The organism is Lawsonibacter sp. LCP25S3_E2, from assembly GCF_052117285.1.
Lineage (GTDB): Bacteria > Bacillota > Clostridia > Oscillospirales > Oscillospiraceae > Lawsonibacter.
Genome location: NZ_JBQKJL010000010.1, coordinates 57,672 through 111,043 on the forward strand (window position 1 = coordinate 57,672; position 53,372 = coordinate 111,043).

41 protein-coding genes (1 of these 41 only partly in view) are annotated in these 53,372 nt (G+C 57.0%); 22 read left to right on the top strand and 19 right to left on the bottom strand.

The window, feature by feature from the left end:
• The 3 genes from ACTQ3R_RS10250 to ACTQ3R_RS10260 all read right to left on the bottom strand — a co-directional run.
• Positions 1-911, bottom strand: partial view of a thiamine pyrophosphate-dependent dehydrogenase E1 component subunit alpha gene (locus tag ACTQ3R_RS10250; protein ID WP_441779152.1) — the 5' portion only. It extends 79 nt beyond the left edge of the window; only the first 911 of its 990 coding nucleotides appear in the window; the start codon lies at positions 909-911; the stop codon falls past the left edge of the window.
• Positions 912-1,423: 512 nt separating this feature from the next.
• Positions 1,424-1,654 (bottom strand): hypothetical protein, encoded by a 231-nt coding sequence (locus ACTQ3R_RS10255; RefSeq protein ID WP_441779153.1) that lies wholly within the window; start codon positions 1,652-1,654, stop codon positions 1,424-1,426.
• Between the two features lie 37 nt (positions 1,655-1,691).
• Positions 1,692-2,738, bottom strand: a complete 1,047-nt coding sequence (locus tag ACTQ3R_RS10260) for an NAD/NADP octopine/nopaline dehydrogenase family protein (protein WP_441779154.1) — start codon at positions 2,736-2,738, stop codon at positions 1,692-1,694.
• 356 nt (positions 2,739-3,094) lie between these two features.
• On the opposite strand from ACTQ3R_RS10260, the gene ACTQ3R_RS10265 reads away from it, so the two are divergent.
• The 8 genes from ACTQ3R_RS10265 (at position 3,095) to ACTQ3R_RS10300 (ending at position 12,254) form a co-directional block, all read left to right on the top strand.
• The gene (locus ACTQ3R_RS10265; RefSeq protein WP_441779155.1) at positions 3,095-4,645 is read left to right on the top strand and encodes an ABC transporter substrate-binding protein; all 1,551 of its coding nucleotides are present in this window, start codon (positions 3,095-3,097) and stop codon (positions 4,643-4,645) included.
• A gap of 160 nt (positions 4,646-4,805) precedes the next feature.
• A complete protein-coding gene (locus tag ACTQ3R_RS10270) occupies positions 4,806-5,726 on the top strand; it encodes an ABC transporter permease (RefSeq protein ID WP_441779156.1) in 921 nt (306 codons plus the stop codon).
• A gap of 15 nt (positions 5,727-5,741) precedes the next feature.
• Positions 5,742-6,602 carry an ABC transporter permease gene (locus ACTQ3R_RS10275; protein WP_441779157.1) on the top strand — a complete coding sequence of 287 codons (861 nt, stop codon included), beginning with the start codon at positions 5,742-5,744 and terminating at the stop codon, positions 6,600-6,602.
• Between the two features lie 15 nt (positions 6,603-6,617).
• Positions 6,618-7,646, top strand: a complete 1,029-nt coding sequence (locus ACTQ3R_RS10280) for an ABC transporter ATP-binding protein (RefSeq protein ID WP_441779158.1) — start codon at positions 6,618-6,620, stop codon at positions 7,644-7,646.
• On the top strand, positions 7,639-8,616 hold the full coding sequence (locus ACTQ3R_RS10285) for an ABC transporter ATP-binding protein (RefSeq protein ID WP_441779159.1): 978 nt from the start codon (positions 7,639-7,641) through the stop codon (positions 8,614-8,616). The genes ACTQ3R_RS10280 and ACTQ3R_RS10285 overlap by 8 nt, the downstream gene beginning before the upstream one ends.
• 32 nt (positions 8,617-8,648) lie before the next feature.
• Entirely contained in the window at positions 8,649-9,746 is a 1,098-nt protein-coding gene (locus ACTQ3R_RS10290) for a C45 family autoproteolytic acyltransferase/hydolase (RefSeq protein ID WP_441779160.1), read from the top strand.
• A 213-nt stretch (positions 9,747-9,959) separates the two neighbouring features.
• Positions 9,960-11,168: a M24 family metallopeptidase gene (locus tag ACTQ3R_RS10295; RefSeq protein ID WP_441779161.1), complete on the top strand. Its 1,209-nt coding sequence runs from the start codon at positions 9,960-9,962 to the stop codon at positions 11,166-11,168.
• 81 nt (positions 11,169-11,249) lie between these two features.
• On the top strand, positions 11,250-12,254 hold the full coding sequence (locus ACTQ3R_RS10300) for a uroporphyrinogen decarboxylase family protein (RefSeq protein WP_441779162.1): 1,005 nt from the start codon (positions 11,250-11,252) through the stop codon (positions 12,252-12,254).
• Here ACTQ3R_RS10300 and ACTQ3R_RS10305 read toward each other — a convergent pair.
• Positions 12,212-13,228 carry a LysR family transcriptional regulator gene (locus tag ACTQ3R_RS10305; protein ID WP_441779163.1) on the bottom strand — a complete coding sequence of 339 codons (1,017 nt, stop codon included), beginning with the start codon at positions 13,226-13,228 and terminating at the stop codon, positions 12,212-12,214. The genes ACTQ3R_RS10300 and ACTQ3R_RS10305 overlap by 43 nt on opposite strands.
• 105 nt (positions 13,229-13,333) lie before the next feature.
• Between ACTQ3R_RS10305 and ACTQ3R_RS10310 the strand changes: the two genes are divergently transcribed.
• From ACTQ3R_RS10310 to ACTQ3R_RS10340, 7 genes are all read left to right on the top strand, one after another.
• Positions 13,334-14,650 (top strand): L-cysteine desulfidase family protein, encoded by a 1,317-nt coding sequence (locus tag ACTQ3R_RS10310; protein WP_441779164.1) that lies wholly within the window; start codon positions 13,334-13,336, stop codon positions 14,648-14,650.
• 396 nt (positions 14,651-15,046) lie between these two features.
• Positions 15,047-16,402, top strand: a complete 1,356-nt coding sequence (locus ACTQ3R_RS10315; RefSeq protein WP_441779165.1) for a hypothetical protein — start codon at positions 15,047-15,049, stop codon at positions 16,400-16,402.
• Positions 16,403-16,707: 305 nt separating this feature from the next.
• Entirely contained in the window at positions 16,708-17,889 is a 1,182-nt protein-coding gene (locus ACTQ3R_RS10320; RefSeq protein ID WP_441779166.1) for an amidohydrolase, read from the top strand.
• Positions 17,890-17,913: 24 nt separating this feature from the next.
• A complete protein-coding gene (locus ACTQ3R_RS10325; RefSeq protein WP_441779167.1) occupies positions 17,914-19,329 on the top strand; it encodes a YfcC family protein in 1,416 nt (471 codons plus the stop codon).
• A 456-nt stretch (positions 19,330-19,785) separates the two neighbouring features.
• Complete coding sequence (locus ACTQ3R_RS10330) at positions 19,786-20,259, top strand: RNA polymerase sigma factor (protein ID WP_441779168.1); 474 nt, start codon at positions 19,786-19,788, stop codon at positions 20,257-20,259.
• Complete coding sequence (locus tag ACTQ3R_RS10335) at positions 20,256-21,125, top strand: DUF3298 domain-containing protein (protein WP_441779169.1); 870 nt, start codon at positions 20,256-20,258, stop codon at positions 21,123-21,125. The genes ACTQ3R_RS10330 and ACTQ3R_RS10335 overlap by 4 nt, the downstream gene beginning before the upstream one ends.
• Positions 21,126-21,159: 34 nt before the next feature.
• Positions 21,160-22,077 (top strand): GDSL-type esterase/lipase family protein, encoded by a 918-nt coding sequence (locus tag ACTQ3R_RS10340; protein WP_441779170.1) that lies wholly within the window; start codon positions 21,160-21,162, stop codon positions 22,075-22,077.
• A 177-nt stretch (positions 22,078-22,254) separates the two neighbouring features.
• On the opposite strand, the gene ACTQ3R_RS10345 is transcribed toward ACTQ3R_RS10340, so the two are convergent.
• The 13 genes from ACTQ3R_RS10345 to ACTQ3R_RS10405 form a co-directional block, all read right to left on the bottom strand.
• Positions 22,255-24,363 carry a glutamine synthetase III family protein gene (locus ACTQ3R_RS10345; protein WP_441779171.1) on the bottom strand — a complete coding sequence of 703 codons (2,109 nt, stop codon included), beginning with the start codon at positions 24,361-24,363 and terminating at the stop codon, positions 22,255-22,257.
• 246 nt (positions 24,364-24,609) lie between these two features.
• Complete coding sequence (locus tag ACTQ3R_RS10350; RefSeq protein WP_441779172.1) at positions 24,610-25,080, bottom strand: threonine/serine exporter family protein; 471 nt, start codon at positions 25,078-25,080, stop codon at positions 24,610-24,612.
• A 10-nt stretch (positions 25,081-25,090) separates the two neighbouring features.
• A complete protein-coding gene (locus ACTQ3R_RS10355; RefSeq protein ID WP_441779173.1) occupies positions 25,091-25,849 on the bottom strand; it encodes a threonine/serine exporter family protein in 759 nt (252 codons plus the stop codon).
• 118 nt (positions 25,850-25,967) lie between these two features.
• Entirely contained in the window at positions 25,968-27,008 is a 1,041-nt protein-coding gene (locus tag ACTQ3R_RS10360; protein ID WP_441779174.1) for an aldose epimerase family protein, read from the bottom strand.
• Between the two features lie 3 nt (positions 27,009-27,011).
• On the bottom strand, positions 27,012-28,511 hold the full coding sequence (gene galT / locus ACTQ3R_RS10365; RefSeq protein WP_441779175.1) for a UDP-glucose--hexose-1-phosphate uridylyltransferase: 1,500 nt from the start codon (positions 28,509-28,511) through the stop codon (positions 27,012-27,014).
• A 2-nt stretch (positions 28,512-28,513) separates the two neighbouring features.
• Entirely contained in the window at positions 28,514-29,506 is a 993-nt protein-coding gene (gene galE / locus ACTQ3R_RS10370) for a UDP-glucose 4-epimerase GalE (RefSeq protein WP_441779176.1), read from the bottom strand.
• 42 nt (positions 29,507-29,548) lie between these two features.
• A complete protein-coding gene (locus ACTQ3R_RS10375) occupies positions 29,549-30,835 on the bottom strand; it encodes a galactokinase (protein ID WP_441779177.1) in 1,287 nt (428 codons plus the stop codon).
• 230 nt (positions 30,836-31,065) lie between these two features.
• Complete coding sequence (locus tag ACTQ3R_RS10380; RefSeq protein WP_441779178.1) at positions 31,066-32,724, bottom strand: ABC transporter permease subunit; 1,659 nt, start codon at positions 32,722-32,724, stop codon at positions 31,066-31,068.
• Between the two features lie 15 nt (positions 32,725-32,739).
• Positions 32,740-34,248, bottom strand: a complete 1,509-nt coding sequence (locus ACTQ3R_RS10385; protein ID WP_441779179.1) for a sugar ABC transporter ATP-binding protein — start codon at positions 34,246-34,248, stop codon at positions 32,740-32,742.
• Between the two features lie 200 nt (positions 34,249-34,448).
• Positions 34,449-35,750: a substrate-binding domain-containing protein gene (locus tag ACTQ3R_RS10390; RefSeq protein WP_441779180.1), complete on the bottom strand. Its 1,302-nt coding sequence runs from the start codon at positions 35,748-35,750 to the stop codon at positions 34,449-34,451.
• A gap of 178 nt (positions 35,751-35,928) precedes the next feature.
• On the bottom strand, positions 35,929-36,906 hold the full coding sequence (locus ACTQ3R_RS10395) for a substrate-binding domain-containing protein (RefSeq protein ID WP_441779181.1): 978 nt from the start codon (positions 36,904-36,906) through the stop codon (positions 35,929-35,931).
• A complete protein-coding gene (locus ACTQ3R_RS10400; protein ID WP_441779182.1) occupies positions 36,893-38,608 on the bottom strand; it encodes a cache domain-containing sensor histidine kinase in 1,716 nt (571 codons plus the stop codon). Before ACTQ3R_RS10400 ends, ACTQ3R_RS10395 begins: the two co-directional genes overlap by 14 nt.
• Positions 38,605-39,888: a response regulator gene (locus ACTQ3R_RS10405; protein ID WP_441779183.1), complete on the bottom strand. Its 1,284-nt coding sequence runs from the start codon at positions 39,886-39,888 to the stop codon at positions 38,605-38,607. The genes ACTQ3R_RS10400 and ACTQ3R_RS10405 overlap by 4 nt, the downstream gene beginning before the upstream one ends.
• 253 nt (positions 39,889-40,141) lie before the next feature.
• On the opposite strand from ACTQ3R_RS10405, the gene ACTQ3R_RS10410 reads away from it, so the two are divergent.
• The 4 genes from ACTQ3R_RS10410 (at position 40,142) to ACTQ3R_RS10425 (ending at position 44,845) form a co-directional block, all read left to right on the top strand.
• Positions 40,142-40,969, top strand: a complete 828-nt coding sequence (locus ACTQ3R_RS10410; RefSeq protein ID WP_441779184.1) for a TrmH family RNA methyltransferase — start codon at positions 40,142-40,144, stop codon at positions 40,967-40,969.
• A gap of 255 nt (positions 40,970-41,224) precedes the next feature.
• Positions 41,225-42,178: an S-layer homology domain-containing protein gene (locus ACTQ3R_RS10415; RefSeq protein ID WP_441779185.1), complete on the top strand. Its 954-nt coding sequence runs from the start codon at positions 41,225-41,227 to the stop codon at positions 42,176-42,178.
• A gap of 211 nt (positions 42,179-42,389) precedes the next feature.
• Positions 42,390-43,058, top strand: coding sequence for a response regulator transcription factor (locus tag ACTQ3R_RS10420; protein WP_441779186.1), 669 nt, complete (start codon positions 42,390-42,392; stop codon positions 43,056-43,058).
• Between the two features lie 2 nt (positions 43,059-43,060).
• The gene (locus ACTQ3R_RS10425) at positions 43,061-44,845 is read left to right on the top strand and encodes a sensor histidine kinase (RefSeq protein WP_441779187.1); all 1,785 of its coding nucleotides are present in this window, start codon (positions 43,061-43,063) and stop codon (positions 44,843-44,845) included.
• 153 nt (positions 44,846-44,998) lie between these two features.
• Here ACTQ3R_RS10425 and ACTQ3R_RS10430 read toward each other — a convergent pair whose 3' ends face one another.
• A complete protein-coding gene (locus ACTQ3R_RS10430) occupies positions 44,999-45,658 on the bottom strand; it encodes a Crp/Fnr family transcriptional regulator (protein ID WP_441779188.1) in 660 nt (219 codons plus the stop codon).
• Between the two features lie 266 nt (positions 45,659-45,924).
• On the opposite strand from ACTQ3R_RS10430, the gene ACTQ3R_RS10435 reads away from it, so the two are divergent.
• On the top strand, positions 45,925-47,835 hold the full coding sequence (locus ACTQ3R_RS10435; protein WP_441779189.1) for a polysaccharide biosynthesis protein: 1,911 nt from the start codon (positions 45,925-45,927) through the stop codon (positions 47,833-47,835).
• Positions 47,836-47,926: 91 nt separating this feature from the next.
• Here the strand turns inward: ACTQ3R_RS10435 and ACTQ3R_RS10440 are convergent, their stop codons facing one another.
• Positions 47,927-50,407 carry an O-antigen ligase family protein gene (locus tag ACTQ3R_RS10440; RefSeq protein ID WP_441779190.1) on the bottom strand — a complete coding sequence of 827 codons (2,481 nt, stop codon included), beginning with the start codon at positions 50,405-50,407 and terminating at the stop codon, positions 47,927-47,929.
• Positions 50,408-50,790: 383 nt separating this feature from the next.
• Between ACTQ3R_RS10440 and ACTQ3R_RS10445 the strand changes: the two genes are divergently transcribed.
• Together ACTQ3R_RS10445 and ACTQ3R_RS10450 are read left to right on the top strand one after the other, a co-directional pair.
• Complete coding sequence (locus ACTQ3R_RS10445; RefSeq protein ID WP_441779191.1) at positions 50,791-52,164, top strand: vWA domain-containing protein; 1,374 nt, start codon at positions 50,791-50,793, stop codon at positions 52,162-52,164.
• A gap of 218 nt (positions 52,165-52,382) precedes the next feature.
• On the top strand, positions 52,383-53,183 hold the full coding sequence (locus tag ACTQ3R_RS10450; protein ID WP_441779192.1) for an HAD-IIA family hydrolase: 801 nt from the start codon (positions 52,383-52,385) through the stop codon (positions 53,181-53,183).
• The last annotated feature ends 189 nt before the right edge of the window (positions 53,184-53,372 follow it).

Below are 53,372 nucleotides of genomic sequence, written 5' to 3' on the forward strand. Positions count from 1 at the left end.
TATTCCACGGCATCTTCAATTTCCTGCTCAATGGCACGCTCTTGTGCTTCTAATTCCGCTTCCTCAATGATGCCCTCCTCCAAGATCCGCTTCCTGAAGTTGGTCACCGGGTCTTTTGCAAACCACTCCGCTTCCTCTTCCTTGGGCCGGTAGCCGCACGCATCATTGCGGGAATGGCCACCATGGCGGTATGTCTTCAGTTCCAAAATCGTGGGTCCTTCCCCAGCGCGAGCCCGCTGGATAGCTCTGCCCGCGGCCTCATTGACAGCCAGCACATCGTTTCCATCCACTACCTCGCTGGGAATACCATAAATAGCGGCCCGGTCGGCAGCGACATTTTCCAGTGCACAAGTCAGCTGGATGGAAGTCGTCGCTGAGTACAGGTTATTTTCACAAACGAAAATAACCGGCAGCTTCCACAGCCCGGCCACATTCATGGTCTCATGGTAAGACCCCTCATTGCTGGCTCCATCGCCAAAGAAGCATACAACCACATTCTTCTTCTTTTGCATCTTGAAGGCCAACGCCGCTCCCGCCGCAATGGGCAGGTTTCCTCCGACAATGGCATTGGCAACCATGGCGCCTACCGATATGTCGCCGGTATGCATGGCACCGCCCTTCCCGCCGCAGCAGCCCTCCGCCTTTCCAAACATTTCACACATCATGGCCTTGACGCTTATGCCCTTGGCGATATCATGTCCAGCAGGCCGGTGGGTGGAGGCCATCCAATCCTCACGCTCCAGGTCGTACAGCATCCCCACCGCACTGGCCTCTTCCCCGGTGCTTTGATGGATGGTACCCGGCATGATCCCTTCCAGAAACAGGTAGTAAATGCTCTCCTCATACTTTCGGATCTCGTACATTTTTTTATACATTCCAAGGGCCTTTTCCCTGGACGGAAACTTGCTCATAATAATACCCTCCCACTCATTTGTTTCCCAACTTCTTCCATGCTGCACGTTTTCTTTCGAAATTTATTACTAATATTTTTTATCGCTTCTACATCAGAAGTATAATTCTATTCGTTTTTATTGTCAATATCGTCACGAAATAAAAGTGATCTGTTTCTATTTTTTGTCTAATATTTTTTCCAGATTTTTTCATTTTTTGTTGTTTCGTCCTTTTTTGTTTCATTTTATTTTAAATTTATCTCTTTTTTCCCTTTAATCACATTTTTAATCGGATAATTTTTCTCCTCAAATTATTTTAGTAATATTTCAGGGCGAAAATAAGTCTTTCTGCATTATGCTGTCACCCATTTTGGCAAGCCGCATGTTCACATCTCACCCAAAAGCAAAGAGAACCAGCAACCCAGGCGCACTCAGCCGCCTTTGCTGCAAAGTCCGCGCCGTGCGCAAAAAATCAGCGGGCCGGGGTTATCAAAACCCCGGCCCGCTTTGCGTCCCGTCTTATAAAATCCCGCTTATCCATTGAGAAATACGGTGTCTTCCAGTTCCAATATTGGAAGATTTCCGTCGTCCGCTACCAGGCCATCGGTATCCCTTATAACAGAAACCTCCTTGCCCAGAGAAACCTTTCGATGATCTGCCGTCAGCAATTCCTGCCCCAGCAGTTTCTTCAGGCGGTAACTGGCATTTCGCAGATTTTGGCGCGTGCTTTCTTCCCCGATATTTCCCCCAAAAATATCGACCAATTCATCTCTGTTTTCCTTTTTCCTATGCCGCACAGCCTTAGTTAGACCGCGCATCCGGCAGATACCGGGCCAAGTCTACCGTTGACAGATCCGGTGCCAGCGCCAGAAAATCTACTCCCATATATAACCCAAGCATATGGACCAGCGTCTCCATGTAAGGGGTATCAATGCCAAATCTTCTGGCTAAAATGAGATACGGAGCCAGCCCATAGGGCAAATCCTCGCTCAGATACCGGTGGTTGAGGGTTTTGGGCCCCTTTGTCACCTGGTAGGCCGGCGTCTTGTGCAGCACATCCAGCAAGGTGGGCTGTTTCTCCGGCCAAAAGGCGTTGAGCATTTCCAGTTCTGTCCTGGGTGGGACACCGCAGGCCTTGACCACCGCCACCCGCTCTGCGTCCATGTGCTCCACAAACCGGGCGACCTTTTCCGTCACTCCCGTTCCAAACAGCAAATAATCCTCTCCATTTTCCAGGCGGGTAGCATTGAATAATACCAGCGGAGCGTGTATCATAGGGTTGGAATTATTAAGGGATGTATCCAGCACGCTGTCCCCAGGGACAAATTGCGGAAACACCTCCTTTAATCTGTCGCACACCGCGGCGGTCTGTTGGGGGTGGACACAGGACAGGGTCATCGTCTGCTTGACCGTCTTCAAATATACTTCTTCCGGCGCAGGGGAACTGCACAAAATCAGCTGTCCCCCGGTCTCGGCCAATATACACCCCTTCCGGTCGGCCTCCTCCCCCAGAACCTGGTCAAACTCAACCGCTCCCCAGCAGCCGTTTGTTACAAGCACCAATTGTCCCGGCGCCAGCGCGCCCTTCAGCGCCACCGCCAAAGGCCTGTGCCCTTCCGCCACCGTGCAGACCAAAATCACATCACTGTCTTTTGCACAGTCCAAACAATTGGTCAGGACAGGAGAGAATTCCCCCGATACGACCCCGCTGGCTTTTAAGTTCTGCGTACGCAGGGAGGATAGTCGATCCAAGCTTCGATCATACAGCGTGACTTCCTGTCCCTTAGAAAGCAGGTATGCACTGTACGCCTTCCCTGTGTTGCCGGCACCCAGAATCAAAAATTTCACAGAAATCTTCCTCCCTTTCTTTTCACTGTGGAAGCGCACACCTATGCATATGGATATGCCGCCATTCCAGAAAGAACATCGGGCGTCCTTTTGCCCTGATTATCTGTTATTAAACCAGATTGGCCTTTATTTGACAAGAAAAAAACCCGATATCACACGGATTAATCTAAAATTTTAATACAACCCACAACCAATCGATTGTGGTACACGGTATTCTTTTGTTGGACGCTACCCCCACTTTATACTATAATAACCCTATTATCAGAGGAATCATTTAAATTGTGAAAGTGAAACACGGAAAAAGGGGAAGAACGCAGCAGACCAGCCGGTCTGCAACGGAACAAGGAGGAATAACTATGAAAAAGGCACTTTCTCTTGCGTTGAGCTTCGCACTGCTCGCCGGACTGCTTAGCGGCTGCGGCAACTCCAGCAGCAGCAGCGGTTCAGAAAGCTCTTCCGGCTCAGAAACGGTTCAGACAAAAACCGTAACCTGGGCCAACAACAGTGACATCACCAGCCTTGACCCCAGAAACGGAAACTCCACCATCACCGCCAGCATTTTGGCCTCTCTTTACAGCACGCTGGTCAAGACCGACCCCAGTGGTAAAATCGTCTGCGACGCGGCGGCCAGCTACGAGCAGGTGGATGACACCACCTGGCACTTCACACTGAGAGACGATGTCTATTTTACCGACGGAACCCAGATGACCGCAGAGGATGTGGCCTACACCATCAACAGCCTGCGGGATACGGAAAAGCACTACGCTCTTTCCGGTGACTTCTCCTTCATGCAGGTGGAGAAGATCGGTGACTTTGAATTCAACATCATTACGGATTACCCCTTCCCCTCTCTGCCTCTGCGTCTGAACTACATTAAAATCATCCCCAGCGCTTATGTTCAGGAGGTAGGCGACGAGGCCTTCGCTGCCGCTCCCATCGGCTCGGGTCCCTTTAAGTTCGTCTCCTGGTCCAAGGATCAGAAGGTCGTCATGGAAAAGAACCCCGACTACTACGGCGATGTGCCCCAGATCGATCAGCTGATCTATGAGGTCATCCCCGAGGCTGCGGACCGTGTGGCCGCTCTCCAGGCCGGCGAGGTCGATATCATCTGTAACATCCCCACCACTCAGGCAGAATACCTGAAGGGACTGGAGGGCTACACCGTGGTGGGACAGCCTTCCACCCGTGTGGTCTGGCTGCAGTTCAATCTGGTCGGAGAAGAAACTCCCTTGGACGATGTGCGGGTCCGTCAGGCCATCAACTACGCAGTGGACCGGGATGCTCTGATTCAGGGTGTTCTGGACGGCTACGCTGTTAAGGTCGCTTCCATTTCCACCCCCGAGTACGAGGGCTATGATCCCGACGTGAAGGGCTATGAATATGATGTAGAGAAGGCAAAGAGCCTGCTTGCTGAGGCCGGCTATGCCGACGGCTTTGAGATCGAATGTTCCGTGACCTCCGGCCTGCTCAACAGCACCGACGTGGTACAGGCCATTGCCGCTCAGCTGGAGCAGGTTGGCATCCGCGTGAACATCAAGCAGGAAGACTCCGCCACCCAGCGTGAGGAGATCGGTTCCGGTACGGTTGCTCCCATGTTCCTGCAGGGACTGGGCGGTCCTTACTGTGACATCAACCTGATTGCCAGCATCGGCTTCACCGAGGGTGCCCGCTACTGCACCTGGTCCGACCAGGAATTCATGGACCTGGCCAGTCAGGCCGCCTCTGAGATGGATGCAGAGAAGCGGAGCGAACTGTTCAGCCAGATGCAGCAGTACATGGTGGACGAGGTTCCCGCCCTGTGGCTGTATCAGCAGGACACTCTGTATGCTTACAACTCTGACAAAGTTCAGAATTGGACTGCCCGAACCGACGAGGTTGTACTGATGGACGGCGTAAGTGTTAAGTAATCGGTAACCGTTCCAATTAAACATCCGCTTCGGTGCGGTTTCGATCAACGCAAAGAACACAGCGGCGCACCCGGCGTTCAGCATGGGTGCGCCGTTTTATTTCTCCCATCCGGGCACATTCTAGAAAATCCGTCTTTTGCGGTGAGGAAAGGTTGATAACATGGGCAAATACTTATTAAAGCGGCTGGGCCAATCGGTGATTGCCATCTTTGGTATCACAGTGGTCGTTTTTGTAATCCTGCATTTGACGGGTAATCCGGTGGAGCTGATGGTTTCTCCCACCACCCCGAAGGAGCAGATGGAGATCCTCAGTGAGCAGATGGGCTTTAACGATCCCTTGCCGGAACAGTACATTCGCTTCCTGAAGGGTGTTTTGACGGGGGACTTCGGCACCTCCTACTACTATAATGAGCCTGCCCTTTCCGTGGTGTTGGAGCGGGCTCCGGCTACGCTTTCCCTCGCTTGTGCCGCCCTGCTGATCTGTGTGCTGCTCGGCGTTCCGGCGGGAATTCTCTCCGCCGTCAAGCGAAACAAGCTCTCCGATGCCATTATTCGGGTGCTGGCCCTTTTGGGACAGTGTATGCCCGCATTCTGGCTGGGTATTATGCTGATCATCCTCTTTGCCGTCAAGCTCCATTGGCTGCCCACGGGCGGCGCTGACGAGGGTCTGCGCTCCATTATCCTGCCCGCCTTTACATTGGGTTTGTTTTCGGCCGCGACCATCTGCCGCCTGCTTCGCAGCAACATGATCGAGGTATTGGGCAAGGAGTACATTGACGTATGCCGGGCCAAGGGACTGCCCGCCCGCAAAATTATCACCAAGCACGCCCTTAAAAACGCCATGAGCTCCATCATCACCATGCTTGGCATGCAGTTTGCCAGCCTGATCGGCGGCTCTGTCATTACAGAAACCGTGTTTGGATGGCCCGGCGTAGGAAGATTGGTGGTACAAAGCATCACCAGCAGCGACTTTGCTGTGGTGGAATGTATTGTGTTCCTGATGGCTGTGGTATTTGTCGTGATCAATTTCGTGGTGGATGTGCTCTATTGCGTCATCAATCCGCGGGTTCGGCTGCAATAAGGGGGTGCATATCACATGAAAAAAGGATTTTTGAATACCTGGGACAGCCTTCGGCGGAGCAAAACCGGCATGATCGGGCTGATTCTGGTCTTGGTTGTGATTCTGTGCGCCCTGTTTGCCCCTGTTTTGGCCCCCTATGACCCGCTGGCTCAGGATCTGATGAACAAACTGAAAGATCCCATTTGGGCCGCCCGCTCCTCCGCCGGCCACATTCTGGGCACCGACCAGCTGGGCCGCGACATTTTGTCCCGCCTGCTTTACGGCTCCCGTGTAACGTTGATCGTAGCCCTGGCTGGTACCATTGTGGGCGGAATCGTAGGCGTGGTCATGGGTTGTCTGGCCGGCTACTACGGAAAATGGGTGGATGCCATTATCATGCGTCTGGTGGATATCCAGCTCTGTTTCCCCTTCACCCTTCTGGCTTTGTTTATCGCCGCGGTTCTGGGCTCCAGCCTGGGAAACGTCATTTTGATCGCCGGAATCACCAGCTGGGTACGGTATGCCCGCTTGGTGAGAGGTGAGATCCTCAGCATCAAAGAAATGGAGTATGTTGAGGCCATTCGGGCCACCGGCGGCAGCGATGCGCGGATTATTTTCTATCATATTCTGCCCAATATTATTAGTCCCGTGATTGTCATCGCCACACTGGAAATGGCTAAGATCGTGCTGATGGAAGCCTCCTTGAGCTTCCTGGGTTATGGTGTTCCCATCAACATCCCCACATGGGGCCGTATGCTCAGCGAAGCCCGCGATAACATTCTCACAAATCCCTGGCAGTGCATCTTCCCCGGTCTTTGCATCACCTTGACCGTGCTGGGAGTCAACCTGCTGGGCGACTGGCTTCGTGATTATCTGGATCCGAAGCTGGATGTGTAAGGAAGGAGTATCCATATGAACCAACAACCGCTTCTGTGTGTGGACGATCTGAGCGTTCACTTCAAGACACAATATGGTTCTGCCGCGGCGGTCAATCACATCAGCTTCTCCATGCAAAAAGGAGAAAAGCTGGGGCTTGTAGGGGAATCTGGATCGGGCAAAAGTGTGACCTCCAAAAGCATTATCCGCCTGCTGGCCTCTCCCCCGGCCTATGTGACGGGCAGCATTCGCCTCAACGGCGAGGAGCTGCTGACCATGTCCGAACGGCAGATGTGCCGGATCCGGGGCAATAAAATTTCCATGATCTTTCAAGAGCCCATGGTCAGTCTGGACCCCCTCTTCCCCATCGGGGATCAGTTGGGCGAAGTGGTCCGCCTGCACAAGAATGTCTCTGCCGAGGAGGCAGCCAAGCTGTCGGTGGACATGCTGCGCACCGTGGGTATCCCCAGTCCGGAGACCCGCCTGAAGCAATACCCCTTTGAGCTCTCCGGCGGTATGCGCCAGCGTGTCATGATCGCAATGGCCCTGCTGTGTGACCCGGAGCTGCTCATTGCTGATGAGCCCACTACCGCCCTGGACGTTACCATTCAGGCCCAGATCCTGGACCTGCTTCGCTCCATCAACGAAACCATGGGCACATCCATTATTCTCATCACCCACGATTTGGGCGTCGTGGCCTCCATGGTGGATACTGTGGCCGTTATGTACTGCGGCCATATTGTGGAAAAAGCGGACGTGCAGACCATTTTCCGCAGCCCGCTGCACCCCTATACCGCAGGGCTTCTGCGCTCCATCCCACGTCCCGGCGAAGCGCGTGAGGAACTGCAGACCATCGAGGGGACAGTCCCCAGCATCTACCATATGCCAGAGGGCTGCGCCTTCCATAACCGCTGTCCCGACTGCCGGGAGATCTGCTGCAAGAAGCTGCCTCCCACGAGCCAGCACGGGGACGGCCACATGGTCCAGTGCTGGAAGTACTTCCCTGAGTGGGAACAGTCGGAAGCGACCGCGGGGGGAGAGAAAGGGGGAACGCCCTGTGTCTGAGTCAAATGTGCTTTTGAAGGTTGAAAATGTAAAAAAATGGTTTCCCGTGCGCCGGGGGATCTTTTCCAAGGTCACGGAGTACGTGAAAGCGGTGGACGGAGTCAGCCTGGAGGTCCATGCCGGACATACCCTGGGAATCGTCGGCGAATCCGGCTGCGGCAAGTCCACGCTGGCACGCGTCATCATGGGGCTGATCCCTCCCACAGAAGGTGTGGTCTATTTTGAAGGCCAGGACATGACCCATGCGGACCGGGCCACCATCCACCGGATGCGCCGGGACATTCAAATTATTTTCCAGGACCCCTATGCCTCCCTTAACCCCAGACAGCGGGTATCCAGCATCCTTACGGAACCCTATAAGATTCATCACCTGGGCACACAGCAGCAGGCGATGGACCGGGCGCGGGAGCTTCTGGACCTGGTGGGCCTGCCCCAGGACAGCATGCGCAAGTTCCCCCACGAGTTTTCCGGTGGACAGCGGCAGCGGCTGTGCATTGCCCGTGCGCTTGCGGTCAATCCCAAGCTCATCGTCTGTGATGAATGCGTCTCCGCACTGGATGTATCCATTCAGGCGCAAATCATCAACCTGCTGACCCGGCTGCAGAAACAGCTGGGCATCGCGCTGATCTTTGTTTCCCACGATCTGCGGGTGGTGGAGCACATCTCCTCCCATGTGGCCGTGATGTATTTAGGCCGGATGGTGGAGTACGCAGAAAAGTCTCAGCTTTTCGCGGCCCCCGCCCACCCCTACACAAAGGCATTGCTGTCAGCCGTTCCCCAGGCAGACCCCACTATAAAGAAGGAACGGATCATTCTTCAGGGCGATCTGCCCAGTCCCATCCACGTTCCCTCCGGCTGCCCCTTCCATCCCCGCTGCTTCTCTGCCCGCCCTGAGTGCTCCCAGCAAGTCCCGGAAACCCAGGAGCTTTGCGGCGGCCACCTGTGCAGCTGCCTTTATCCGGAGCATTGAGCTCTCTGTCTTAACATCAAGGAGGTAATTTTGTGAATTCTCAGTATGCGCCATCCTACTGTCAGGCGGTAGGAACACCCTATGAACAGGGTGTGCAGCAGGGGCAGTCCCTTCGGGATGCCATCCGCCGCAACTTGACATCCGTCCATCACAAGCTGGAGCAGGAAAAAGTGGATATGCAGGTGTATCAGGAGTTTGTGGGACGAAATCTCCGCTTTTTCAAAGAGCAGCGGCCTGAAATGTACGAAGAGCTCCAGGGCATTGCCAAGGGCAGCGAGCTCCCCCTGGAGGATATCCTCCTGCTTAACATCCCCGCCTACTTCCTCTGCGAGTCCTTCCGCCACATCACCCAGGAGTGCAGTATGCTCTGCGTCCGGGGAAAAGCCACCGCAGATGGAAACACCTACATTATCAAGAACCGGGATATGGGCATGCCTCTGGAACAGGCGCTGGTACATCACAGCTTCCCCGACGGCCTGGAAATTCTGGAGGTGGGCGGCGCCGGCATTCTCACTTACCCCGCCGTGGGCATCAACAGCTATGGTCTGGCTGTGACTACCACCGGATTCTGGACCGAAAAGGACCCCACTCGGATCGACCGGGTGGAGGAGGCTGATATTTTCCTCAACGTGCGCGTTTTGCTGACTTCCTGCAAAACAGCGGCGGAAGCTGTGGAATTCTGCCGCACCGCCCCGCGTATGAACGGACTCAATGTCATCGCGGCCGATCCAAAGGAGGCCTATGTCATTGAGATGACAGCGGACGAAATTTACGTGGAAAAGGACGAGGGCACCGGAGTGTTGTACCGGACCAACCACGTCGTCAGCGACCAGCTCAGCCACTTTAATCCCCCCGAGGAGCAGTACCCCTCCACCCACAAGCGGTATGACCGCATCGGCGAAATGGTGGCCGAGCGCTACGGTTCTCTGCGTTTTCAGGATCTGTACCGGATCATGTCCGATCACACCTATGAACCAAACTGCATCTGCCGCCATCCTCACGAGGGAGTTCCCGCTACAACGGTGTCCAGCACACTGTGCGTAGTAGAGGATTTCGAGCTGTGGACCACGCTTTGCAATCCCTGCCTGGCCCTCCCGCACACCCAGATCGAACACCCCCACAAGGGCTGACCAACGGCAAACCATTCTGCCGTCATTGCCGGATCACAGGGCAACGGCGGCTCGGTTTGCTTGCCCCGCGCCACAACTAAATGGTTGTCGTATTTCCAAAAAATCTGTTTGCTATGCTGTGGCGCTTTGCCTATAATATGGGCAGAAATAACAAGCGGTGATTCCATTTTTCCAATTGAATCTCCCGCAGAATGATAATTTGGAGGTCTTTGCATGAATGTTCTGGAAGAAAAACGTTCCAGTCCACAGTTACGAGACTACGTAAAGAAGCGCATTGAAGGGATGCAGGCGATCATGGCGCGCAAAGGGGTGGATGTCACCATCCTGATGCGTCCGGAAAATGTGTTTTACTTCAGCAATTTCAATCCCATTCTGATCAGCCATGTGCCCTATTTCATCCTGACCCAGGACGATGCGTTCCTTTTGGTCCACTGCATCCGGCACGATCACGCCGTGAATGAGGGAGCGGTGGACAAGGTCCTTTGCTACGGCAAATGGGGCGCGACCAAAGCCGTCGCCATGGATGCCATGGATGCCATGCGGGAACTTTTAGGCGATAAGCCTCTGACCGTGGGCGTTGAGGGCGACTATGCCAGCATGAATGTTCTGAACCGGCTGAAGGACAAGCTGAATGTCCGCGCCTATGTGGACATTGCTCAGGATGCGGTGGACCTTCGCCTCATTAAAGATCCCCACGAGATCCAGATGTGCCGGATTTCCGGCGAGCTGGTCGACCTGGGTGTGACCCGTGCCATCGAGGCTTTGGAAGCGGGCGCCAGCGAGGCCCAGGCAGCCACCCAGGGTCAGTACGCCATGCGCCAGCTGTGGCACGAGAAATACCAGCAGTATGAAGTCTCCGGATTTTCCAATTCCGAAACGGCCGACATTGATACCCTGGTGGTTTGGTGCATGTCCAACGAGCGCCTCAATTACGGCTGTGACTGTCCCACAGGCTATGTGCCCATGCCCGGAGACTTGACCATGCCCATGAGCTGGGCCCGTGTGGCTGGCTACAATGTAGAAAACGAGCGCACCGTCATGGTGGGCCGTGTGAATGACGAACGGCTTCGTGCTTACAATGCCATGCTCAAGGCCAGAGACCAGATTTTCAAGCTCCTGCGGCCCGGCACCATCTTTGAGGACCTGTACTTTGCCGCTATGAAAGAATATGAGGACGCAGGCTTTGGCGCTATCCTGCCCGGACGCTGCGGTCACGGAATGGGCCTGTCCACCCACGAATTCCCCTCTGTCACCAAGGGCAACAAAGCTCCCCTGGCGCCGGGGATGGTCTTCACCGTGGAACCCGGTCTGATGAGCGCTGAGCTGGGCGCGGTACGCAACAGCGATACGGTCTTGATTACCGAGGATGGCTTTGAGTTTTTGACCAAATCCCGCAGAGACACGATCATCATTAAAGGTTAACGATAAGGTTGGGCCCGTCTTCCTCAGAAGGCGGGCCCAACCAAAGATGTGATTTCCATTATGTGAGGGGTGCAAACTGCAATGACCAAAAAAGAACGTATCCAAGCTGCCATCCGCGGGGAGAAGCCGGATAAGATTCCTTATTCCTTCTGGAGCCATATGCCCGGCACGGATCTGGACCCGGAAGCAATCGCGGAAAAGACCTATGAATTTTACAAAAAGTATGATTTTGACTTTGTCAAAACCATGAATAACGGCATGTATGCCATTGAAGACTTCGGCTGCACCGTGGACTACTCGGAGATCGTCAAGGGCGGCGTGGCCAAAGTCGTCCATTCTCCCATTTCCTGTGCGGAAGACTGGCGCAGCCTGACTGTCTGCCCCTGTGACCAGGGCAGCAACGCACGGGAGCTGCGTCATTTGAAGTTGGTTCTGGACAAGCTGAAGGGCGAAGAGGTCCCCGTCATCTTCACCGCCTTCACTCCCATCACCATTGCCGATAAGCTGTGCGGCGGCAAGCTGGTTTCCTACCTTGAGCAGGGCCATGGTGCGGACGTAAAGGCCGCCCTGGACGTGATCACCGCTACCACCTGCCAGCTGGTTTCCGCCGCCATCGACCTGGGGGCAGACGGGATCTTTTTCGCCTCCCAAATGAGCTCCTATGATAAATGCAGCGAGGAGCAGTATCTGGAATATGGCAAGCCCTATGACCTCCAGGTGCTGGAGGCCGCTCAAAAGGGCTGGATGAATACCATCCACTGCCACGGCAATAATATCATGTTCCACATTTTGAAAGATTATCCCGTCCAGATATTCAACTGGCACGCCTGGGAGACCCTTCCCACCCTGGACGAAGCCTATGACCTCACTGGAAAATGTCTGATGGGCGGCCTGAGCCGCACCGACATTACCAATCGGAACCGGGGCGCCATCCAGCATCAGATCTACGAATGCTTCCAGATGATGGGCGGCCGTCACATGATTTTGACGCCCGGATGTGTGATCCGCTATCCCTTGGACGACCAGATGCTGGCCTTTATCGGTCAAACCAGAAACGAAGTGGAGGCCGCTTTTTCCTGCAAGTGAGGCTTGAGAGAAGGTTGTCCGTACATTCTCTGGGCCAACTGAATAAATTCCCGTCCTGCCCTGCTAATGCTTTTGTCCTTCAGGCGGCATACGGAAATCATGGGTTTATTGGGCAGCCCTTTCAATAAGAAAAAGGATAACTGCTCGATCTGTTTTTCACTGAACAGAGAAAAAAGCCGGCGTCCCATCTGCTCCTGCAACGGTGCGATAAAGGTACTGGGCAGCACGCACGCTCCAAGTCCCTCCAGGCACAGCGACAACTCTGTGATCAAATTCTGGGTGACCACAACCACGTTGGGTTCGATCTCCTCTGCCGCACACAGCTCCTGAAAGGTCTGTCCATTTTTAGTATCCGGACTCTGGGCCACAAAGGGAAGCCGGGCAAATTCCCGCAAGAAATGGGCCTCATGGGCGGCACAGTCCTGCTCGTATTGGGGATACGTCTGATGGAGCAGCTGGTTTGGCACGACAAGGACAAAGCTTTCCTCATACAGCGGCGTTACAATCAGACCCCTGGTGTTGGACGGTTGATAGCAGATACAGAGATCTGCCGTCCCATCATACAGCGCATCCGTGATGTTTCCGCTGCTGGTCCCTTCCACCAAAGTCAGCTTGATCTGGGAGAACATTCGGTGAAAATCGGACAGAAGCGGCGGCAGCATGATGGTACCGCGCGTCACCGGAATGCCGATGGTCAGCTCTCCCTGGTGGAAGTCTTTGATGTCCTGCACTTCCCGTGCGTAGTCATCCACACTAGACAAAATCTTTTGCGCGTGGGTCTGGAGGGCTCGTCCTGCCTCCGTCAGGGTCAGCGGGTTGCCCCGGTCAAAAAGCTTAATGCCGAAGTATTGCTCCAGCTTGGCAATGTGGTTGCTCAAAGCCTGTTGGGTGATATAAAGGCGCTTGGCTGCACGGGTAAAATTCAGTTCCTCCGCTGCCACCGCAAAGCATTTGAGGCTGGTAATGCTGAACATAGCAGGTCCTCCCAACAAAAAGGTTGTTTCTAACGTCAATTTTATATTTTTTAATTGTAAACTGCAAGAGATTTTTACCGTACGAGTAGGAGGATAGATCATCCCATGGAAGAAACGTTATATCGCAATCATCTGGCAATTTTGAAGGAAGAACTATTGGTGGCTCTCGGCTGCACCGAGCCCATCGCCATTGCATACGCGGGGGCAAAGGCCCGGCAGCTGTTGGGAGCAATGCCGGAGCAATGCCAGGTTTATTGCAGCGGAAACATCATTAAAAATGTCAAAGGTGTCATCGTGCCCAATTCCGGCGGCATGCGCGGAATGGACGTAGCGGCTACCCTGGGCATTGTGGGCGGAGATCCGGAACAAGAGCTGGCGGTGTTAGAGAGCGTCACCCAGCAGGACATTGAGCATGCGCAAGCCCTTTTGAAGGAGAATTTTTGTCAATGCCACCTAGTGGAGGAGGTGGATAACCTCTATGTCCTGGTGGAGGTGACCGGCGGCGGCCACTGTGCAAAGGTCGAAATTCAGGAGCACCACAACCATATCACCTACATGGAAAAAGATGGCGAAGTGGTATTGGACCACCGGCCCACGCCCCAAACGGCCCCCAAAAACACAGGTGCAGACCGGATGCTGCTGAATCTGCAAAATATTTTGGAATTTGCGGAGGAAGTCCAGTTAAGCGATGTGCAAGAGCTCCTTCAGCGCCAAATCGACTACAACTGCGCCATCTCTACGGAAGGCTTGAAGGGCAACTATGGTGTGGAAACCGGACGAATTTTAATGTCCAATTCCATCAACGCCATGGGGCTTAACCGGGTTCGGCTTCAGGCCCGTGCGGCGGCTGCGGCCGGCAGCGATGCGCGCATGAGCGGCTGCTCCCTGCCTGTTGTCATCAACAGCGGCAGCGGCAACCAGGGGATCACCGTTACTATGCCCATCGTTATGTATGCCAGGCATTGGGAGGCGGACCAAGCCCTGCTCTATCGGGCCCTGGTCATCGGCAATCTGGTCAGCGTCCACCAGAAAAAATATATCGGCAGCCTGAGCGCCTATTGCGGCGCTACCAGCGCCGCTACCGGCGCGGCCTGCGGCATTGGTTATATGCTCCTGAAACAGCAGGGTGACAGCACAGAGCGGATCTACAAAGTTCTGGGTGACACCATCACCAACAGCATCGAGACGCTGGGCGGCATGGTGTGCGACGGTGCCAAGGCCAGCTGTGCCGCTAAAATCGGCATCGCAGTGGAAAACGCGCTCATGGCGCTGGAGCTGAGCCTGGCCGGCAACGTATTCCAGCCCGGCGAGGGTATGACCATGGAAAACCCGGAAGACACCATCGCCGCAGTGGGCCGTATGGGCCGTGTAGGTATGAAAAGCACCGATATTGAGATTCTCAATATCATGCTGGGCAAATAATCTCCCCTTATCCTGTTCTTCCCGTATCCCTTCTCCCCTCTGAAGGGCAGCTGGAAAACCGGCTTTCGCTATACGGGATTCCCTTTTCTATTACTCGATCGGTTTAAAAATACCTACCGCACGGTTTGCCAAAGCAGGGTGCGGTAGGTATTTTTTGATAAAGAGAAGGAATCCGGTCTTTGTAGACAAGCACGTTTTTTCTGCTCTTCCGGGGACTTGATACATTTCAGCCGCGGCGCTTCTATGGCCCATTTTGTGGCTGATACAGATCGTCCTCCAGCTTCGCAGCACGCTTTCTCCGCACCAATGGCCCAACAATATTCCCGCTAGGGGTTGAAAAAGCCAGAATGCTATTCTAAAATATAGGAAAAACAACTTCAGAGAAAGGCGGGCTTTTTGCCTCGATCGTTGTTTATGCAGATCAATATTGCATTTTTGCTGCAGGAACACTTTTACCATTACTGTAAGCAGGCCATCGGAGATACTTGGGAAGGACATCGGCTCACCTATTTTTGCTACACCGATTTAAAGGAGCTTCAGCAGCTCTTTTTGGAGCAAAAGCCCTACTATGATGCATTTTTTGTCAGTGGACCGCTTCCTTTGGCCGCACTCTGGGAGGTAGATTCTCCTCCCTACGCCATCAAAGACCGAATTGTCAGCTACCTGGCCAACACCTATCGAATTTTGCTGGGACTGCTGCTGAAGCAGCAGGTAGACACGCCCTCCCGCATCGGCATCGATTTTGTGGATGAGAATACGCCCCTGATCCAGGTGCTGGAAGACGACCGGCTGCCGGAACTGATCAACGAGCATGACCGGCACTTTTTGGGAATGACCACCGAGGAGCTGGATCAGCAGGAGGTCCTTTTGGTGGCAGACTACCGGCGGCGCTGCCGGGCCGGGAAGCTGGACGTCATCATCACCAACTACAACAGCGTGGTGCAGGGGCTTGCGGGGGAGGCGGTAAAATGCTACTACTCCTATCCCAGCCGAAACGCCATGGTGCAGTCTTTGGAGCAATGCGTCAAAAAAATCCAGACGGAAAAGCTGCGGCGCAACCAATCTGCCGTCATTCGGGTCAGCCCAAAATATGACCTGCGCACCCGGCACTTTACCCCCAACCACGGCTTGGAGCTGCTCTCCCTCAAAAGCAGGCTTTTGGAATACTGCCACCAGCATCAGATCGAGCCCGTTCTGAAGGATGACCTCACCGATGTGGAGCTCTATTTGACGGTGGAGCAGCTGGGCAACCTCACAAAGCAATTTTCCCAGTTCCATCTCCCCCGCCTTTTGGAGGAACAGGTCGGGTTCCAGGGCTTTGTCAGCTTAGGCAGCGGCGTGGACCTGAGTGCCGCCCGCAGCCACGCCATGCAGGCCCAGGATTACCGCACCCGTCTGGAGCAGGAGGTCTGCATTTATATCGATGAGCAGGAGACCATCCATTCCCTGCCCATTGCCGCCACCGGCTCCCCACCGGAAAGCGGCATTTCCGCCGACGATGTGACGCAGGTGGCAAACCGCTGTCATCTCTCGGCCGAAACCGTCTACCGCGTCATCTCTGCCATGAAAACAGAGCGCACCAATCTCCTTACCTCCGAAGCGCTCATCCGCAACGAGGGCTTCTCTCTGCGTGTCGCCAACCGGGTACTCAGCGCACTGACGGCCAACGGCTATGCAGAAATTGTGGGCCAGCGGCGCATCGGCAACAAGGGCCGTCCCCAGAACCTGCACCGCATTTTTCTGGATTATTAGCGCCCACCCAGGCCATTTGTGCAAAAACACTACACCATTTTCTTAAAAAGATTCAGAGAACCTTCCTTTTGGGTCGTGTTCTCTGAGTCTTTTTTCTTTTTTTCCTTAACGAACATAAGTCTCTCGGCAATTCAGCACACTAAATCGCGATTTTGTTGTGCTATTTGCATAAATTTAGTGCTTTCTTTTCTGTACTTATACCGGGGAACTCTTTGTTGACACCATTGCTCTGGCATAGTATTATACTAAATAAAGTACTGTACTTTTAGCATACCTTAATTATCGTAATGGGAGGCCGATCATTTATGGAGGAAATTCTTGCTCGTATCACCCAGTCAATTGAAACGCACCGGGCCGCGGCTATCGCGCTCAGCGACGATTTGTACGCCCATCCCGAGCCCCCCGGCCAGGAATTTCGCACCAGCAAATTGATGGCCGATTTGCTTGTTCAGGCCGGATATCAGGTGGATTACCCCTATTTAAACATTCCAACCGCCTTCCGCGCGGTGTTGGACAACGGGGACGGTCCCTCTGCCGCCATCCTGGTGGAGTACGACGCACTGCCCGGTTTAGGCCATGCCTGTGGCCACAATGTGCACGGCTCCATGTCTATGCTGGCGGCGCTGGCTCTGGCCGATTTAAAGGATTGCTTCCAGGGCAAGCTGTACATTTTCGGTACTCCTGCCGAGGAGGAAAACGGAGCAAAGGTCCCCATGGCCGCCCAGGGCGCTTTTGACGGGATGTCCCTGGCCATCATGATCCACAGCTGGAGCGGCGGAACGAGCTTGGCCAATATGGACCTGCTGGGGTTGAAATGCTACCTGGTAGAATTCAAAGGACAGGAAGCTCACGCGGTCGCCGCCCCCTGGAAGGGACACAGCGCCCTGGCTGCCGCCCGGAAATTCCTGGACCTCATCGATGCGCGGCGGGAATGCTTTACTCCCGATGTCCACGTCAACGGCGTCATTACCGACGGCGGGGTTTATCCCAACATCCTGCCCGCCCGGTCCGAAGTGCGCATCGAATTCCGAACCGATTCCGCCAGCAAGCTGGCCCAAATGGACGAGGTCGTGAAAAAATGCGCCCAGGGAGCTGCCATGGCGCTGGACTGCGACGTCTCCTTTACCGAGGGCTTTGACGGCTTTGACGACATGGTCCGGGTCCCCGTTCTGGAGCAGGAGGTGCTCTCCATTCTGGAGCAGCTGGGTCTTCCCAGCGGCGAGGTGCAGGCCCCCAACGGTTCCTCCGACATGGGCAATGTGAGCTACCGCTGCCCCTCCATCCAGCCCATGCTCTCCATTTCCGACACCTTCTACGCCCTACATACCCCCGAGTTCCGGGACGAGACCTGCAAGCCCGCTGCCCACCAGGCCATTGCCCACGGAGCCAATTTGATTGCCCAAATGACCCTTCGCACACTGACAGACAGCGCCTTCCGCAAGGCAGTTGAGGAGTCCTACCAAAGCGCAAAATCCCGGAAACTTTAATTGTGTGATAAAGGAGGAACTTTCATGAGCAAACCAAACACACTGGAGAAACGGAAAAAACTTGGCCTGCCCCACATTTACGCCCTCTTGTTCCTGATCATCGTAGTCTGCACTCTTTTGACCTGGATCCTGCCCGCCGGCTCCTTTGACCGGGTGCTCAACGAGGCTACCAACCGCACCGTGGTCGTTCCCGGCACCTATCACGCCGTTGAGTCAAGTCCTGTGGGACTGTTTGACATGTTCCGCTCCATCTATGATGGCTTCATGGATGCCGGCGGTGTCATCTTCTTCGTGTTCATCGCTTACGCCTCCATCAGCATCATCATTTCCAGCGGCGCCTTCAACGGTCTGGTGGCCGCCATGCTGAAGGTATTTAAGGGGAAGGCCCGTGTGGCCATCATCCCCGTATTCCTCACCATCATCGGCATCGCCTCCTCCACCATCGGCCTGTTTGAGGAGTGGTTCCCCTTCATCCCCGTGTTTACCGGCATCGCCATTGCCATGGGCTTTGACGCCATTGTGGGTCTGGCCATCGTGGCCCTGGGCGCCGGCATGGGCTATGCCGGCGCGATGGTCAACCCCTTCACCGTGGGTGTGGCCCAGGGCATTGCCGAGGTGCCTCCCATGTCCGGCACCGGCTACCGTCTGTTCTGCCACCTGTGCATGATCGCCGTGGCCTCCTTCTTTGTCATCCGCTATGCGCTGAAGGTCCAGGCCGACCCCACCAAGAGCCTGGTCTATCACGACGATGTGGCCGCTTCCATGTCTGAGCAGGACGTGCAGAACGCCCGCTTCAGCGTCCGGGAAGTGCTGGTGCTGCTCATTCTGCTGGCCGGTATCATCGTGATCGTCTACGGCTGTAAGACTTACAGCTGGTACTTCCCCGAGCTGGCCGCCTCCTTCACCATCATGGGTATTCTCAGCGCCATCGTTATGGGCTGGGGCCTCAATGACATCGCCAAGAAGTACGAGCAGGGCTTTACCAACGTGGCCATGGCCTGTATGATGATCGGTCTGGCCCGCGGTATTCTGATGGTTCTTCAGGCCGGCAACATCATCGACACCATCGTGTACTACATGTCCCTGCCCCTGTCCTACCTGCCCGCTTGGCTGTCCGCCGTGTGCATGCTGGTCCTCCAGACCTTCCTCAACTTCCTGATCCCCTCCGGCTCCGGTCAGGCTGCCACCTCTATGCCCATTATGGCCCCCCTGTCCGATCTGTTGGGCCTGCACCGGGATGTTGCCGTTCTGGCCTTCCAGTTTGGCGACGGCCTGTCCAACATCGTGTGGCCCACCGGCTTTGCCGCTATCATGTCCGGTCTGGCCGGCGTGAAGATCCAGAAGTGGTGGCGGTTTGTGGTCCCCGTGTTCCTGGCCCTGTTTGTCACCCAGGCCCTGCTGATGGTTCTGGCTGTGGCAATCGGCTTCGGCGCGTACTAAATCCATTCTTCCCTTCAAAAAGCAAGCTGGTTTCTCCCCTCGAAACACGCTTTGTCTTTTACGGTTGCCGATTCCCCATAATCCATTTGATACCAAACAGCAAGCCACGGGGCATCCCTTGTCTTTGGGATGACCCCGTGGCTCCTTTTGTTCCATGGTTCTGTTGGCCAAACAGCCCGTTGGAATGGTAACATATGGGCAAGCGTATTTTTTACAAATGAGGATAGAGGATTTTTTTATTCTATGGTATGATAGCCATGACTTCGCAGGATCGTTTCAGCATTGTACCAGTGACACACCATGACGTGGTAAATGGGGCAGCGGATTGTCTATATTTTTGCCCCTTCCTTGTCACCTTTTCCCGCGCAATTCCCTCTTATACTAATAGAGGTGCATTGGGTAGGAACATTCATGGTACAATGGGAAATCGGATCAGCCATGGAAGGGGGGAGCTTTTTGGATGAGCTGAAGTGGTTTACCGATCAAATCAAGGAAAACGAAAAAACCATGTACCATTTAGCCATGGGCATACTCGGAAACGCTGAGGACGCAGCAGATGCCGCCCAAGAGGCTATTTTGACCGCCTACCAGAAGCTCCCTTCTCTTCGCCAGAAGGAATCCTTTCGGCCGTGGCTCATGCGAATCCTTACCAATGAATGCTACGGGATCCTTCGCAAGAGAAAAAAACTGGTCTCCCTGGAGGAGATTCACGACCTGCCCGCCGTATCCGGCGGAGAGGAGAACCTTCAGCTTTGGCAAGCAGTCTGCACATTGAATGCGCAGCTGAGGGCTGTTGTGGTTCTCTACTACTACCACGGATTCAGCGTAAAGGAAATCGGACACATCCTTGGCATCACAGAGGCCAATGTGAAAACTCGCTTGTCGAGGGCAAGAAAGCACCTCAGGATTCTATTGGAGGGAACAGAATGAATTTCGATGATAAGCTTCGGCAAAAAGCCCGGCACGAGGACATCCCGGTTCCCGAGGCATTCAGCCGCCGGGTGGAGGAAACCCTGGGCAGTCTCCCGGCTCGGCGCACGCGTCCCCATATCTGGCGCCGTTACCTGGGAAGCATATCCGCAGCAGCAGTGGCCCTTGCATTTCTTCTGCCCAATTCCAGTGCCGCAATGGCAGATACCATGGCCGGCCTTCCTCTGGTAGGCCCCCTGTTCCAAGTGATCACCGTACGCACCTATGAGCAGAACGAGGGAAAAAACCACGTCTCCATCGACACCCCACAGATCTCCCAGAATGAACAAAGCCCCGGCGCGCAGGAGATCAACAGTGAAATCGAGACCTATATTGACCAGCTCATCGACGACTATGAGCAGACCGCCCACAGTGATGGCTATTATACGCTCGATGTGACCTGGGAGATCGTAACCAACACAGAGCGCTGGTTCACCCTGCGGATCGATTCGGATCTGATCCTGGCCTCCGGCAATCACCAGGAGCGCTACTATCACATTGATGTCCCCAGCGGCGAGCGCAAGCAGTTGTCCGACCTGTTTGCAGAGGATTACGACTATATCACCGTGATCAGCGACGAGCTGAAACGTCAGATGAGCCAGCGGATGGAAGATGACGCGTCGGAATATTACTGGCTGGAGGGCAGCTCCCAGCTTGGAACCTATTATTTTGATGCCATTGATCCCAACCAGGACTTCTACTTTGACGAACAGGGGAACCTTGTCATCCCCTTTGACAAATATGAGGTGGCACCGGGGAGCGTGGGGAGCCCCAGCTTTACGCTGACCACCCCCGAGCTCTACGATCACCTTCTTTACCGCCCATAAAGCACCAAAGATATACCCCATTGGAGGAACTCCCATGAGAAAAAGAACGATTTCCCTTTTCATTGCCGGTTTTCTGCTGGTCAATCTGTTATCCGCCTGCGGAAGCAGCCAGCCCCAGACGCAGACCCAGGAGCCGCCGGCCGCTCCCACAGAGGAGCAGACAAACCTCAGTGACCGAACCCCCGCTCCTCAGCCCCCCGTCCAAAAGCAAAAGCCGGATGCCGAGCCGCAGTCCCCGGATGAGGCCCCTGCCGCCCCGCAGCCGGAACAGCCGGAATATGATTTCTCCCAGCCTGTCCCCGAGAGCGAAGCGGTGGATAATTCCTACTTTGAGGATGCCGCCTTCATTGGAGACTCCCGGACCGACGGCTTCCTCATTTACAGCGGCATTGGCTGCGGAGAAAACCTGACCTCCAACGGCCTGTCCATTTTTAAGCTGGCCGAGAAAAAGGCCATCACCATTGACGGGAACCAGTATACCCTTTTGGAGGCCCTTGCCCTCAAGCAGTATGGAAAGGTATACCTGTCCCTGGGGATCAACGAGCTGGGCTACTACAACGATCAGGGGTTTTATGATTCCTACTGCCAGGCCATTGACCTCATTCGGGAAAGCCAGCCCAACGCCGTGATTTACATCCAGGGTCTCATTCCCCTCAACGAGGATGTCATTGCAGAGACCGGCGGGGCCAGCTACCTGAAGAACGACCACTTGCAGATCTACAATGATCTGATGAAAAAGGCTGCCGAAGAAAAACAGGTCGCCTTTTTGGATCTGAACCCCGTCTTTGCTGACGAAAACGGCCAGCTCCCCAGGGATGCCAGCGCCGACGGCGTCCACCTGCGCAAGGCCTACTGCCAGCAGTGGCTGGACTACCTGAAAACACATACGGTCTCCTACGATACGTTGTATCCCTCCCAGGAAAATTCCGCGTCTTCCTCTGCCGAGTCTTAAGGGACGGCTCGCGCGATCGTCCCAAGGAACATGTTTGCCCCGCCCTTCCAGCCCATTTCTGGAAAGGCGGGGCAATTTTTTGCTGTGAACCACTCTCCCAAAGTGGGCGGGACCGGCCGGGGCACCCTTTGGGGGGCACAGGCGGTGTGTCCCCCCATATGGGAATGCGCAGAGCGTTCAGACCTCAAACATCAGGTCGCCATAGGTGGGCACGGGCCAGATGTCCTTGTCCACCAGCAGTTCCAGCTCATCCACAGGGGTACGCAGTGCCTTCATGGCCGGTACGATCTGGTCGTGATAGGCGCGGGCCATCTCCGCCATGTTTTCCATGGCATCCACCTTGGTGGAGCGCACCTTCAGCTCCTCCAGGGCCTCGCTGGCCTGCGACAGCAGGGAACTGACCCTGGCCAGCAGCCCCTTCTGCACTGTGACATCGGCCTCGGGACAGGCGGCGGACACAGCGGTAATGGACTGGCCCAGCCGGGTGGTATAGGTAATGGCCGCGGGAATGTAGTGCTTGGCGGCCATGTGGATCATGGTCTTGGCCTCGATGCGCAGCACCTTGGCATAGGTCTCATAGCGGATCTCCGCACGGGCCTCCAGCTCCGATTTGGTGTAGATTCCAAATTTCTCGTAGAGCTCCACCGTCTGGTCTGTCACCAGATAGGGCACCGCATCCACCAGAGAATGCAGGTTGGGCAGGCCTCGTCTGGCCGCCTCCGCCACCCACTGGTCGGAGTATCCATTGCCGTTGAAAATGACTCGCTGGTGCTCGGTCATCCAGTCATGGATCAGCTCGGTACAAGCGGCGTTAAAATCCTCCGCCTTTTCCAGCATGTCTGCGGCATCGCACAGGGACTGGGCCACAATGGCGTTGAGGGTGATGTTGGCCTCGGCAATGGAGTCGGAGGAGCCCACCATGCGGAACTCAAACTTATTTCCGGTAAAGGCAAAGGGAGAGGTGCGGTTGCGGTCGGTGGCGTCCTTTAGAATCACCGGGACAGAGGCCACACCGGAGTCCAGCTTGCCCGCAGCCAGAAGCTGAATGGAATCGGCGTTGGAGACGATCTGCTTCACTACATGCTCCAGCTGGTCCCCCAGGAAGATGGAAATAATGGCGGGAGGCGCCTCCTGGGCACCTAAGCGGTGCTCGTTGCCCACACAGGAGGCCGAGCATCGCAGCAGTCCCGCATGCCGGTCTACCGCCCGCAGGATACAGGCCAGCACCAGCAAAAACTGCAGGTTCTCATTGGGGGTGTCCCCTGGGTCCAGCAGATTCTCCCCCGTGTCCGTGCCGATGGACCAGTTGTTGTGCTTGCCCGAGCCGTTGACCCCGGCATAGGGTTTCTCATGGAGCAGACACACCAGGCCGTGGCGGGTGGCCACCCGCTTCATGGTCTCCATGGTCAGCTGGTTCTGATCCACCGCCAGGTTGCAGGGGGTATAGATGGGGGCCAGCTCGTGCTGGGCGGGGGCCACCTCGTTGTGCTGGGTGGTGGCGGGAATGCCCAGCTTCCACAGCTCCTGGTTCAGGTCGGCCATAAAAGCACCCACCCGCTCCCGGATGACGCCGAAATACTGGTCATCCAGCTCCTGGCCCTTGGGGGCGGGGGCACCGAAGAGGGTACGGCCGGTGTAGATGAGGTCCCGGCGCTTCAGGTACTTCTCCCGATCCACCAGGAAATATTCCTGCTCCGGCCCCACCTGGGGCGTGACCTTCTGGGCCTGGGTGTTGCCAAACAGGCGCAGAATCCGAAGCGCCTGGGTATGGATGGCCTCCATGGACCGCAGCAGGGGAGTTTTCTGGTCCAGCGCCTCCCCGTTATAGGAGACAAAGATGGTGGGGATACACAAAATAGTACCGCAGGACATCGCCTTCACAAAGGCAGGGGAGGTCATGTCCCAGGCGGTGTAGCCCCTTGCGTAGTGGGTGGCACGCAGGCCGCCGGAGGGGAAGGAGGAGGCATCGGGCTCCCCCATGATGAGCTGCTTTCCGGTAAGCTGCAGCAGCGTCTTGCTGTCCTGGGGAGCGGTCAGGAAGCTGTCGTGCTTCTCCGCGGTGACCCCGGTGAGGGGCTGGAACCAGTGGGTGTAGTGGGTGGCTCCCTTTTCCACCGCCCAATCCTTCATGGCATTGGCCACAATGTCGGCAGTGGCCATGGAGATGTTGCCCCCATGGTTCATCACATCTACCAATTCATGGTATACCTTTTTGGGCAGACGCTGGCGCATAACTTCCAGACTGAACACATTGGTCCCGAACATTTCAGAGGGGTTGACACACATAAGATCCCAGTCCTTTCCGCTTCATTTGGAGGAAATGCAAAAAAGAGGCAGTGGTGCCCTTCGTGGACACCATTGCCTCACATTACATTCCAAAGTGGTTGCCGCTGCAAACAGCAAAAGCAAACCTTCTGCCATTACAATAGCGCGCAAAAGAATAAAAAGCAAGCCCAAATTTTGCCTAAAATTTATTCGCTCTCTCTGCCGATCCTGGGGCAATTCACCAGCCGGAGCGAGTCAAAGGCACACTCACCTTCCCCCTCTGGACTTTTTTCCCGTCATCAGGTGGGGCAGCACGATCCGCAGCACTGTGGAGGAGAGCATGGCCCCAATGGCCAGTGCGGCAGCCACACCGAAGGTGTGCAGCAGCGTGGAAAGAAACAAATCAGTCTGACCGTCCACACAGTAGCGCATGGCGTTGTAGATGCCCGCTCCGGGCACCAGCGGAAGCAGGGCCACCTGCAGGTAACCTGTCACCGGGCAACGGCGCACGCGGGCCATCATCTCGGCGTAGATGGCAATGATCACCGCGGCAAAAAAGGCCGGGATCACCTCTCCGCCCGCCAGACGCTGGGCGAGCAGATAGGCCAGCCACCCCAGCGCCCCGCCGAAGCCGCAGATCAGCACACCGAAACCATGGATATTGAATACCAGCCCGAAGCCCACACAGGCGATAAAGGACCACAGGCAGGGGAAAAAAAGTGCGTTCAACAGTTCCATGTTCCTGCCCTCACGTTCCCATGGCCAGGGACAAAATGACCCCCAGAGAGATGGCCGCAGCGGTCAGAATGGCCTCAGCGGTGCGGTTGATGCCCGATATGATATCCCCATTGACGATCTCCCGCATGGCGTTGGTCAGGGCCATACCCGGCACCAGGACCATCAGCGTGCCGATGGTAATGAAGTTTAAATTGACTCCAATGCCCAGATCGGTGAGCAGCAGCGCCAGCAGCGACGCAATAACTGCCCCGATCAGGGTCTGGAAAAAGCCCACCACCCGCAGAGGTTTGCTGAGATAGAGGATCCACAGGCCCACCCCCAGGCCGCACACGCCAGCGCTGAGCATATCTGGAAGATTTCCCCCGAAAAAAGCGGCAAAAAAGGCGGCTGCCACCACATAGCCCATCAGCAGCACCCAGGTGGGATGGGCCCGGTGTCCCTCCCCCAGGCGGCGGACCTGCTCCTTGGCCTGCTCCAGGGGCGGGACCTCCCGGCACAGCCGGCGGCACAGGTCGTTGCAGGCCTCCAGCAGCTCAATGTCCGTTCCGTGGGAGGGGATGCGGCGCATGCTGGTAATGGGGTGGCCCGAGGGTGTGTTCAAGCTGACAATCAGACAGTTGGGGATGGCAAACACCTGGGGCTGCAGTCCATAGGCGGTGAGCAGCCGGTTTACCGACTCCTCTACCCGGTAAATTTCCGCCCCACTGTACATCAGCTGGTAGCCCAGCTCCGTACCCATATTTAGAAGGTCGTCATAGTTGTCGTGCATACCGGATCCCTCCCGTCTCTAGTAGGATACCATCTTTGGAGAAAATAGCAAGGTCTATTTCCGTCCCGAAAAAAAGGCCGCAGAGAAATGATATTTCTCCGCGGCCTTTTGGCTGCATTTATCCGTTTTTCGTTACCTGGTACGTGGTCACATGGTGGTAGCTCTCTCCCTTGCCCAGCACCACGCAGGGGAAATTCTCGTGGTGGATGGCATCGGGCCAGGCCTGGGTCTCCAGGCAGAAGGCCGACCGGGGACCGTAGCAGGCCCCGCCCTTCCCCGCCTCTCCCTCCAAGAAATTGGCGGTGTAGAACTGCATTCCGGGCTGGGTGGTCCGGCACTCCAGACACAGCCCGCCTCCGGTCACTCTGGCCGCCTGCTTCAGAGGGCCCCGGCTCTGGCGATGGAGGACAAAGTTGTGGTCATAACCGTTGCCCAGCTTCAGCTGGGGATGCTCCATGGCCAACCCCACACGGATCTCCACAGGCTCTCTAAGGTCAAAGGGCGTTCCATCCACCGGGAGAACCATCCCCGTGGGGGTGCTGTTCTCATCCATCTCCGTAATAGCATCGGCCAGGATCTGAATCTTCTGCTCCCCCAGAGAGCCGTGGGCGTGGCCCAGCAGGTTAAAATAGCTGTGGTTGGTGAGGTTGCAGAGGGTATCCTGGTCGCTCCGGGCCTGATACTCCAGCGTAAGTGTCCCGTCCTCTGAAAGGGAATAGGTCACCTGCACCGCCAGGCTGCCGGGGAAGCCCTCCTCCCCATCGGGACTGTTGCGGGTGAGCACCAGCGCACCGTTCTCCTCACGGGCCGCCCAGATGGCCCGGTCAAAACCCCGCAGGCCCCCGTGGAGGCAGTTGGGGCCGTTGTTGACCGCCAGGGGGTAGTGCACCCCGTTCAGGTCGAAGGCAGCCCCGCCGATGCGGTTGGCCACCCGGCCCACCAGGGCGCCGAAATACTTGTCTTGGTTCTCGTAATCCTCCAGCGTCTCACAGCCCAGCACAATGTCCCGGCTTCCCTCCGGGGCGGGGACGCAGAAGGAGCGGAGAATTCCTCCATAGGTCAGCACCTGGGCGGAATATTCCCCGGCACACAGGGTCCACGCCTCCACTTCCCGGCCCTCTTTGGTCCGTCCGAAGCTTTGACCGATCAAGTTTGCCATTCCTTACACCTGCCTCAGGAAACGCAGGAAGGCCTCTTTGCCCTCCGGGGTGCGCTTGTAGACACCGGCGTGCTCCAGCACTTGGGAGAACACCAGTCCGGTCTCCTTTTGTACAATATCCAGCGCGTTTTCCGGGGTGATCTGGTACTTGCCCCGGAAGCTCTCCGCCCAATCGGCGTGGCTCTCGGTCAGGGGATCGGCGCGCAGGTCCTCCCCGGAGGCCAGCTTCTCCGCCACCGCGGCCAGCTCCGCTTTCAGCCGGGCGGGCAGCACAGCCAGGCCCATCACCTCGATGAGGCCGATGTTCTCCTTCTTGATGTGATGAAGCTCCGCGTGGGGGTGGTAGAGGCCCAGGGGGTGCTCGGACGTGGTCAGGTTGTTGCGCAGCACCAGGTCCAGCTCATAATCCTCTCCCCGCCGCCGGGCGATGGGGGTGATGGTGTTGTGGGGCTCCCCGTCGGTCTCGGCCAGGATGGTGGCCGTCTGGTCGGTGTAGCCTCTCCAGCTCAGGAGGATCTTGTCGGCCAGCTCCACCAGCCGCTGGGGATCGGCACAGGTGAGACGGACCACCGACATGGGCCACTTCACAATGCCGGATGTTACGTCCTCATAGCCGGGGAAGGTGAACTCCGTCTCCACCGGGGCCTTAGCCATGGCGAAGGTGTAGCGGCCGCCCTGGAAATGGTCATGGGCCAGGATGGAGCCGCCCACAATGGGCAGATCGGCGTTGGAGCCCACAAAGTAGTGGGGGAACTGGCCCACAAAGTCCAAAAGCTTGCCAAAGCAGGCCCGGTCGATCTTCATGGGGGTGTGCTCCCGGTTCAGACAGATGCAGTGCTCGTTATAGTACACATAGGGGGAGTACTGCAAAAACCAGGGAGAGCCGTTGATGGTGATGGGGACAATGCGGTGGTTCTGCCGGGCGGGGTGGTTCACCCGGCCTGCGTAGCCCTCGTTCTCGGCGCACAGCTGGCACCGGGGATAGGCGGAGGCGGGCAGGTTCCGGGCGGCGGCAATGGCCTTGGGGTCCTTTTCCGGCTTGGACAGGTTAATGGTAATGTCCAGCTCCCCGTACTCGGTGGGGGCCTTCCACTGCATATCCTTGGCGATCCGGTCCCGGCGGATGTAGTTGGTGTCCTGGCTGAATTTATAGTACCAGTCGGTGGCCTTCTGGGGGTCCTCCGCCCGCAGGGCCTGGAAGTGGTCGATCACCTGGCCGGGACGGGGAGTGAGGGCACCCATAATTTTCGTATCAAAGAGGTCCCGGTAAACGATGGAATTCTCCTTCAGTACCCCCCGTGCATGGGCATCGTCCATGAGGGCGTCCAGGATGACGGGCAGTTCCCCCTCCTCCAGGACGGGCAGCTGCTCCGGCATGGCGCAACCGTCCAGCTCCAGCACTTCCAGCAGGGCGTTCACCGCCCACATCTGCTCCTCAGGGCGGATGAGCTCCTTGTCCAGGGCGTAGGCGATCAGTTTGGCAATGGCCTGGTCACGTTCCATGCTCAGCCCTCCCCATATCCGTTGGGGTGGTCCTTGTGCCAGGCCCAGGCAGAGGCCACAATGGTGCTCAGGTCGTTAAACTGAGGCTTCCACCCCAGCACCTTCACCGCCTTCTCCGAGGATGCGATGAGCTGGGCCGGGTCGCCCGCCCGGCGGGGGGCGATCTTGGCGGGAATGGGGTGGCCGGTGACCTGGCGGGCCACATCCACCACTTCCTTCACCGTAAAGCCCACGCCGTTGCCCAGGTTAAAGACGTTGTTCTCGCCGCCCTTGATCAGGTAGTCCAGGGCCAGGATATGGGCCTGGGCCAGGTCGGTGACGTGGATGTAGTCCCGGATGCAGGTGCCGTCCTTGGTGGGATAGTCGTCGCCGAACATGCTCACCGCCTCCCGCTGGCCCAGGGGGACCTGGAGGATAATGGGAATGAGGTGGGTCTCGGGGTTGTGGGCCTCACCGATCTTGCCGGAGACATGGGCGCCGCAGGCGTTGAAGTACCGCAGGGCCACATACCGAAGGCCATGGGCACGGGAGACCCAGTTCATCATCTGCTCCATGGACAGCTTGGTGTTGCCGTAGCAGTTGGTAGGCACAGTGGGGTCACTCTCCAGAATGGGCACCCGCTCGGGCTCACCGTAGGTGGCAGCGGTGGAGGAGAAGACGATCTTATCCACCCCGTGCTCCACCATGGACTGGAGCAGCACCATGGTGCCGTAGAGGTTGTTGTCATAGTACTTCAGAGGGTCAGACATGGACTCGCCCACCTGGGAAGAGGCGGCAAAGTGGATGACGCCCTCAATATCCTCCGCCTGGAACAGGGTGTCCAGGGCACCCTTGTCCCGGATGTCCAGCTCATAAAACTTCGCCTTGGGGTGGACGGCGGCCTTGAAGCCGGTCTGCAGGTTATCGGCCACCACTACCTCGCGGCCCGCGTCAATCAGTTCATATACCGTATGAGAGCCGATGTAGCCGGCTCCGCCCAATACCAAAATCGCCATATTCAATGCGCTCCTTTCGTATTCCGTTCCATCCTGCTGCAGTTAGGAGCAGAGCACCGTGCCGCCCACCGGCCGGATGCTCAGCACATGGCAGCTTCCGCCGCCCAGAGCCTTCTCTACCTGCGTCCGGAAATTCTCCAGCCCGTCCAAGGGAACAAAAGCCTGGATGGTGCCCGCAAAGCCGCCTCCGTGGACCCGGCAGGCGCCCTTGCCCTGCAGGGCCCGCTCGGCCACGGTGAGGGCCACGGCCATGGCCTGCTCGGCCACCGCACCGGCGGGCGTGATGTCCTGCAAAAGTTCCCAGGAGGACCGGCCCGACTCCCGCACCAGGGCCAGGAAGGTCTCCATATCACCCTGTTCCAGGGCGTCCGCCTCCTGCTGGGAACGGCGGTCATCTGCAAAGAAGTGCAGGGCCCGGAGCACCGCCCGGTCCCCCACCGCCTTCCGAAGCTGAGGCAGCTTCTCCACCACCTGCGCCTCGTCCACCTCCCGCAGCACCTGCTTGCCAAAGTAGGCGGCTACCGCTCCCATTTCCTGGGGCACCGCGGCATATTCGCTGGTCAGGTCGGCGTGGCTGGCTCCGGAGTCAATGATGCACAGGGCATAGCCCAATCCGGCCAGATCCACCGCCACGCTCCGCACCACCGGGGCGGCAGGGTCGGCAAAGTCGATGGCCACCGCGCCGCCCACAGAAGAGGCCGTCTGGTCCATCAGCCCGCTGGGCTTACCGAAGAAGATGTTCTCCGCCTTCTGGCCCATCTGGGCGATGGTCACAGGGTCCAGCTGGCCCTGGCAGAACAGGTCGTTCTCAATGACCCCCAGCAGCACCTCGCAGGCCGCGGAGGAGGACAGGCCGGAGCCAGGCAGCACCTGGGAGGTGGCATACACATCAAAGCCCGCGACCTTATATCCCATCTGAGCAGCCTGGGCCGCCATGCCCCGTACCAGGGAGGCGGTGGATTCCTTCTCGTCCTCTTTCGGCTCCAGGGTGTCTAGCTCCACCTCCACCATGGGCCAGCCCTCTGACTGGAAGCGGATGGTGTTGGTGCCGTTCAAGGCCGCACAGGCCAGAAAATCCAGATTCACCGCTCCGGCCAGAACCCGGCCGTGCTGATGGTCGGTATGGTTGCCGCAGATCTCTGTGCGGCCTGGGGCGGAACACAGGGACACCTGGGTGTCCTCACTTGCGCCAAAGGTACGCTGAAAGCAGTCCAGAAGTGCAGCCACCCGCTGCCGTCCGGCCTCCAGGTCACTGCACAGTATGGCTTTCAGGCCCTTGTCCAGTTCACCGGAGCCCAGCGCCCGGCGCACATCCACCAGTTTTTGCATGTTAATCCCCTCTCTTTTCCCACCGGAAGTACGTTTTCTCCCGGCCGGGCCGTTTTGTTCATCTTATCATATTCGGCTTTTGATTCCAATCCCCCGCCATGTTCCAGCAGAGACGCCCTCCAGCCGCAGCACTTTTTTCTCCCCAAAAATCCGGCGAGACAAAGCCGCCGCAAAGCAGTGGGATCTCCATATCTGCTTTGCGGCGGCTTCCTGCCGAGGTATTGAATGGATTACTTCTTCTGGACGTACTTCAGGCAGTCCAGCATAACAGCCACCAGGATGATGACACCGGAGAACACGAACTGCAGGTTGGTGTCAATGCCCAGGATGGTCAGGGAGTAGGTCAGGGCGGTGAAGATAAACACGCCCACGACCACGCCGGAGATCTTGCCGATACCGCCGGTGAAGGAGATACCGCCCACCACGCAGGCGGCGATGGCGTCCATTTCCCAGCCCTGGCCATAGGCCGCGGAGCCGGAACCGAACATACGGATACACTCCAGCCAGGAACCAAAGCCGTACAGGATACCAGCCATGACAAAGGCACCCACAGTGACCTTGAACACGGAGATACCGGAAACAGCCGCCGCCTCAGGGTTGCCGCCCACAGCGTAGAGGTTCTTGCCGAAGGTGGTCTTGTTCCAGATGAACCACACGATGACCACTGCGGCGATGGCCCAGAGAATAATGGTGGGGAAGCCGTTGATTCTGGGCATGATCATGCCGGAGATGGAGGAGTCGATGGCACCGAAGGACACACCCTTGGTGGAGTAAGTAACCAGGCCGAAGATGACCAGCATGTTGGCCATGGTGGAAATGAAGGGGTGCATCTTGAACTTTGCGGTGAAGAAACCGGCGATGGTGGTAAACACCGTACACAGCACGATACAAACCACCAGAGCAAAGATGATGCGCACCACCACAGGCAGGCCGGAGAAGTCAAAGACATGGCCAAACACAGAGCCCGTGTTGGGACCCTGGTGCATGATAATGGTAGCAGCGGTCATGCCCATGCCAACCATACGGCCGATGGACAGGTCGGTACCGGCCAGCAGAATGAGGCCGGCCACGCCCAGCGCCAGGAACATTCTGGGGGAAGCCTGCTGCAGAATGTTCAGGACGTTGTTCACCGTCAGCAGCTGAACATTGGGCCCCTTGATGATGGGGGTAATGATACACAGGGCGATGAAGATGACGATGATGGCCAGATACAGGCCGTTGCGCAGGAAGAAGTCCCGCTGGTTAAAGGTGTACTTGTAGTTCTCCCACCGCTGGGCCATGGTCTCGCCAAAGGTGAAGCGGGACATGCGCAGCATGTCGATCAGGTGATACTTGTGCTCAAAGGCCGCATGGCGGCGGTCCTTTACCTCCTGCAGGTCCTTGGCCAGACCCATCTTGGCGTCAAACAGGCGGTTTTTGTGGACGTACTTCTCGTCCTTGATCTCCTGGGGATCGCTGAGCTTGGCCAGGGTGGCCTGGTGCTCCTTGGTGAGCTCCTCCAGGGCCGCCTGGTACTTCTTCTGGGCCTGGACCTTTTCTTGCTTGCAGCTTTCCAGCACCGGCTGGTAATAGGTGCTGTACTGGGCCTTCAGGTAGCTCTCCGCGTCGGCGATGAGCTTGGCGACCTGGTCCTTGTTCTGGGCCTCCACCGCCTTGGCCTGTTCCAGCTCTTTGGTATACTGGGCGGTCAGCTTGGCCTTCTCGTCCGGGGTATAGATGCGGTCGCGCTTCAGGTTGTCCAGATTGCTCTGAAGCTCGATCACCTTATCCGTGCCCTCCACACGCAGGGCATTGACTTGCTCTTGGATCTTGCCGACGTACTCGTCAATGGGCTGGCGGAGCTTCGCCTCCTGCTCAGCCGTCAGAATTTTTGTGTTTTCTGTTGCCATATGCAATATCTCCCATTATAGGTATTTTGCACTCAGTCGCAAAAGTTCTTCCTGGTTGGTCTCCTTGGTGTTCACAATTCCGGACAGATGCCCGTTGGACATCACGCCGATGCGGTTGGTAATCCCGAGGATCTCCGGCATCTCAGAGGAAACCACGATCACGGTCTTCCCCTGCTTTGCCATGTTGATAATCAGCTCATAGATCTCGTACTTAGCGCCTACATCGATGCCTCGGGTGGGTTCGTCCATCATAAAGACCTGGGGCTCACGCTCCAGCCACTTGCCGAAGATAACCTTCTGCTGGTTGCCGCCGGAGAGGCTGGTGATCATATCGTCCGGCCCCATGCACTTGGTGTGCATGATCTTGATTTCCTTGTTGGTGGCCTTCACCATCTTGGGATTGGACAGGGCCAGACCCGACTTATACTGATTCAGGTTGGCAATGGTGGTGTTAAAGGTCAAATCGCACTTCAGGAACAGGCCGTTGGCCTTGCGTTCCTCGGTGATCATGGCAAAGCCATGTTCAATTGCTTCCTTAGCACTGGAGAAATTCATCAGCCGGTTTTTAAAATAGACCCGGCCGGCTGCTCTGGTACGAACGCCGAAAATGGTCTCCAGCAGCTCGGTACGTCCAGCGCCCACCAGGCCGTAAAGGCCAAAGATCTCGCCCTCTTTTACGTCAAAGGTGACGTCCTGAAGATAGGGGGCGTACTTGGTGGACAGGTGCTGTACGGACAAAATGGTGTCGCCGGGGGTGTTGTCCACTGGAGGGAACCGGCTCTCCAGGGAACGGCCCACCATGGCGGTGATCAGCTCGTTCATGTTGGTGTCCTTGGCGCTCTTGGTCATGACCAGGTTGCCGTCACGCAGGACAGAAATCTCATCACAGATCTCAAATATCTCGTCCATTTTGTGGGAGATATAGATCAGGGAAATTCCCTGTGCCTTCAGCATCCGCATCATCTCAAAGAGCTTATCCACCTCCTGCACGGTCAGGGAAGAGGTGGGCTCATCCAGGACGATTACTTGTGAATTGTAGGAAATTGCCTTGGCAATTTCACACATCTGTCTCTGAGAGACAGACATATTCCGCATAGGCTGGGTCAAGTTGACGGTCATTCCCAGCTTGCGGAACAGCTCGGAAGCCTTCTTTTTCATACTGCCCTCGTCAACCATCCCGCCGGTGGTGGTGGGATAGCGGCCCAGGAACAGGTTGTCAATGACATTCCGCTCCAGGCACTGGTTCAGCTCCTGGTGAACCATGGCGATTCCATTTTCCAGGGCATCCTTGGGACCGGAAAAGCTGATTTCTTTTCCGTTTAAGAAAATTTTCCCCTCATCCTTCTGGTAGGTGCCGAACAGGCACTTCATCATGGTGGACTTACCGGCGCCATTTTCGCCCATCAGTCCCATGACGGTTCCCCGCTTTACATCCAGGTTGATATGGTCAAGCACCCGGTTTCGGCCGAAAGACTTGCTCATACCGCGGATTGACAGGACAATATCGTCTTTCGCATCTGCCATTCTCGTTACTCCCGTTTGTCCATATTAGCAGTTTCAGCGAACAGTCTGATTCTGCCGGATTCTTCTTCAAAAGTGCTGTTAGGGAGAATTCCTTCCGCCGAACGGAGAAACAATTCTCACGAACGGAGAATTCCTTCTCCCTAACAGCAAGGCTTTATGGATTCCTCAGCACGGAATCTTACCGCTTCAACGCGGTGGAATTACTGGGCCAGCAGGCCGGTGTAAGCGGCGGCGTTGTCGGTCTTCACCATGTTGATGGCGAAGGCGTCATAGGCGCTGGGGTTGCCCAGACGGTTGGTGATGTTGGACTCGGTCTGGCCGTCGCCGGCGATGTACTCAACATTCAGGTTCAGGAAGTCGTCGTACTTCTCCAGCAGGGGCTGATAGGTGGAGCCCAGGAAGTTATCAGCGGAGTTGTAGATGTTCAGCCAAACGTTCTTGGTGGGGTGAGCGGTGGCGTCCAGCTGGTTGGAAACAGGAGCATAGGGGACGGTGGAGTCCAGGAATTCCTGATAGTTCTCAGCGGTGACAGCCACGTTCAGAGCATAGTAAGAACGGGTAGCCTCGTCATAGTAGAACACGTCCTCGCCCAGCACGTTGCCGGCGTCGTCGGCAGTGCCGATACCGGTGTCCACGTCCACGCCGTCCAGAGCGTTGCGCAGCACGCGCAGGGTCAGGTAGGCCTGCACGTCAGCGTGCTGGCTGATGGTGCCGCCGTAACCTTCCGCGATAGCGGCAACGGCGTCGGAGTTGGCGTCATAACCAAAGGTGGGAACCTCGTTGGCCTTGGACCAGGCGTTGAACATAGCCATGCCCATGCCGTCGTTGTTGGAGGCCACGATGTCGATCTGATCGCCGAAAGAGGCGGACCAGGTGTTGATGGCGTTGCCGGCGGTGGCAGCGTCCCAAGTGGCACCGGCGGAGTTCTTCATCTCCTGGGAAGCCAGCTCACGGACGATGTAGGTGGTGCCGCCCACGGTGATCTCGCCGTCCTTCACGAAGGTGGAGGTGCCGTCTACGTTGGTGCCCACGGGAGTGCTGTCGATGGCGCCGTTGGCCTCAACAGCGGTGCCCAGAGCGGAACGGACGCCGCGGGTACGGGCGATGGAGTCGTTGTGGCCGATGTCGCCGATGGCCAGCACGTAGCCGATGATGCCGTCGCCGTTGCGGTCCAGGCCCTCGATGTTGGCCTCGATGTAGTTCTTGATCATGGTGCCCTGGAGCTCAGCGCCCTGGTTGGCGTCGAAGCCCACATAGTAGGTGTCCTCGTTGAAGCTCAGAGCGGTCATGTCCAGCTCGCCGGTGGAGCTGTTGGAGGGCTGGCGGTTGAACCAGACCAGGGGCTTGTCCTTGTTGGCCACAGTGGTGGTCTGGGCGGCGCTGCTGCCGGCGCTGGTGCTGGTGCTGGCGGAAGAGGACTGGGAAGTCTTATCCCCACCAGAGCAGGCGACCAGGCTGAGGGACATTGCAGCGGCCAGGGTCAGTGCAAGAGCTTTTTTCATAGCAATTCTCCTTTTCATAAAACCGTTTAAATGGGATGTTCGCGCCCATTTAACGCTGATTTAATGTTAGAAGAAGCTGTCCGGAAAAGCAAGGGGAAAAATTACCGAAAGAGGGGCAAAATTTTATCCAGGCGCAACAGTATGCAAAAATTTCTCCACATGTTTTTGTCTATTTCGTCTAATTTAAATGCTGTTCAAAGGCAAACAGCGCCTTTTGGCTGTCCATGGTGAAGAGATTTTCCCGGTCCACGATTTGGGTGGAGGTGTCCACCGTGCTCTCCAGGCTGCCCCCCTGGCCGCTGAGCAGCTTATAGGCACTCTCCACCCCCAGGTATCCCATGGCATAGGGGTTTTGCACCACAAGCGCATCCACGCTGCCCTCTTGCAGACCATCCACAGTAATGACATTGGAATCAAAACCCACCAAAAAGATATCCTCTGAGCGGTCCAAATCTTCCACCGCCCAGGCCGCTCCCACGCTGGTGGGCTCGTTGAAGGCCAGCAGCACATTGATCTGGGGATTTTCCTCCAACAGGGCGATGGTGTCCTCCCGTGCGGATTCCGCCTGGGCCAGGGTGTTGATGACGGCCGCAACATTGGCCCGGCCGCTCTCCTTCAGAAGGTCCACCGCTCCCCGCTCCCGCTCCTGCCCGTTGGCGCTGCTGATGTCATAATTGACAATGCCCACCTCCAGATCACCGTCCACCCGGTCCAGAGCGGCCTGGGCGGCCATTCGTCCGGCGGCATAGTTGTCGGTGCCGATGTAGGTGCTCACCGCCTGGGAATCCACGCTGCTGTCAATGGCTACAATGCTCACACCCTTTTGGGAGGCCTCGTCAATGGCAGAGGCATTGTTTTCAAAATCAATGGCGGAAAACACCACCGCTTCTGCTCCATCCTCCACCGCCTGGGCCACCATGCGGTTTTGCGTCTCAAAATCCTCCTCCGTCTCAGGGCCCATAATGCTCAAATCCAGGTTATATTCCGTTGCCGCGGCCTCCGCCCCGGCAAACACAGACAGCCAAAACTCCGTCTGGGTGGATTTTGCCACCAGGGCCACAGAGTGCCGGGATGCCGAAATGCCTTTGGAGGAGCAGGCACACAGGCAGCACAGTGCCAGCACCACGCCCAGGGCGGCACGTTTACTTCCCTTCATAGTCTCCCTCCCGTATCTTCGGCATACGGATCTCCACACAGGTGCCCACATCCGGCTCGCTGGTGATATGCAGCCCGTAGTTCTTGCCAAAATAGATTTTCAGCCGGTCGTTGACGTTTTTAATGCCAATGCCCGTGCGGTCATGGGGGCCATGCTGCATGATGGACTCGATCTGCTGGGACGTCATCCCAACGCCGTTGTCCTGAACGCAAAACAGGATGTCCTCCCCCTGCTGATACACCCGCACCTCAATATGTCCTTCTTCCACCAGCAGGTCAAGCCCGTGGTTGATGGCGTTTTCAATAATGGGCTGCAGGGTAATTTTATTGCAGTAATAGGACAGGCACTCGGGCTCTACGTCAAACTCGTAAGTAAACTGGTTCTTATAGCGGTACTTCTGGATCTGGAGGTAGCTCTCCGCGTGCTCGATTTCCTTCTCAATGGGAATGAGCTCATGGCCGCGGCTTATGCTGATGCGAAAGAGTCTGGCCAGGGCGTGGACCATCTTCACCGCATCGGCATTGCGCCCCTGCTCACACATCCAGGCAATGGAATCCAGCGTATTATAAAGGAAGTGGGGGTTGATCTGGGCCTGGAGCGCCTTGAGCTCGGTCTTGCGCAGGTTGATCTCCTCCTCCCGCACCGTGGTCATCAGCTGCTGAATGCGCAGTACCATGTGTCCAAAGGATGCGGACAGCTCCTGCACCTCCCGCGTCCCGCTCACAGGGCGGTAGGTGAAGTGGTCTGCGTCGGTTTCAAAGCTCTCCATGGCGGCAGCCAGCCCCCGCAGGGGCCGCCCCAGCAGATGGGACAGCAGCCAGCTGGTGAGCAGTGCCGCGGCCAGCAGAACCCCCGCCAGCAGGAAAGACAGGCGGATCATCTCATGGACATTGCGGTTGACCAGCTCGTCCACATAGCTCACGCCCACGATCCGCCAGTCGCTGCCCTCTACGCTGGTGATGCAATAAATCACCGTGTCATCAGCGTAGGCGCCGTCCGCCAGAGTTGCCAGCGCCGGGGTATTCTCTGCCTTCAGGCCGGAGTAGAGCAGCTGCTGCTGGGGATGATAGACAATGTTGCCCTCCTCATCCATTAAAAAGCAGTATCCCCGCTGGCCAATGCTTACGTTGCTGATGTAGCTGGAGATGCTGGAAAAGCTCAGGTCCAGGGACACCCACGCCGCCTCTCCGGCCTGGGTCAGGGGGGCCGTCATGGTGACCACCCAGGGGTAATAGCCCTCAAAGATGGTCTCCACATGGGGGGCCGTCATATAGGCCCCCAAATAATCTCTGGCCTTTTCCAGGTCAAAGGAGAGGTTTTGGAAAATTTCCTCCCTAGGTTCCCGGCCCAGCGACCAGCAGTCCAGCAGCTCTCCCTCTCGGGAATAGCTGGTCACCGCCACCACATCAGGGCGAAATTTTAAAAAGGCGGACAGCAGCTCATCCCGGCCCTCCGCCTCCTCCCACATGGACTGCTCCACCAGCTCCATGGCCTGATTCATATCGCCCAGATAGTTGCCCACCGTGTTGGATACCTGAGCCACCGCCTGGGCGGTGCTGGTCTGGGCGCTTTGTACCATGGCGCTGCGGTAACGGTCCAGGAAAATGGTAATGAAGCAAAACAGCATAATGGCCACCACGCCCACCACCATAGAGACCAGAATGGTGGTGGTGCGCAGACCCGTGGAGAACGTTTTCTTCACACCCCTTCACCCGCCTTTTCTGTGCCCACCCGGCGGCGCATGGCGTTGGGGGATTCCCCACAGTACTTTTTAAAGCAGTAGCTGAAATAGTGCTGGTCGGTGTATCCGCACCGCTGGGAGATCTCCTGAACACGCAGGTTGGAGTGACAGACCATTTCCCGTGCCGCCTCCATCCGTTTGCGAATGAGGATATTGATAAACGTTTCCCCAGCGTATTTTTTGATGCAGGCGCTCAGATGGTTGGGACTTACATCCAGCATTCCGCTCAGTGACACCAGTGAGAGGCTTGCATCCATATAATACTGGTCCAGGGTATCCAGGGCCCGCTTGCACAGCAGGCTCCCGCCCTTCACCGCCGGGGCAAGGTCGCTGATAAACTGGGCTCCTCCCTCGTTTTTATCCCCCTGACGCAGGGCCTCCATGGCCTCCCGATAGGCATCGTGGAGGGCCGTGAGACTTTGGGCCATCCGGCTGACGCCAATGCGGCAGCGCTTGCCCAGTACCCGGAGGGCCATCTGGGGGATCTCATCGGTTAAGATATGAAGATACTCATCAAAATCCGAAGGGTTTCCCAGCAGCACGGAAATGACCTTTCCCGATGCGAAAAAGCTCACCGCCCGCAGGTATTTCAGGGCCAGCCGGTCCACGGAGGCTGCAAAGGAGGGGGCCGTCTCATTGGTCCCATCCTCCCCCAGAAGGGTGGAGACCATCACCGTATAGCAGGGCCGGTCGTCCCGGTCCCGGAGCAGGCCGCACTGCCGGGCATATTCCTCCGCCTGGGCCTCTCCCTCGGGCTCGGCATAGTCATCCAGCACCAGGGGCATCAGCATAGCCGCCCGCAGGTCCTGGCGGTCCGGCCCCGGCACAGTCTGGCGAAACATGGCAAACTGGGCGTCAATCTTCTGGCGAATGGTCCGCAGCTCCGCCCCCAGCCCCTCCAAGGTAAGCGGCTTGAGCATGTAGCTGATGATATTATATTGGATCGCCTGCTTGGCATATTTAAAGTCGTCGTAACCACTTAAAAAGGCAATGTTGGTAGCCGGGCGCACCTCCCGCACCTGGCGGGCCAGCTCAATGCCGGAAATAAAGGGCATGCGAATATCGGTGAGCAGCAAATCGGGCTCGTACTTTTCCACCATCTGCAGGGCATCCAGTCCGTTGCTGGCGCTCCCCACCAGGCAGAACCCATAGTCCTGCCAGGGGATCATGGTACATACCGCCTCTCTCAGCTCATCCTCGTCGTCGGCAACCACCACGGTATACAGCGTCTTGGGGGTCATGTCAGCACCTTCCTTTCCCGGAGAACGGCGTGTTATAGGTTCTCCGGCGGTGTTTTGTCTATTATAACAGATTCTTAATGTTCCCTCAAATGTTTCTTCGGTGCAATCTTTCTGTAAAAAATACATATTTTTCCAGTTATCTGCACCCAGCTCTCCCTGCATTCCATTTGCACTGCGCCGCCTGGTATGGCATAATGGGTCCATAGTGTCGGCTGGCCGCCGGCCGAATGTTCTGTTTTCTGGAGGGATCCCCATGGCCCATATCGTTCCGCTCACCGATCTGTCCGCACCTCAGCTAAGCCCCTACGTGGGATTGACCCACGCACAGCTGCGCAGCCGCCGGGACCCCCAGCAGGGGATCCTCATTGCCGAGAGCACCAACGTCATCTCCAGTGCCCTGGCCGCCGGCTGCCAGCCTCTCTCCCTGCTGATGGAGCAGCGGCAGCTCAACACCCTGCCCCAGGACTTTTTGGACCGCTTTGGAGCGGTCCCCATTTACACCGCTCCCAGGGAAATGCTCTCCCAGCTTACCGGCTATGAACTTACCAGGGGGATTTTATGTGCCATGCGCCGCCCCTCCCTGCCCAGCGCCCAGGAGCTGTGCCGGACCGCCCGGCGCCTGGTGGTGCTGGAACACATCACCGACGCCACCAATGTGGGGGCCATTTTCCGCTCTGCCGCTGCCCTGGGTATGGATGGGGTGCTCGTCACCCCCTCCTGCTGTGACCCCTTCTACCGCCGGTCGCTGCGGGTCAGCATGGGCACCGTCTTTCAAATCCCCTGGGCCTGGACGGGCGAGGACTCCTCCCAATGGCCTCAGCCCGGCCTGTCCCAGCTCAAAGCTCTGGGCTTTCAGACCGTAGCCATGGCTCTCAACCACCGTTCCATCCCCATCGACCATCCGGCGCTTGCCCAGGCGGACAAGCTGGCTATCATCCTGGGCTCTGAGGGCAATGGGCTGACCGAGCAGACCATCGCAGACTGCGACTATGTGGCCCAAATCCCCATGTGCCACGGGGTCGACTCCCTCAACGTAGCGGCAGCCGGCGCGGTCATTTTCTGGCAGCTGCGGCCGCGATAAGCGGTCCGGGCTCAATTTTCCACGGCCTCATTCCGGCCTGGAACGCCCGCTGGCACGCTGCAGCGTCCTATTTTCCGCGTTGCCATCGGGGACACATCCAGAGCAGAGGCAGCACCAGCCCTTCGGAGCTGGCGGTTATTTTCCTTTTTTCGACAAAGCGGCATTGCTTTGCTTCCCTTCCAATGGTACAATAATATCACAATTATCTACCGGTCCTGCACGAAAGGCCCTGTTATCACCTAGGAGGAGAATGAAATGAAAGTCCTTCAGACTAAGCTTGCCGGCATTGTTTTGTCCCTGTCCATGATCCTTTCCCTGGCGTTGGTCCCCGCACTGGCCGCGGACACCTCCGTTCATAGCGACGGAAACGAAGCTTCCTCATCCGCCACCGGGACCAAATGCTCCATCAAGATTCAAAGCAGTGAACACGGTCACATCACGGTCTCACCGGAGGAGGCGTATCTTTTTGATACCGTTACCTTGACCGTCTTTCCAGACGACGGCTATCGAGCGGGGCTGATCACGGTGACCTCTGACAGCGGGAAAAACCTTTCCCTGTCCTCCACGGGAAAAAATCAGTACTCCTTTAACCTAAACCACACCGCCGTCACCATCACCGCCTTCTTTCTCCCGGCCCAGATTCCCGTAGAGAAGGTGTCCTTTTCCGATGTCAGCGACTCTGCCTGGTACCGGGATGCGGTATATTACGTGGCAAACAAGGGCATTATGTCCGGCACCAGCGCAGATACCTTCGAGCCTGACGACACCCTCACCCGTGCCATGACCGCCCAGATCCTCTATGCCATGGAGGGCAAGCCCAACTTCGGCTCCATTAATTTCGGGGACGTCACCTACGAAGACTGGTACTGCGATGCAGTGGCCTGGGCCAATGCCAAGCAGATTATGACCGGCTACGAGGAGGGCCGTTTTGGCCCTAACACTTCCGTCACGCGGGAACAGGTAGCCTTGATTCTCTTCAACTATGCCAAGCTCCACAACTATGACACCCGCGCCTCCAGTGACCTGTCCGACTTTTCTGACTATGACAGCATCTCCACCTGGGCGAAGAATGCCATGCCCTGGGCCGTGGGCGTTGGGATCCTGTCCGCCCGTGACGGCGATCGTCTGGAGCCTGGGGCTCCTGCCACACGGGCTGAAATTGCCCAAAGTCTTATGCAGTTTTGTGAAAATGTAGCCGAAACCCCTTGACCCATTGCTTCCCAAAGCGGGCCGGAGCATATGCTCCGGCCCGCTTTTTTAAAAAGCCCTTCAGGTTCAGAGAGGAGCTTTCCCTCTCCCCTTCCCTGGCTGGGAGGTTTTTCCTCTCCCTCCGGCTTGGAAGGCGGGGGCAAAGATGGTATCCTATTGTCACAACTCGGACACAACCGCCCGCTATACTGACCGTGAAAGGAGGGGTACTATGGAACACGTCTTACTGGTGGAGGACGAACCGCGCCTGCGCAGCATTGTGCGGGACTACTTCTCCGCCCATGGTTTGGAGTGCGACCTGGCCAGGGACGGGGAGGAGGCCCTGGACCTTATGCGGGACCACGACTACGATGCCATCCTCCTGGACATCCTCATGCCCCATTTAGACGGCTTCGGGGTGTGCCGGGCGGTGCGGGAGAACAGCGCCGTTCCCATCCTCTTTCTCACTGCCCTGGGAGGCGAGGAGGACATGCTCCGGGGCTATGCCCTGGGATGTGACGACTATGTGACCAAGCCCTTTTCCCTGGCGGTGCTGCTGGCAAAGACCCAGGCCCTCATCCGCCGCAGCCGGGGCACGGGGGAGGCGGGGCTTCTCTCCTGGGGGGCCATTGGGCTGAACACCCGCAGCCGCCTGTGCAGGGCCGGAGGACGGGAGGTCAAGCTCTCCCCACGGGAGTATGACCTGCTCCTGTGTCTCATGCGAAACCGGGGGCAGGTGCTTACACGGGAACAGCTGCTGGACAAGGTGTGGGGCCTGGACTTTGAAGGAGATGACCGGGCGGTGGACACCCGGATCCGCAGCCTGCGCGCCGCCCTGGGGGATGCGGGAAAACAGATCAAGACGGTGTTCAAGACCGGATACCGGCTGGAGGAGGTGTGAGCATGAAACCAAATCGCCCCAGAAAGCTTCGCTGGCGCCTGGCCCGTGCCCTGATCTTCTCCACGCTGCTTTTGTGGCTGGGCTTTGTGCTGCTGATGTACAACAACCGCCTGGGCGAATTAGAGAACTCCGTCAGCAACATCTACCAGCGGACGCGAACCAGCCTGCAGCAAAGCATTAGGACCGACCAGGAAAACCGGGCCAGCGGCCTGGGAGCGCGGGCCGATCATTTGCTCATGCGCAGCCTCAGCAATTTGCAGTTGGACGGAATTTACTCCATGGACGGCGGGACCGCCCTGGCCGTCCAGACGGGCGGCAGCCTGGTGCGCAGCCAGATCACCTGGGGCCTGGGCCATGAGGCCAGCGGCGAGCAGCCATGGTTTCTCTACTTTGACCAGAGGCTGGATGACCAGGGGCAGTTGGAGTTTACCCGCTGGATGATGGCCCACCGCAGCGGCTGGTCTTACGAACTCTTTCCGCCCGGAGAGGGCCCTCCCAGCGAAAACGGAGGCGAAAGCACCGCGGACGGCACCTTTGCCCGGATCACCGGCGTGGAGCTCCCCGGCGGCGGGGTACAGGTCCAATGCCTTGACCTGGTCCACCCGGACGGCAGCCAGGAACGGGTTTTAGAGACGGACACCTCCGGACAAAGCAGCATTACCCTGGATCTCGTCCAGATGGAGGTGCGCAGCGTGCTTCTCCCTGGCCGTCTGGGCAACGGGAAGGATGAGCCCATTCACATGGAGCGGCGTCTGGCCAGCTTTCGGGAGGCCCAGGCCATCATCGACCGGGACCGGGCGGGAGAACGCCGTCCCGTGCTGAAGGATGGGGGACAGATGTCCTCCGGCACAGATCAAGATGGAATTTCCTATTGGTACTCCATCCAATGCGATCTCTGGCCGGTGGTTCTGGAGGAACAGTGGGGGCTATACTTGCTCTCCTTGGGATTTGCCGCGGCGGTCCTGCTCCTCCTCTCTGCCCACCTGTCCCGAAAGGTGACCGGGCCGGTGGAGGAGCTGAGCCGGGATGCCCAGCAGGGCCTCTGCCGGGAGGACGGGCCGGTGCAGGAGCTCAACACCCTGGCCGGCGCCTTCAATGCCGCCCAAGAGCAGCTGGAAGGACAACTCCAGCGGGAGCGGGACTTCACCCGCGGGGCTGCCCACGAGCTGAAAACTCCCCTGGCCATCCTGCGCACCCACGCCGAGGCCCTGCGGGAAGATATTGACCCCCAGAAGCGGGAAGAATATCTGGACATCATTCTGGAGGAGAGTGACCGTATGGCCCGGCTGGTGGGCAGCCTGCTGGAGCTCTCCCGGCTGGAGGCGGGCACCTCCCTTCGCCGGGAACCCATCGACCTGGCCGTCCTGATGCGGGAGGTATGGGCCCCCCTGTCCCTCCAGCTGGAACAAAAGCACCTTACCCTATCTCTGGAGCTGGAGAAGCTGATGGTATACGGGGACCGGGAGCGGCTGCGGGAGATGGCGGACAACCTGGCCTCCAACGCCCTGCGTCACTCCACGCCCGGCACTCCGATCCAGGTCACCCTGAGGCAAGAGGAAGGGGGCATACGCCTCACCGTCTCCAACGACGGCCCCTCCATCCCGGAGGAGGACCTGCCCCACCTCTTCGAGCCCTTCTATCGGGGGGACAAGGCCCGCAGCCGTCAAAGCGGCGGCACCGGATTGGGACTTGCCATTGTCCGGGCCGGGGCTCAGGCTCACGGGGGCAGCTGCGGGGTGGAAAACCGCCCCGGCGGCGTTTCCTTCTGGGTCTTTCTCCCCGTGTAAGGTCCTTTTTCGCACACAGCCCCAGCACGCGCCCTTCGTCCCCTTACAACAAAAGCTATGGGATACGCCTTTTTGCGGGTATCCCATAGCTTTTTTCGGTTCGGATCAAATTCCAGTCCGGCAATTTCTCCCACGCCAGCGGGCAGGAGATTTTTACGCTTTGGCCAGATTTTTCAGCTTTTCCAGGTCCACAAGCTCCACGGTCCCCCGGCTGAGCCTGACCATCCCCTCATTCTGAAAGTACCGCAGCATACGGGTGACCACCTCTCGGGCCGAGCCCAGATGGTTTCCAATGATCTCATGGGTCAGCTTCAGCTGGTTGCTTCCCTCCAGCCCGGCCTCCTCCAGCAGAAATGAAGCCAGGCGCTGGTCAAAGCTTTTCCACATGATCTGCTCCATCAGCCACATCACTTCTGAAAACCGGCTGGCCATGATCTCATTGGTATAGTTGGCCAGAGGGGCGGATGCCTCCATCATGTTCTTGTATACTTCGGCGGGAATCAGCCAGAACGTGGTATCCCGCTCCGCCTCTACCGTAATGTCAAATTGAATGCTGTGCATCATACAGGAGGCAGAAAACAGGCAGATGTCCATTTCAAACAGCCGGTAAAGGGTGATCTCCCGCCCTTCCTCTGAAAGGATGTAGGCCCGCAGCTGCCCGGAGCAAACCAAAAGCAACCCAGTGCAATCGGCCCCGCCATTATGAAGGACCGTTCCCTTTTTCACATTCTGCCGGCTGGCCGACTCCAAAAGCGTCTGCTGCTGCTGCGCTGTGAGCTGATCCCACACCGGAAAATATTGTGCAAGCTCCATAATTCGCCTCCTTGTCCTCCTCCACCCACACCGGTGGAGCAAGTGTGATTTGATGGTATCACAAAACCGCCCCCCGCGCAACCGCTCTCTGGCCCCTCCCTACAACATGGGGCAAAAACCTTTTTTCCTCCCATTGCAAATACAAATTCGGCCTATTTTGGATACATTCTCCCCTTTTCTTTTCTCTTCGGATATGCTATGATGAATCGGGTTTAAACGCAGAACCCCTGTTTGTTCAACTGATGTGAGAGTGGAGGAGTTTTTCCGTGAAATTTTTCCGCAGCTTTTTGCTGTTTGCCTGTGACAGCGTCATCCTTTTGGCCGCTACGCTGTTCTGCCTGTTTTTTTCTCACTGGTTTCACGAAAACCTGCCTGGACGGCTTTTATATCTGGCGGTTCATCTGGCAGTCATGTACGCCTGTGTTACCATTTCTCAGCTTATTTTCCGTACCTATGCCAGTCTATGGCGGTATGCGGAGAGCCGAGAGTACATGACCCTGCTGCTGGCAGCTTTCTTTGGCTTTTTTGTTTATGAAATCGTCGCCCGCACCCTGATGAGCCAGGTGATTATTTCGTTTATTACCCTGACTGCCATCGGCGGACTGTGGGTGCTGGGCATGCTTTTGATCCGTTTTACCTACCGCCTGTACCGCAATCACGTCCATTATAGGAAGGGCGACCATCAGGTCTCGGCGGCAATTGTGGGCGCCGGTTCCGCCGGCCTCCAGCTGCTGGAGGAGCTGCGCAGCAACCACGAAAGCAAATTCCGGGTGGAGTGCTTCTTTGACGACGATCCTGCCAAAATTCATAAAACAGTCCACGGCATCCGGGTCCAGGGCTCTATTTCCCAGGCCCCTGCAAGACTAAAAGCCCTGGGTATCCGCAATGTTTTTGTGGCTATCCCCTCCGCAAACGAAAACCGCCGTCACGAAATTCTCCAGTCCCTCTCCAAGCTGGAAAACATCCACATCTCCACCCTCCCCAGCACCATGGAGCTCATTGACCGCAAACCCATCCGCGGCCAGCTCCGGGAAGTACAGATCGAAGACCTTTTGGGCCGTCCCCCCATTGTGATGGATCCCGCTCCTGTGGATGCCTTTTTGGAGGGAAAAACGGTGATGGTCACCGGCGGCGGCGGCTCCATTGGTTCCGAGCTCTGCCGGCAGATCGTCAAGCACGACCCCCGCAAGCTGATCATCGTGGACATATATGAAAATAACGCCTACGACATTCAGCAGGAGCTTTTGTACCGCTATGGCGGTCGGCTGGACCTGTCGGTGGAGATCGCCTCTGTCCGGGACCTGGAGCGTGTGCGTCAGCTCATGGAGCGTTACCGCCCCAACGTGGTATTCCACGCCGCCGCCCATAAACATGTCCCCCTTATGGAAACCAGTCCCCAGGAGGCCATCCGAAACAATGTGTTCGGCACCTTAAATGTAGTGCGCGCTGCCAACGAATTTAAGGTGGAGAAGTTCCTTTTAATTTCCACTGACAAAGCGGTAAACCCCACCTCCGTTATGGGGGCCAGCAAACGCCTTTGCGAAATGATCCTCCAGTCCATGAAGGGCTACAGCACCACCGACTATGTGGCCGTACGCTTCGGCAATGTACTGGGGTCCAACGGCTCGGTGGTTCCCCTCTTCAAGCGGCAGATTGCGTCAGGCGGGCCTGTCACAGTAACGGACAAGCGTATTATCCGCTACTTTATGACCATTCCGGAGGCGGCTCAGCTGGTGCTCCAGGCGGGAGCGCAAGCCAGAAAGAACGAGCTGTTCGTCCTCAACATGGGGCAGCCGGTGAAAATTTTGGATCTGGCGGAAAACCTTATCCGCCTGTCCGGGCTGGTGCCTTACCGGGACATCGAGATCGTGGAAACCGGCCTGCGCCCCGGTGAAAAACTTTATGAGGAGCTGCTCATCGCCAGCCGGGATATTGAGCAGACGGAAAACAGCCAGATTTTTATTGAGCGCCAGCCGGCCATTACTCCCCGGGAAATGGAGCATAAGCTAAAGTTGCTGCGCGCCGCCCTGGAAGAGAACAGCCCTTCTGCCATTCGCCGGGCTCTCCACGAGGCAGTCCCCACCTTCCACGAGCCGGAGGAAGTGAACCGGCTGCAAGGGGACGATGTAGAGGTTCCTGATCATACCATTGCCCGGACTACAACTAAAATTGGTTAACGTTCTTTCTTATGTCGGCTGCCTTTATGCAGCCGGCATTTTGAAATCAACGTGAAAAAGGGATGGCCATTTAAGGCCATCCCTTTGATTATTATCCGTTCTGAACCGCTGCAATGGCTGCTGCCAGGTTCAAATATGCCTCCAGTCCCTGCAGGTTTTGCTCACGCACCGACTGAGCCGCATCCACCAAGGCCTGGTTTTCTGCGTCCAGTGCAACATCCGAGATCAGGACCTCATTTGCTTGCTCCATCTGCGTCTGAATGGCCAGGACTCCATCTACAAAGTCATTCACCTGGGTCTCATTCAGCTGCATAAATACCGTAGAACACAGCTTCATCGCGCTGTTCCATGCCTCTGCATTGGCCCGCTCCTGCACAAGGCCCGTCTGAAGGGCCGCAAAAAATCCTTCCAGGTCACCCAGGGGCAAATAATAGTAATATGCCGCCCTGTAGCAGGCATCAAACTCTTCGGTTGCCATCAGCTTCTTCGCACAGCGCTGAGCTATCTCCAGTCCGCTCTGTCCTCCCTGCTGAAGGCCGGCCGCAATCATGTTGACCTTATAATCCTGATCGGTGTAACAATCCATCCAGTCCAGCCGGCTCATGGTGCTCATAAACTCGCTATAGCTCATATTGCTGCTGTCTATGCTCTGAAACTCTTTCTGCGCCATTTGACTGCCCAGGATCAAAGCCGCGGTGACCACCATCCACAACAGCATCCCTGCCAGACCGCACACGCCCATCCAGAAGCCCTTCTTGCCCTGCACGGGCTCCTGATACGCCACCACCGCCAGCAAAAGCAGCGTAAAGGCAGCACACTGATACATTCGGATGGAGAAGGATATTTCCATAAGTCCGTGCAGGTTCATCATCACCCAGCAGGTCAAAAGCGACGGGGCCAGCAGGTCTCCCTTGTCGGTACGCATCCGCTTGACCAAAAGCCACGCGCACCCCAACAGGAATGCCAGAAACGCAGACAGTCCGATAAGGCCTGTCTCATTCATCACCTGCAGCAGGTGGTTATGCAGGTAGAGGGATTCGTAATAGTAAAGCTGCACGGAGCTGAGCAGGCCATCTGTGGAACCCAATCCATGGCCGATCAGCGGAGACTGGGTGAACAGCTTCATCCCGTCAATGTCATACTGGAATCGAAGCAGGAAGCTGCTGTCCTCCAACAGATTCTGCTGCAGCCGGCTGACTATGGTATCCGGCAGGAATTTGTATGCCATAGGGATCTGCGTCCCATCGGACAGGGACAGGCTGCGCATCTCCACTCCCGCGGGGCCCCTCACTTGGAGCAGCACACGGCTGATCCCCTCCGGCACAGTAAAGGCCGCTCCGCTCAAAGGACCGTTATAATAGGTCTCCGTTTCTCCCAGCATGGTCTGCTCACGGGTGGCACCATACACACGCACTGTGATCCCATCGCTGCTGTCCCAGTCTCCGGTGAGGGTATAGCTCTCTCCGGCGGTCACATCCACGCCGCGGTAGAGATAACTATCCTCGGTAAACACATAGGGCTCTGTCTGGGAAAAGACAAAGAACACACCAGCCACGCCGAGAACTGCCGCCCCCGCCAGCACCAGCGCGATCCACCGGCCCTTGCCCTCCAGCACCTTCGCTGCACCCCGGCCCAGAAGCTCGAAGAGCAGCCAAGCCAGCAATCCGCCGGGAATTCCCAGCCAGGTGCCCATAGTGGACCCGGCCGTCAGCAAGGAGGAAGCTACAACACCGGAGGCCAGCCCACACGCTCCCAAAAACAGCAGGGAAAAGAACACCTTTATGCGGTTTTCCTTCCCCGCAAGGAGCAAATAGGCCAGCACAGACACAGCAAAGCACAGTATAGCGCCGCGGCTTACCGCCACCACAAATCCAGTCACGGAGACGCAGGCCAGCAGGCTGGCTGCCAGCCGCTCCAGACGGTTTCGTCCGGTTACCATGAGATAGACGCCCACAAAAATCGCCAGTGCCAGCAAACTGCCGGTCAGGTTGGCGTCATTGTAGATGCCGTTCATACGGCTCCCGCTGATCAGGATCTCCTCTCCCAGGGACAGATAGGTATTGGCCCCCAGCATTCCGGCCAGAGACGCAAACCCCTGAAACAGCGGTCCGCTGCAGGCCAGGTCCATACACAGCAGGGAAATGACACTGCACACCCCGGAAAAGCCCCACAGCACTCCCCGGACGGAAGACCGGCGTCCTCTGGCCACCAAAAGGAGAGCCAGCGACCCCGATGCCAGAAGCTTGGGAATCTCCTTAATGGCGTAGGAGCCGAAATCTGTGTAGACACTTCCCAAGGTACATAGCAACAAAAATGCCACAAACCCCAGCAAGGCCACCCCTGCCTTTGACCGTATCTGCGTCCTGGCATTCCTTCCCAGAGAAAGAAGGATGGCCAGTCCCCCTAAAATCAATGCCATGTTGCTGGTCTGTATGGTCATGGCAAGGAAGAGCAAAATGGAATACCAAACAGGGAACCACGTTTCCAGAGGGCCGGTGGTCTCTTCTTGCTTATGCACAAATTGAGCGCGCTGGACATCCCTTTGCCCGGCGCGTATCTTCTTTTCCTTCATTCAGAACTTCCCCCAGCTATGCGTGTAAAATTCAGGAATTCGATCAATGTGTTATTATACCATCCTTTTTCCTGTCTGTCCACAAAACAAATGCGGTAAAATGCCATACTTTCTGTTTCAAATTTGCTGCACCAAGTTTATCCAGGTCCTTGCTGACAGTCCATTTGGGTGCGGCATTTCACATTTTCCCGCTTTAAAACGTCAGGCTGCCCCATATGCGCCGGTCTCTTTGGGATCCTGTTTGCCGGTATCCTTCCCGTTTGGGGACGCAGACAGACCGCAATACGCCCCCTTTGGACATGCCCCACTTTTCTGACAGGGACCATTGGCCCACCGAATACATAAGATAATGCGGGACCCATTCCCAGAAGGAGGTAACACACATGGGTGTTACAAATTCCAATAAAGTCATCAACACCGACCGCATTGCCTGTGACGGCAGTGCGAAAGTGACACTGGCGCTGACCGCTGCGCCGGATATTGTTTCCAATCCCACGGACATTGTACTTGTGTTAGACCGCTCGGGCAGTATGATCGGCTCTCCGCTGGCCGACCTGAAGCTGGGAGCCAAAACCTTTATTGATATCATTGACGAGGCCACCGACAGCAGCCAGGACGGCCAGATCGGTTCCGGCAGCCGGATGGGGATTGTCAGCTTTGCCAGCACCGCCATGGCAAACACCCAGCTGATTACCTCAGTGGACAATTTGAAAGCCGCTGTGGATTCTTTGACTGCTGCCGGCAACACCAACCATGCAGACGCATTTCTCAAGGCCACTGAGCTATTTGACCCCGCATCTCCCAACGCCAAGGTCATGGTCATGTTTACGGACGGCAACACCACCACCGGGCTGCCTCCCGCCCCTGTGGCGGCGGCGGCCAGGGCCCAGGGCATTATCATTTACTGCATCGGCCTCATTGGCTCCGACGGTCTGGATATCAATGCTCTGAACAGCTGGGCCACCGATCCAGACGCCTCTCATGTGGCGGTGACCCCGGATGCCGCTTATTTGGAGGAGCTGTTTGCTGAGCTGGCCGCCAACATCTCCAAGCCCGGCGCCACTGACATCGTCATTGACGAAGTCGTCAACCCGGACTTTGTCATTACCAGCATTTCCTCTCCCACAAAGGGATCGGCCACCATGCTGGACACCCGCTCCCTGCGCTGGACGATTCCTCAGTTGGGGGTAACCTCCAGCGAGAGCGCAACCCTGGACTTTTTTATCCAACATGTAAGTCAGCAGTCCGGGACCAAACTGGTCAATGAGTCCATCACCTATTCGGACCAGGAAGGAAACCTTGTGGTTTTTCCAAAACCTACCGTGACGGTCGCATGCGACATTGTGGTATATCCCGAAGCATGCCCTGAGCCGGTGGATTTGACCGCAGAGTGCTGCCAGGATTCTGTCGTCGTGGACCTGGGAGACGTCTACCTGCAGTCTCAGGGGCAGATCATCCAGATGGATGTGACCCTCAAGCATGTCTGCCCCGGCAAGCGGGTGGCCTTGGCGGCCATTCTCACCGAGGTAGACGAGGACGGCCTGGAACACCAGCGGGGTATGAAAGCCATGACCATTCCCGCCCACGATTCCCCCATGTGCCGGGATATCTTGGTCAAGTGCATTCGGTTCGTTCTGCCGGAGGATCTGAGCGTATCTTGCCGGGACATGTGCTCCTCACGCACCTTAAAAGTTCGCTTTTTGGCCAACAGCATCGATACCGATTATCGCTGCTGCGAGTCGATTATTACCCTGTAACCCGTCACCACCGCTTGTTCAAGCGGTGGTACATATCGTTTCCATGTCATCCCCCTCAACGCCGCAAAGCGCCCGATGGGGAATTCCTCCCATCATTCCCGCTCCCCTGTTTACAACCAGCCCGCCGGTTGCTATACTGGAGTTGCCCCAGTACACAACCCCTTCAGGGGCATTTCCATAACAGAAAAAAACAGGCTGCTGCTTTTATAGGAGGACATATGGAACATATTCTTGATTTCAATCAAAAGCATGGGTTTATCTGCGACATGGACGGCGTGATCTATCACGGCAACCGCATTTTGCCCGGCGTACCAGAGTTTATTCAGTGGCTGCATGACGAAAACAAGGAATACCTCTTTCTGACCAACAACAGCGGTTATACCCCTAAGGAGCTGCAGCAGAAGCTGGCCCGCATGGGACTTGATGTGTCGGAAGAGCATTTTTACACCAGCGCCCTGGCCACCGCCGCCTTTTTGAAGGAGCAGGCCCCCGGCTGTTCCGCCTTTGTCATCGGGGAAGCCGGCCTGTTCAACGCCCTTTATGATGCGGGCATTACCATGAACGACGTCAACCCGGATTATGTGGTGGTGGGCGAGGGCCGCGCCTATTCCCTGGACACTCTGACAAAGGCCACCAACCTGGTATTGCACGGCGCCAAACTCATCGGGGCCAACTCCGATGTCTCCGGCCCCATTGAAAACGGCATCGCCCCCGCTTGCCGGGCTCTGGTAGCCCCCATCGAAATGGCCACCGGGACCCAGGCCTACTTCTGCGGAAAGCCCAACCCGCTGATGATGCGCACCGGACTTCGGATGCTCCATTGCCACTCCGCCGATGCCGTCATGGTAGGCGACCGGATGGACACGGACGTCATCTCCGGCCTGGAAAGCGGCATGTCCACCGTTTTGGTGCTCTCCGGCGTGTCCACGTTGGAGACGCTTAAAACCTACGCCTACCGTCCCACCGCGGTGCTCAGCGGCGTGGGTGAGATTGTAGCCCAGGCCTGCGCCACCAAATAAATCTTTGCCGCTGCGCAAAGCCACCTTGGGCAGCCCGGCTGCTCTCAACCGATCCAAAAAACACTCCCGCCTTTTGGGCCAATGTCACTTAGTTAGCAAGTAAGGAACCTCACAAAGGCAGCACACAGCAAAGCGAAAGCAAGCTGTGTGCTGTCTTTTGCGACATTAGGGCATGACAACAAAGCGGAT

What these genes read in the sequence shown, in the direction of transcription:
- ACTQ3R_RS10280 (WP_441779158.1), top strand. Translation starts at nt 6,618, where the DNA reads ATGAACCAACAACCGCTTCTGTGTGTGGACGATCTGAGCGTTCACTTC.
- ACTQ3R_RS10265 (WP_441779155.1), top strand. Translation starts at nt 3,095, where the DNA reads ATGAAAAAGGCACTTTCTCTTGCGTTGAGCTTCGCACTGCTCGCCGGA.
- ACTQ3R_RS10375 (WP_441779177.1), bottom strand. Translation starts at nt 30,835, where the DNA reads ATGCAAAAACTGGTGGATGTGCGCCGGGCGCTGGGCTCCGGTGAACTG.
- ACTQ3R_RS10310 (WP_441779164.1), top strand. Translation starts at nt 13,334, where the DNA reads ATGGAAGAAACGTTATATCGCAATCATCTGGCAATTTTGAAGGAAGAA.
- ACTQ3R_RS10445 (WP_441779191.1), top strand. Translation starts at nt 50,791, where the DNA reads ATGGGTGTTACAAATTCCAATAAAGTCATCAACACCGACCGCATTGCC.
- ACTQ3R_RS10325 (WP_441779167.1), top strand. Translation starts at nt 17,914, where the DNA reads ATGAGCAAACCAAACACACTGGAGAAACGGAAAAAACTTGGCCTGCCC.
- ACTQ3R_RS10340 (WP_441779170.1), top strand. Translation starts at nt 21,160, where the DNA reads ATGAGAAAAAGAACGATTTCCCTTTTCATTGCCGGTTTTCTGCTGGTC.
- ACTQ3R_RS10350 (WP_441779172.1), bottom strand. Translation starts at nt 25,080, where the DNA reads ATGGAACTGTTGAACGCACTTTTTTTCCCCTGCCTGTGGTCCTTTATC.
- ACTQ3R_RS10295 (WP_441779161.1), top strand. Translation starts at nt 9,960, where the DNA reads ATGAATGTTCTGGAAGAAAAACGTTCCAGTCCACAGTTACGAGACTAC.
- galT (WP_441779175.1), bottom strand. Translation starts at nt 28,511, where the DNA reads ATGGAACGTGACCAGGCCATTGCCAAACTGATCGCCTACGCCCTGGAC.
- ACTQ3R_RS10335 (WP_441779169.1), top strand. Translation starts at nt 20,256, where the DNA reads ATGAATTTCGATGATAAGCTTCGGCAAAAAGCCCGGCACGAGGACATC.
- ACTQ3R_RS10355 (WP_441779173.1), bottom strand. Translation starts at nt 25,849, where the DNA reads ATGCACGACAACTATGACGACCTTCTAAATATGGGTACGGAGCTGGGC.
- ACTQ3R_RS10385 (WP_441779179.1), bottom strand. Translation starts at nt 34,248, where the DNA reads ATGGCAGATGCGAAAGACGATATTGTCCTGTCAATCCGCGGTATGAGC.
- ACTQ3R_RS10380 (WP_441779178.1), bottom strand. Translation starts at nt 32,724, where the DNA reads ATGGCAACAGAAAACACAAAAATTCTGACGGCTGAGCAGGAGGCGAAG.
- ACTQ3R_RS10430 (WP_441779188.1), bottom strand. Translation starts at nt 45,658, where the DNA reads ATGGAGCTTGCACAATATTTTCCGGTGTGGGATCAGCTCACAGCGCAG.
- ACTQ3R_RS10270 (WP_441779156.1), top strand. Translation starts at nt 4,806, where the DNA reads ATGGGCAAATACTTATTAAAGCGGCTGGGCCAATCGGTGATTGCCATC.
- ACTQ3R_RS10440 (WP_441779190.1), bottom strand. Translation starts at nt 50,407, where the DNA reads ATGAAGGAAAAGAAGATACGCGCCGGGCAAAGGGATGTCCAGCGCGCT.
- ACTQ3R_RS10390 (WP_441779180.1), bottom strand. Translation starts at nt 35,750, where the DNA reads ATGAAAAAAGCTCTTGCACTGACCCTGGCCGCTGCAATGTCCCTCAGC.
- ACTQ3R_RS10450 (WP_441779192.1), top strand. Translation starts at nt 52,383, where the DNA reads ATGGAACATATTCTTGATTTCAATCAAAAGCATGGGTTTATCTGCGAC.
- galE (WP_441779176.1), bottom strand. Translation starts at nt 29,506, where the DNA reads ATGGCGATTTTGGTATTGGGCGGAGCCGGCTACATCGGCTCTCATACG.
- ACTQ3R_RS10305 (WP_441779163.1), bottom strand. Translation starts at nt 13,228, where the DNA reads ATGTTCAGCATTACCAGCCTCAAATGCTTTGCGGTGGCAGCGGAGGAA.
- ACTQ3R_RS10345 (WP_441779171.1), bottom strand. Translation starts at nt 24,363, where the DNA reads ATGTGTGTCAACCCCTCTGAAATGTTCGGGACCAATGTGTTCAGTCTG.
- ACTQ3R_RS10395 (WP_441779181.1), bottom strand. Translation starts at nt 36,906, where the DNA reads ATGAAGGGAAGTAAACGTGCCGCCCTGGGCGTGGTGCTGGCACTGTGC.
- ACTQ3R_RS10415 (WP_441779185.1), top strand. Translation starts at nt 41,225, where the DNA reads ATGAAAGTCCTTCAGACTAAGCTTGCCGGCATTGTTTTGTCCCTGTCC.
- ACTQ3R_RS10410 (WP_441779184.1), top strand. Translation starts at nt 40,142, where the DNA reads ATGGCCCATATCGTTCCGCTCACCGATCTGTCCGCACCTCAGCTAAGC.
- ACTQ3R_RS10425 (WP_441779187.1), top strand. Translation starts at nt 43,061, where the DNA reads ATGAAACCAAATCGCCCCAGAAAGCTTCGCTGGCGCCTGGCCCGTGCC.
- ACTQ3R_RS10300 (WP_441779162.1), top strand. Translation starts at nt 11,250, where the DNA reads ATGACCAAAAAAGAACGTATCCAAGCTGCCATCCGCGGGGAGAAGCCG.
- ACTQ3R_RS10320 (WP_441779166.1), top strand. Translation starts at nt 16,708, where the DNA reads ATGGAGGAAATTCTTGCTCGTATCACCCAGTCAATTGAAACGCACCGG.
- ACTQ3R_RS10275 (WP_441779157.1), top strand. Translation starts at nt 5,742, where the DNA reads ATGAAAAAAGGATTTTTGAATACCTGGGACAGCCTTCGGCGGAGCAAA.
- ACTQ3R_RS10405 (WP_441779183.1), bottom strand. Translation starts at nt 39,888, where the DNA reads ATGACCCCCAAGACGCTGTATACCGTGGTGGTTGCCGACGACGAGGAT.
- ACTQ3R_RS10420 (WP_441779186.1), top strand. Translation starts at nt 42,390, where the DNA reads ATGGAACACGTCTTACTGGTGGAGGACGAACCGCGCCTGCGCAGCATT.
- ACTQ3R_RS10360 (WP_441779174.1), bottom strand. Translation starts at nt 27,008, where the DNA reads ATGGCAAACTTGATCGGTCAAAGCTTCGGACGGACCAAAGAGGGCCGG.